The following is a 57,671-nucleotide window of genomic DNA, read 5'->3' as shown; positions in this document are numbered from 1 at the left end:
GAAGCGGCCCGGATTCTCGCGTTTGCATGTGCTTGGGGCAGAAGATCCCCAAGTGTCAGCGGCATCCATTGTAAAGATCGAAAAACCGGACGAGGAAGAGCCGTTCATCCCTTTCGCGGCCCGAATGGGGGCAGCCTTCCTGCATGGGGCGGCAGTGACAATTCACAAGGCGCAGGGCTCGCAATGGCCCGAAGTACAGGTGTTCGCCCCTGACATCGCCGCCGCTGCGTGGGCAGGGCGTTCAGAGGCCGGTTTGCCGCTGTGGAAGCGACTGGCCTATGTGGCGATCACCCGGGCAGAAACGCGGCTTCATTGGGTGACGCGCTATGCCATGGCGCGCCCGCAAGGGGGCTTGTCAACAGCAGACCTGCCAGCCAAGCCCGCGGCCCTAACGCTTGAAGCGCAAGGAGGCGCTGATGCCTAGCATCCTGATCACCGGGGCCAGCGCTGGCATTGGTCGTGCCGTGGCCGAGTTGTTTCTGGCGAAGGGGTGGACCGTCGGTCTGTTGGCCCGGCGCAAAAAGGTTCTAGAGGACGTTGCCGCCGGGAGGGGAAATGCCCATGTTCTGGTGGCCGATGTTTCCGACCCAGAACAGATAGAAGCTGCATTCGCCCAGTTCGTTGAGGTGGTTGGCCGCTTGGACGTGCTGTTCAATAATGCAGGACTGTTTACGCCTGCGGCCACGATAGACAACGTGTCGGTCGAGGATTGGGCACATGCTGTGTCCGTCAATCTGTCCGGCATGTTCCTGAGCGCACGCGCTGCCTTTGCCCAGATGCGGGCACAATCCCCGCAAGGGGGACGTATCATCAATAACGGTTCTATCAGCGCTCATGTCCCGCGAGAGGGGGCTGTGACCTATACGGTGACGAAACATGGGATTACGGGGCTGACACGACAGCTTAGCCTTGATGGGCGCCCATTCGACATCGCCTGTGGGCAGATTGATGTTGGAAATGCCCGTACAGATCTGCTGCAAGGGATCATTGACGCCGCTGTCGACAGCGGACATGCGCCACCCCCGTCGATGGATGTGGATGAGGTCGCGCGCTCGGTCTGGCACATGGCCACGTTACCACCCGAGGCGAATGTACAGTTCATGACGGTAATGGCGACCAAAATGCCCTATATTGGGCGCGGTTAGAGTAAGGGCGTTCGGTGGCTCACTTCGTGAGCCTAAAAGGGGCTTCGCCCCTCTGCGCTTTGCGCATTCACCCCAAGATATTTAGAACAAGAAAATGCGAATGGCGATTTTACTTTTTGGACATATCTCCGCTGGAGGCATGATATCCGCCGCGCATCGCGCGGCCATACCCAAGCCCGTCGGCCAATGGACGTAAGGGCGCGGGAGTGGTGCGAAATTATCAGGTACGTAGGATCATGCGGAAGGCAGCAGATGCACCCCAGCCCGCAGCAATCGCGATGACCAAAGACAGAAGGCCATAGATCAGCGGTTTCTCATGCGCCAAATTGAAGATCCAGCGTTCCAAGCCGACCTTTTGGACATTAATCACCGTTTCATATTCGGATGTAACGTCACCCCCGCGCGTCAACAGGATACGGGTGCGATAGTCGCCTTCCGTCAGGTTCGCTGGCAGGGCCACACGGGTTTCAAACAGCGTGTCTTCAGTCAGCTTGACGGTCTTTTCCAAGCGTTTGTAGAGGCCAGATTTCTCGCGAATTCGGATCAAGGCATCCGTGAATTCTCGGGGGTCGTCGATGTTGAACGGGTTATCCGAAATCTGGATTGAGCGCTCAACTGAGATCAGGTGCCGAAAGTCTTCGAGCGTGGAAATGCTCTGATCCAGCGAGGCCGATGATGCGACGGCATAAAAGCTGGGCGCGGCAGCCAATTCCATTGCGTCGGTGTTTACCCAGATTCCAAAGCGTTTGTCTTTTTTTCGCACGGTTATAGGTGCACTGGGGCCTTCTACGACAACGACGACCTCAAGCGGCAAATCTAGGGGCGGCGGGCTGTCGCGTTTCACAGCGCCGAAGATCAGGATCTCGGACCCAACGAAGGTTGCGGTGATGGAAACACGGTTTTGGCTTAGGCCTGCCACGATTTCTTCCGCACGAGCGGGCAGGGAGGTCAGCAGGATCACTGTCAGGATGGTTAGGAAACGCAGCATCAGTGGCCCCCCGCCGCGCCAATTTCAAACAGTTCGGCTGGTTGGATCAATAAATCCAGCCCCAGTTTGCCGCAGACCACCAGAACCATAAGTGCAAGTAGGACGCGCAGCTGTTCGGCCTTCAATCGCACGCCGATGCGCGCGCCGATCTGAGCGCCGATCACGCCCCCGATCAGTAGCAAAACCGCCAGCCCCATATCCACGGTGAAGTTCGTGGTGGCGTGTAGAAGTGTGGTGAATGCCGTGACGAAGATGATCTGGAACAGCGACGTTCCAACGACGACTTTCGTCGGCATTCCAAGCAGATAGATCATGGCCGGCACCATGATGAAACCTCCGCCCACACCCATGATCGCGGCCAGAATACCGACCAGAACCCCGACCAGGATTGGCGGAATGACCGAGATATACAGACCCGACGTGCGGAACTTCATCTTGAAGGGCAGGTTGTGCACCCATGTGTGCTTGCGCCGCTTTGGCACGCTGTTGCCACCGCGTGATTTCATCAATGCACGCAAGCTTTCGACGAACATCAATGACCCGATGATGCCCAAAAACAGAACATATGAAAGCTTCACCAGCAGGTCGACCTGACCAATGGCTTTCAGTGCGTTGAACAGCTGCACACCCAGTGCGGCACCAATTAGGCCGCCCACCAGCAAAACGCCCCCCATTCGAAGGTCCACCGTCTTTCGCTTGAGGTGCGCCAAAACGCCCGAGAAAGAGCTTGCAACAATCTGGTTTGCTTCGGTCGCCACAGCGACGGCGGGCGGAATGCCGATGAAGAACAGCAGGGGCGTCATCAAAAAGCCGCCCCCAACGCCAAACATGCCCGACAAAATGCCGACAATACCCCCAAGCCCTAGCAGAAGGAACGCATTCACGGACACTTCGGCAATCGGCAGGTAAATCTGCATGTGGAGGCTACTCTGATCTTAGGGTTTGACTGTTGGCACATTAATTGCGCGAATTGCGCCGCTTAGTCACGCGTTAAGTAGCTACGAACCAGTTTTTCCAGCTTTTCGGCGCCAAGTGGTGCCATTTTTTTAGTGTGCTCGTGGCTGATCACCTCGTCGGACAGTCCTTGGGCCATGTTGGTGATGGTCGAGAAGCCCGCAACGCGCAATCCAAGGAAGCGTGCCAGAATCACTTCGGGCACCGTCGACATGCCAACGGCGTCCGCGCCCAGCGTATGGATGGCTCGGATTTCAGCAGGTGTTTCGAAGGATGGCCCTGAATACCAAGCGTATGTGCCTTGTTGCAGGGCGATGCCCTCGGCCTGCCCGATGCTTTGGAATTGGGCTGTCATTTCGGCGTCATAGGCCCCGCCCATGGGCACGAAACGCGCGTCGGTTTTCTCGCCGATCAGCGGGTTCAGACCCGAGAAGTTGATGTGATCGGTGATCTGCATCAGATCGCCCGGCGGGATGTCCGCGCGCATGGACCCTGCCGCGTTGGTTAGGATCAGGCGGTCCGCACCAAGTTCACGCAAAACTTCCAGCGGCAGGCGCATCGCGTCCGAGCGGCCGTTTTCATAGTAATGCTCGCGTCCGCCGAAGACGGCTACACGGGTGGTGCCCAAGGTGCCAATCGCGAGGTTCGGGTTGTGGCCCGAGACACCCGCATGCGGAAAGCCATCCAACTGGTCATAGGGGATGGAAACGCCATCCACGGCCTCGGCCAGATGGCCAAGGCCGGATCCCAGGACAAGCCCGACAGAAACCGGATCAGACCCGGCCAATGCACGGATCTGATCTGCGAGTGCCTTAGCGTTCTTTGACATAGGGCTGTCCCCCGGCTTTCGGAGCGACCGACGAACCGACAAAACCTGCAAGGATCACCACGGTCAGGATGTAGGGCAGGGCCTGCATGAACTGAACCGGGATGACGATGCCGCCAAGGTCGATGTTCTGATAGCGGTTGGCGATGGCCTCAAGAAGGCCAAACAGGAAGGTTGCCCCTAGCGCGGTAACCGGTCGCCACTTTGCAAAGATCAGCGCCGCCAGGGCGATATAGCCACGCCCTGCTGACATCTCCTTGATGAATCCAGCGCCAAGGCCGGTGGCCAGATAGACGCCTGACAGGCCGCAGAGAATCCCTGCAATCAGCATTGCCGCATAACGCAGCTTGATCACCGACACGCCCGCTGTATCGACAGCGGCCGGGTTTTCGCCCACGGCTCGCAGGCGCAGGCCAAAACGGGTGCGGAACAGCACGAACCATGACAGCGGCACCATCAAAAGCGCCACATAGACCAGGACCGTGTGACCCGAGATGAACTCGGAATAGACTTGCTGGATCGGATTGGCTTGCTCGATCAGGATGCGCAGGGGAACGCCTGCAGCCTCGGCATCTGATTTGCCAAGTGCGAAAGGCAGTTCGATTGGCAGAAAGCGACCGCCGCCCATCAAGGGCGGGGTACGACCACCTTGGCCAAACCACGCCTGCGCTGCCAGAACGGTGATGCCCGAGGCAAGGAAGTTCAGCGCAACGCCAGAAATCAACTGGTTGCCTCGGAAGGTGATCGAAGCCATGCCGTGAACTGCTGAGAAACTTATCGACGCGAAGACACCACACAATAGACCCAGCCAGACCGAGCCTGTGACAAAAGCAATCGCCGCTGACATGAAGGCGGATGCAAGGATCTTGCCTTCAAGCCCGATGTCAAAGATCCCGGCGCGTTCCGAGAACAGGCCAGCCAGGCAAGCGAATAAAAGGGGCGTAGCAAGGCGCAGAGCCGAATCGGCAATTTGGATGATCGTCAGGAAATCCATCTTAGGCGTCCTTTCGTTTGGCGGCGGCAATGAACATGCGTTCAACAGGCATGCGCACCATATTGTCCAAAGCGCCCGTGAACAGGATCACCAACCCTTGGATAACCACGATCAGTTCGCGCGGGATTTTTGACCAAAGCGACAATTCGCTGCCACCTTGATACAGGAACCCGAACAAAAGTGCCGCCAGCAGCACTCCGAACGGGTGGTTGCGGCCCATCAGAGCGACGGCGATGCCGATAAAACCAGCGCCCTCAACAGCATTCAGGATCAGCCGTTCGTGCTGCCCCATCGTGGCGTTGATTGCCATCAGACCAGAAATCGCACCCGACAGCATCATCGCGATGATGATGATTTTGGTGGGCGAGATACCCGCATAGACCGACGCCGTGGGGCTTTCGCCAAAGGCCCGGATTTCGTACCCCAGACGCGAACGGTTCATCAACAGATAGACCACGACGCACATGGCAAGCGCGATAAACAGCGATACGTTTGCGGGTGCCGATTTCGAAAAGCTGATGCCTAGCGGGGCCAGAACCTCGTGCAAGGTGGGCAGGTTCGTTACATCCGGGAACGAGGCCGAGGCGCTTTCCTGCGCGCTTTTCAGCTTCAGAGGCCCGATCAGAAGATAGCCCATCAACGCTGTTGCGATGAAGTTGAACATGATCGTGGTGATCACGACGTGGCTGCCGCGCTTGGCTTGCAGATAGGCCGGGATCAGCGCCCAGCCTGCGCCGAAAATGGCACCTGCAATCATCGCGAATACCAAAGCGATGGTCCAATGTGGCATCAGAACAGCCGGGATGAACAAGCAGGCAATGCCCACGCCCAAGCCGCCAATCATCGCCTGACCTTCGCCACCGATGTTAAACATCGCGGCTTTAAAGGCGATGGACACGGCCAGCCCGGTGAAGATGAAGTTGGTGGTATAATAGAGCGTATAGCCCCAGCCATAGGTCGATCCGAACGCGCCGTCGATCATGGTCATGAGCGCTTTGAACGGGTTTTCGCCAATGGCGAAGATCACCAAGCCGGACAAAACAAAGGCGATCAACAGATTCAGGAAGGGAATCAGGGCGATATCTGCCCATTTCGGCATCTTATCCATTAGCGGTCTCCTTCGCCGGTGACACCGGCCATCAGAAGGCCAAGCTCTCGTTCATCGGTCTGGTCGGGCAGGTGTTCGCCCATGATATGTCCGTCAAACATCACAGCAATCCGGTCGGAAAGCGACAGGATCTCTTCCAGCTCGACCGAGACCAGAAGCACGGCCTTGCCTTGATCACGCAATCCGATGATCTGTTTGTGAATAAACTCGATCGCGCCGATGTCGACGCCGCGTGTTGGCTGGCCGACCAAAAGCAGATCGGGATTGCGTTCGATTTCACGTGCGACAACAATTTTTTGCTGGTTCCCGCCCGAGAAGTTCTTGGCGGCAAGGCCCGGCAGGGGCGGGCGGACGTCGAAACGGTCCATCTTGTCCTGCGCGATTTCGACCATCTTCTTGTTGTCCATCAAAAGGGCATTCTTCTGATACTCTTCTGAATGGTGATAGCCGAAGGCCACGTTCTGCCAAGCCGGGAAATTCATGATCAACCCGTGTTCCTGCCGATCTTCGGGCACGTGGGCGATCCCACGTTCACGGCGCGAGCGTCCATCCGAATACTTGCCGGTCAGGTCAATCGGGTCGCCATTCACGCGGATTTCACCGGTCGCAGAGGCATAGCCGCCCAGAACTTCCATCAGCTCGGACTGGCCATTGCCGGACACGCCTGCAATCCCCAGGATTTCGCCCGCGCGAACATTCAGATTGATGCCTTTCAGGCGCTCGACTCCATGGTCATCGACCATATGCAGGTCTTTGATATCCAGCACCTTTTCGCCCGGTTGGGCGGGCACTTTGTCGACGCGAAGCAGCACTTTTCGCCCGACCATCAGCTCGGCCAGTTCTTCTGGATTGGTGTCTTTGGTTTTGACGGTCGCGGTCATTTCGCCGCGACGCATCACGGACACCGTGTTTGTGATCTCCATGATCTCGCGCAGCTTGTGCGTGATCAGGATGATGGTTTTTCCCTGATCGCGCAGCCCGTTCAGAATGCGGAACAGGTGATCGGCTTCGGCCGGTGTCAGCACACCGGTCGGTTCGTCCAAAATCAGAATATCGGCTTCGCGATACAGCGCCTTGAGGATCTCGACACGTTGTTGACTGCCCACACCCAGATTTTCAATCAGGGCCTCGGGATCAACGTGGAGTTCGTACTCATCCGCCAGTGCTTTCAGAGATTTTCGCGCCTTGGCCAGCGACGGACGCAGCATCGCGCCGTCTTCGACTCCAAGGATTACATTCTCAAGCACCGAGAAGTTTTCGACCAGTTTGAAGTGCTGGAACACCATCCCGATGCCAGCGCGAATGGCGGCCTGACTGTCCGGGATTTGGGTTTCCTTTCCGTGAATGAAGATCTGGCCCTCATCCGCTTTATAGAACCCATACAGAATGGACATCAGCGTGGATTTTCCCGCACCGTTTTCGCCGATGATCCCGTGGATCGTCCCCGGCTGTACGGAAATCGAGATGTCCTTGTTCGCCTGCACCGGGCCAAAAGCCTTCGAGATGCCGCGAAGCTCGATTGCGGGGGCAACAGTCGCCTGTTGCCCCTCGGTTTTTGCACCTACCATGGTCGGATCAGAAGTCCAGAACCGGGCAGCTATCGTCGGACATATAGTCGTGTACGACCAGTTCGCCCGAGATGATCTTGGCAGCAGCTGCGTCCACAGTTGCTTTCATTTCATCCGAAACCAAAGCCGCGTTGTGTTCGTCCAGCGCATAGCCAACACCTTCGGCAGCCAGGTTCATGACCTGTACGCCAGGCTTGATGTCTGCGCCCATTTTCATGGCTTCATAGACAGCCACGTCCACGCGTTTCAGCATCGAGGTCAGGACTTTGCCCGACTGGAGGTGGTTCTGGTTCGAGTCCACGCCGATCGACAGGATACCTTCATCAGCCGCAGTTTGCAGAACGCCCAGACCGGTGCCGCCAGCAGCAGCATATACGATGTCAGCGCCTTGGCTGATTTGTGCTTTGGTCAGCTCGCCACCTTTTACCGGGTCATTCCAAGCTGCAGGCGTGGTGCCGGTCATGTTGGCAATCACGGTTGCATCTGGGTTTACGGCCTTCACGCCTTCTGCGTAACCACAGGCGAATTTACGGATCAGCGGGATGTCCATGCCGCCAATGAAGCCAACAGTCCCCGATTTCGAGGCGGTCGCAGCCATCATGCCGACCAGATACGAACCTTCATGCTCCGAGAATGCAACGTTCAGAACGTTCGGTGCATCCGACCAGCCGTCGATGGTGACGAAGGTTGTGTCCGGGTAATCGGGAGCCACTTCCGAGATCGGGGTCGACATGGCGAAGCCCATGGTGATCACGGGGTTGGCGCCGGTTTCAGCAAAACGGCGCAGGGCTTGTTCACGCTGTGCTTCCGACTGCAGTTCGACCTCAAGATACGAACCACCGGTTTCCTTGGCCCATTTTTCGGCGCCATTGAAGCCAGCTTCGTTGAAGGATTTGTCAAATTTACCGCCCAAGTCAAAAATGATTGCGGGTTCGGCCAGTGCGGCACCTGCAGTCAGGGCCAGCGACGCGGCGGCGCCCAGAAAGCTTTTCATCAGGGTCATTGTGTATCTCCCGGTTGTTGTTGTGGGGCTGCACAGACCGAATGTCCGCCGATTCCCCAATAGTCTGCGAGCAGATCGCTGCACAGGATCATCCGGTATTTTCATCCGAGAGCAAGAGGGGATGCTGAAAATTGTTCGCCGCAATGCCGCGAAACCTAGGGGAAATCAGGTGGTTCACCTTAGGTAAGGTGCCTTTCCATCAAGACTGCATCGCAGGTCGTACCATCTGGACGGGTATAATACGCATGCCGGGACCCGCACGCGATCCAGCCCGCGCGACGATACAGCGCAAGGGCCGAGAAATTGTCAGTTGCGACTTCAAGGAGCGCCCGCGTGGCCCCGCGCTGGAATGCGATGCGTTCGAAATCGGCCAAAAGGGTTGCTCCGAATCCCTGTCCTTGTGCGGCAGGTGAAACGGCAATGGTCAGCAACTCGGCCTCGTCCACGATGACACGCCCCATAACGAAGCCATCCGGAATGGTGGCGGTGAAAACATGTGGCGAGGTTAAGAGCCCTGCAATTTCCTTGGCGCTCCATCCACGCGCGGTGCTGAACGCGGCCATGTGGATATCGGAAAGGGTCTGAGGGTCAGGGTGCGTCATTGTCGTTTTAGGGCAGGATAACCGGTGCCGGATCGCGCGGCGGGGCAGCGTCTGCTGTGCGGATATACAGCGGTGCTGGGCGATCAAGCGTATCGCCTGACTGCATGCGTTCGGCCGCGATCCTTGCAATGGCGGGGGCAGGGCTGTGGTCCAAGTTCGGGCCAATACGCGCACCGGACAAGGCGTCGATCTCGTCAGCCGAGATTAAATCGGGTGCGCCATTGCCTTCCGCGCTGAAACTTTGCGCATAGAGGTGGTCGCGCCGCGCGTCGATCAAGGACCAAACCGGGCGGGGCGCGTCAACAACCTGCGCTTCAAGAGATGACACACCAATCGCTGGGATGCCCAGTGACAGCGCCAGCCCGCGCGCCGCCGAAACCGCGATGCGGATGCCGGTAAAATTCCCGGGACCAATTCCGACGCCAAGTGCTGCAAGGTCAGCCCAAGCCATGTTGGCCTCTGCCTGGACCTCTTCCAGCAACGGAAACAACCGTTCGGCTTGCCCCTTTGCCATGTGTTCATGTCGCTCGGCGACAATCTGATCCCCGCACAGCAAAGCGGCCGCGCAATGCGCGGCCGATGTGTCAAATGCCAAGATCACTGGATCAGGCTGCAACAGGGCGTACCTCGATCACTTCGGGGATATAGTGTTTCAACAGGTTCTCGATCCCCATCTTCAATGTCAGGGTCGAGGACGGGCAGCCCGCGCAGGCGCCTTGCATGTGCAGATAGACGATGCCGCGGTCAAATCCGTGGAAGGTGATGTCGCCACCATCCTGTGCCACGGCTGGGCGCACACGTGTGTCCAGGAGCTCTTTGATTTGCTCAACGATCTCGCCGTCTTCGCCTGTATGTTCTGCATGCCCTGACGCCGCGGCTTCGCCCGCCATAACCTGCTGGCCTGACTGGAAATGCTCCATGATCGCGCCAAGAATGGCGGGTTTCACGTGGTCCCATTCGACCGCATCATCCTTGGTTACCGTCACGAAGTCTGCGCCGAAGAACACGCCGGTTACGCCGCTGACCTTGAAGATACGCGACGCCAAAGGCGATGCCTCGGCTGCGTCAGCTGTTGGGAAGTCAGCGGTTCCGGCGCCAAGAACATCCTGTCCGGGCAGGAACTTCAGCGTTGCGGGGTTCGGAGTGGATTCGGTCTGAATGAACATGGGGAACACCTTATTTGTCAGGTTTGATATGGGCCTCGGCCCGCGCCCTGTCAAGCAGATCGGGTTGCGTCAGGTGATCGCTTCAAGACGTTCTTTGGTCATCGTGCCGGGCACAATGGTGATCGGGATTGGCAAATCGGCGGCGGCGCGGGTCATCTGGGTCACCAAGGGGCCGGGCCCTTTTTTGCCTTCGCCGGCCCCCAGAACCAGCACGCCCACATCGGGATTTTCGCGTACATGCGCCAAAATTTCCGGTACGGCTTCACCTTCACGGATGACCAATTCGGGTTCAACATCCTGTCGGTCACGCATCCATTTGGCAAAGACTTCGTAATGGACGGTAATGCGTTCACGCTCTTCCTCGCGCATCAGCTCGCCCACACCGATCCAGTGATTGAATTCATCTGGTGGGATGATCGACAGAACTGTGACGCCCCCACCCGTATGGGCCGCACGCATGGCTGCGAACCGCATCGCGTTCAGGCATTCGCGGCTGTCATCCAGAATAACGAGAAACTTGCGCATAGATGTCCTCCGAAACGGGGTCACTGTGCCCGAGCGACCGGGGAGTGTCTATCGTTTTTCACGTCCCGCCGCGTTAAGCGTCGCTGGACAGGGCCCAATCCCAATAGAGTTCGCGGACACGTTGGGTCACGGGGCCTATGTTATAGTTCGTGTCGTCAAAGGCGCTGACCGGGGTGACTTTGGACATGTTGCCCGAGGTGAACACCTCGTCCGCATTGTGGAAATCATCATAGCCTAAAACGGTTTCATGCACAGTATATCCATCCGCACGCAGGTTTTTGATGTGGCGTGCACGGGTGATTCCAGCCAGAAAACAGCCATTGGCGATTGGGGTGAAAATCTCGCCGTCCTTAACCATGAAGACATTCGCGGTTGCGGTCTCGGCCACATTGCCAAGCGCGTCCAAAGACAACGCATTGTCAAACCCTTTCGCGCGGGCTTCCAGCAGCATCCGGGCGTTGTTTGGATAGAGGCACCCTGCCTTCGCGTTCACGATGGCACTGTCCAGCGTAGGGCGGCGAAAGCGGGTTGCGGTCAGGCGGGATGATACCTGTGCCGGAGCCATCGGAATTTGTTCAAGCGAGATGGCAAAGCCCGTGCTGTTTTCTTTTGGCGCAACCCCCATGTGACCGCCGTCCAAAGCCCAATACATCGGGCGAATATAAACGGCTGCGTCATGCGGAAACAGTGCCAGACCTTCTTGGACGATCTCGATCATTTGTGCCGTGGTCACGGTGGGGGTGATCATCAGCGCTTCGGCGGACCGATTGGTACGGGCGCAATGCGCTTCAAGATCCGGGTGGACGCCTTCAAAGAACCGCGCGCCATCGAACACGTTTGTCCCCAGCCACGATCCATGGTCCGCGGCCTTCATCACAGCCAGATCTTCGTTGTGCCATGTTCCATTGAAATATGTGCGGATATTGGTGCCGATCGCCATCATGACCTCCTGCGATTTTCGCGAAGGCTATCAGTGAATTCAGATCGTTCCAAGAGCAACAAAGGCGAAAACGCTCTGACGGCAGGGGGATGCCGTCAGAGCGTAAAATGCGTGCGACAGGACCAGACGGGCACGCAAGGTGCCCAAGAATTTGCCGGGCGGGCATCCGGCGTTTGGAATCGGGCACGGGTGTATTGTGCGGTGTGAACACAAAACTTTTGTGACAGTCCAGCGGATGCCTCAGCGGATGCCTCAGCGGATGCCGATGTCAGCCAGGGCCGAGGCGAGCTTGGCTGGAAGCGGGTCTTGGTTGGGGTCGGTGCCTTCTTTCAAGTCCCGCGGCGCGTCTTCGGGGGAGAGGTAACGCCACCCCTGAAAGGCCCGGCGTGGCTGGCTTTCGGTGCGAACCACCTGCGGATCAAGGACAAGCGCGCAACGACGAATACCATCCTGACCAATCACTTCGTCCAGATGTAGAATGCGCTGCCGTGCAAGGATCAGCCCTTTGAATACCCAATACAGCGAGCCGCCATCCAACAACTCGGCTTCGCGTTTGGGCCACATGCGGGTGACGTGGCGCGGATTGGGCAGTCCGGTTAGTCCGCGCCGCATATTCTGCCAGGCAGTAAGGTCCTCGACCTTCTCGGCTCCGACGCATAGCTTTACCAGATTTACGTGGTTTCCCAATCTCACCGTCCAGATCTTGAGTGTCAGAGTGCTAATCTTACGCCTGGCATTCAGGATTCGCAAATGACACTATCGCGGTTTACAACGTTCGAAGATCTTAAGCACGGCATTGACCCAATCGGGCTGTTTTCGTATGCTCAAAGCCCCCCAAAGACAGACAGGATTTACCGTATGAGCCGTTTCGCCGCCCCTATCGCCGAACAGATTTGGGATATGAAATATCGCCTTAAATCCGCTAACGGAACGCCAATCGATCAGACGGTTGACGACACATGGAGGCGGGTCGCCCGTGCGCTGTCCGTCTCAGAGCCGACGCAGGAAGAGCGGTTCTACGGCGCATTGGAAGACTTCAAATTCTTGCCTGCGGGGCGAATCACTGCAGGTGCGGGAACCGGTCGGGCGGTTACGCTTTTCAACTGCTTCGTCATGGGTACGATCCCTGACAGCATGTCAGGCATTTTTGATATGTTGAAAGAAGCAGCGCTGACGATGCAGCAGGGCGGGGGGATCGGGTATGACTTCTCGACCATTCGTCCCAAAGGGGCGGATGTGACCGGTGTCGCGGCAGATGCTTCGGGGCCTTTGTCGTTTATGGATGTGTGGGATTCCATGTGCCGTACCATAATGTCGGCAGGGTCGCGCCGTGGCGCGATGATGGCCACGATGCGTTGTGATCACCCGGATATTCAAGATTTCATCACCGCCAAATCGGACGCCGCCCGTCTGCGCATGTTCAACATGTCGGTTCTGGTCACGGACGCGTTCATGGAAGCCGTAAAGGAAGATGGCAGCTGGGATCTGAAATTCGACGGCAAGATCTATCACACGGTCGAGGCCCGTGATCTTTGGAACAAGATCATGAATGCGACCTATGGCTATGCCGAACCGGGCGTGATCTTCATCGACCGCATCAACCAAATGAACAACCTGAACTATTGCGAGACGATCGCTGCCACCAATCCCTGTGGCGAGCAACCTTTGCCGCCTTATGGCGCGTGCCTGCTGGGGTCGATCAACCTTGCAAAACTGGTCAAGGACCCGTTCGAGGCCAATGCAGAACTTGATGGCGATGCACTGTCCGAACTGGTTACCACAGCTGTCCGCATGATGGACAACGTGGTGGACGAAAGCCGTTTTCCGCTGGAAGCGCAGGCGCAAGAAGCGCAAGCCAAGCGCCGTATCGGGCTTGGTGTGACCGGTCTGGCGGATGCATTGTTGATGCTGGGTCTGCGCTATGGCTCGGACGAGGCCGCGGCCCAGACCGAAGCGTGGATGAAGCAAATCGCCCGTGCGTCCTATCTGGCGTCAGTCGAGCTTGCTAAGGAAAAAGGGCCGTTCCCGCTGTTTGACGCGGACAAGTATCTGGCCTCGGGGTCGTTGCAGCATATGGATGACGATGTGCGGGACGCGATCCGCGAGCATGGCATTCGCAACGCGCTTCTGACCTCGATCGCACCGACCGGCACGATCAGTCTTTATGCCGGTAACGTATCCTCGGGGATCGAGCCGGTCTTCGCCTATGCCTATACCCGTAAGGTGCTTCAGCCCGATGGCACCCGCACCGAAGAAGAGGTCGTGGATTACGCCGTGCAGCTGTGGCGCGATAAGTTCGGCGACAAAGAGCTGCCGGACTATTTCGTCAATGCTCAGACGTTGGCCCCGATGGATCACGTCAAGATGCAGGCCGCAGCGCAGAAATGGATCGACAGCTCGATTTCGAAGACCATCAACTGCCCCGAAGACATCAGCTTTGACGACTTCAAGGACGTGTATATGGAAGCGTGGGAAACTGGCTGTAAAGGCTGCACCACCTATCGCCCGAACGATGTGACCGGATCGGTTCTGTCGGTTTCCGAAAGCAGCGAAAAGACGCCCGAAGCCGACACTGGCGCGGATGTCGTCTATATCTCGGAGCCGCTGGATCGTCCGCAGTCTTTGGAAGGGCATACCTATAAGGTTAAATGGCCTGACAGCGAGCATGCGATCTATATCACCGTGAATGATTTGATCATCAACGGTAACCGCCGCCCGTTCGAAGTGTTTATCAACTCGAAGAATATGGAGCACTTTGCCTGGACAGTGGCCCTGACGCGCATGATCTCGGCCGTGTTCCGCCGTGGAGGCGATGTTAGCTTTGTCGTGGAAGAGCTGAAAGCCGTGTTCGACCCGCGTGGTGGGGCGTGGATGGACGGGAAGTACATACCCTCTATTCTGGCGGCGATCGGATCAGTGATCGAACGCCACATGATTGTAACCGGCTTCATTGAAGGTGAAGGCATGGGCCTGAAGTCGGACCCGCAAGCTGAGGTGGTAAACCTTGGCGAAGCGCCACGCGGCAAAGCTTGCCCGAGTTGCGGCCAATACGACATGCGTATGGTCGAGGGCTGTATGACGTGCGGTTCTTGTGGCTATTCGAAATGCGGGTGACCGTCTAGCACGGTACACTTGTGGCGTTTCACGCGACATGACCTAAACGTTTCAAAAGGTCATTTTGTCCCTCAAATGTAGAAAACGGCCTCGGATCCAATCCGAGGCCGTTTGATTTCGGGCTGTAGCTAGCAAACTTAAATTGTGCTGGACTGAAGGTCATACGAGCTCAACCGGGGGGGGAGCGGTTATTCACTATGCCTTGATCAAATGGCAGCTACTTGCAGATGTTGTTGAGAGATTCAAAAATTCTGTGCCCCCGAATTTCCGCTAACTGGAGCGCATCAGAAAGACTGGTCATGGTTGCCTCAACATATCAGAAGCCCCCCCCACACGGTCACATCCGTGTTTTGGCTGACCTCTTGGCCAATTCTGCAACTGGCCTTCTATGAGCGAAGTTCTCGTCGACTTTCGGCTAAATTGGAGTTTTTCAACATCATCTGCAGATAGCGGACTTCGCAATGCTGCCTGGACAGTGGATTCCTTCCACCAGCCCGGCATCAAAGAGATGAAACACGAAGCACCAATCACCAAAAGTAACCAAGGGCAATTTATGGATGCCTTTCAATCATTTTTTAGATGCGCCGGAGCGACACTATCTCTATGGTTGTGGGTATTTACGAGGACTTTCAATTGAACGAAGAAATCCAACTAATTGAACGAATAGCGGCTACCGCTCAAACGTGTATTCAGCACCACCCTGTTGTCGTTCTAGGCAGCGGAGCGTCAATTGTGCATGGTTTGAGAAGTATGGGTGATTTGGCCCAGTATCTCCAAGATCACATCCAACTTGACGAGGGTGAGGAAACAGATTCTTGGCTGCTAATTAGAACTGCGTTGGCGGGAGGTGATGGCCTCGAAGAAGCTTTGTTGAAAACTGCTGCACCGGCAAGCCTCGTTGAGAAGATTGTCGCCCTTACTTGGCGTGCCATTGCGGAGGATGACCTTGCTTTGATGGCGCGAGCAGCGCGTGGTCGGGAACATTTTAGCCTGTCTGATCTACTTCAGGGAATGTTTAAAAGTACTCACATGGTCACAAATATTGTTACTCCAAACTATGACCGTGTGGTGGAGTATGCTTGTGACATAGCGGGATACTTTCACGCTGCAGGTTTTGAACCGGGCATCATTCGAAACCGCGAGGGCGGCGACCCTGTATCAATTCGTCGTGGGGCTTACGCTGCAAGAACGGTCCGAATTTGGAAGGTCCATGGTTCGCTTGATTGGTTTGCAGACAATTCGGGTCGTGTAGTCTCTTTACCAATTTCGGAACGGCTACCAGAAGACTTAGAGCCACTAATCGTAACGCCCGGCGTCAGCAAATATGAGCGAACGCACGATGAACCTTTTCGGTCTGCTATCCAGGGAGCAGATAGAGCATTAGCTCAAGCGGCATCCTTTCTCTGTGTTGGTTACGGTTTTCGTGACCAGCATATTCAGCCGAAAATCGTCGAAAAGTGCAGGCAGCGTAATGTTCCTATTGTGATTTTGGCACGCACACTCACGGAGGAAGCGAAAAGGTTTCTCGCTGAAAGCGCAGGGCAAGCATATATGGCGCTAGAAAGGGATGGCGAAGGAACACGTGTTTTTTTACCGGATTATCCCGAAGGGGTGAGCATCGCGCAACCTGACCTCTGGTCGTTTGATAATTTTAATAAGATGGCTTTGTGAATTTTAGATGGCAATTTTTGATTACGATGATGGTGAAGCTTTAGGGAAGATTATCGCTGTTGATACCGCGGTAGTCGTAGTTAGAGTTGATGAGCTTGAGCGCCTTAAGCGAGTGCAGGTCAATCGATTGGTTGCGCTTCAAAGTAGCAAAGCAGGTCAACACTTGGTTGGCGTGGTGTCAAGGATCACACGTAAAGCGCCCGAAGCCTCGCCAGAGGATTCAAAGGACAACGCAGACGAAATCATCGACTTACCTGAGAACAACTTGGTACGAGTTTCGCTGATTGGCACCTTGATCGATAAGCAAGGATTGCTGGAAAATGTCTTCCGAAGAACACTTGAAACTGTGCCTGAAATTGATGCGAACTGTTTTGCGTTAGAAGGCAAGCGCCTAACAGATTTTATGCAGGTCATTTCCAATGTAACGGGTGACGGACCGCAGCTTGAGCTTGGGAAATATACCCTGGACGAGGGAGCGACTGCGTTTCTCAACGGAAACCGTCTATTTCAACGTCATGCCGTTATTGTTGGCAGTACCGGCTCTGGCAAATCGTACACCACGGCCCGCATGCTGGACCAGGTGGCGGCGCTAAATCAGGCCAATGCCATTTTATTCGACATTCATGGCGAATACAGCACGTTGGATGGCGAAGAGTTTCGACACTTGCGTGTTGCCGGGCCGGGAGACCTTGAGCAGGATCAAGGGCTCGATGACGGTGTTCTCTATCTACCCTATTGGCTTCTCGGGTATGAAGCCATGGTTTCTCTCTTTGTCGATCGCTCCGATCAGAATGCACCCAACCAAGCAATGGTGATGGCCAACAGCATTACGGACTCAAAACGTAAATACCTCTCCGATGGAGGTCAGAGAGATGTTTTAGCCAATTTTACAGTAGATAGCCCCGTTCCGTTTCCGCTAGGCGAAGTTCTTGACCGCCTAAAGTTCCTTGATACCGAACGGGTGGAAGGCGCTAAGGCGAACACAACAAAAGCTGGTGATTTTAATGGTAAATTGAGCCGCTTAATTGCCCGTTTTGAAGCAAAACACTTAGATCGCCGGCTTGGTTTTCTCTTTCAACCTCACGCAGAATGCATGGATATGGATTGGCTGCCGAAATTGGCGCACTTATTAACCGCAAGCCGAGGGTCGCAGGCTGACAAGCGTGGCGGCATCAAGATTATTGATTTTTCGGAAGTTCCGTCTGACATCCTGCCGTTGATGGTAAGCCTTCTTGCACGATTGGTTTTCAACATTACTCAATGGACACCCGTAGAAAAGCGCCATCCCGTGGCGCTGTTCTGCGATGAAGCGCACTTGTACATTCCGGAGCGGGCAGGACGCGACGGTGTTGACGATATCTCTGTAGGAATCTTTGAACGCCTTGCCAAAGAAGGCCGGAAGTACGGAGTTGGGCTTGTTGTCATTAGTCAACGTCCATCGGAGGTGAACAGGACGGTGTTGAGTCAATGCAATAACGTGATCGCTATGCGTTTGGCGAATGGGGATGATCAGAGTGTGATCAGAAGGCTTCTACCCGATAGCCTCGGAGGATTTGGCGACCTCTTACCGGTTCTAGATGTTGGGGAAGCTTTGGTGGTTGGTGATGCGAGCCTTTTACCCACTAGAGTCCGCGTTGGAGCGCCGAGATACAAACCAAACAGTGCGACGATCGATTTCTGGGATCGTTGGGCAGGCGAAGTACCAGAATCTGATATTTCGGGGGCTGTATTGTCTTGGAGACGCCAAAGCGCGAGGTAAACAAAATCTGAAATTGTTTTGACTAACACCTAAACCGAATGGCCGGATTCCATCCGACGCCCGGAAAGCCAATGTCCGCTTATGGGCTGCAGCTGCCTTCGCAAGTTAAGTTGTCTAGCCTCATTTTGTCGAACTAAGTCAACATGCTGTGTCACTCTGGCGAAGCGGGCTAGAATTTATATTTGCTACTTACAGGCTTGAACGCGTATGAGCGCCACCTCTCTTAAATCTGCCCTCAATGATCTGCCCGCAACGGGACGAGACGGCTTTGAGGGGCTCCTTGCTCTCGTGCTTGCCCGAGTATCAGGGAACCCGATGCGTCTAGCAGCAAGCGGCTTTCAGTTTGGGGTTGATGGGCAAGGTGAAAACCCTGCTAATCCTGTTTGCTTTGAAGCAAAAAGATACTCGTCGAAGCTTACTCGCGAGGCGGTGCTCACTAAGATAGCTGATCTCGGCCGTCGCAAATCCGAAGCCGAAATCCTCTGGGTTCTTGGAGCAACAGTGGCGGTGCCAAACCAGCTTGCGCAAGATCTGTCCACTGATGGTGAAAACCAGGGCATTGCAACGTTAGTCTTGGACTGGAATGATCAGGAACTGCCCGCGCTTGGCATTGTCTTGGCCAACGCCGGAGACGACATCGCGGCGTGGATCGCCAGTAGAACACAAGCCTCGGTGACCGAAACGGAAATTGAAGGTGCGCTAATTTCCCTAAAGAATAGTGAAGTTGCGAAACTTCGCTGGAAATCTCTGCAATCCGAGTTTAGCGCCAAAGAGATCTCCGGCAGGCAGGCAATTGAGGCCAACAAGAAATGGTTGCGGGCAACTCTCTCATCCGCGGCGAAAGCTCGCTATCGCCTTGGGCAACCAACTGCGCCTCTAAATCCTGACACACCGAACTTAAGGCGTGAGGCTCATTTACAAGCGATCGTAGAAGGACATTGCAAGGAAACGACCTGTCTCGTTCTTGGTGCGGAGGGAGTTGGAAAAAGCTGGGTTGCTGCAGAAGCTGCAGTTCAGTTTCCGGGGCTTACGGTTGCGCTAAGCGCCGAAGCACTAGAAGGCGTCAATCCTGCAGGCTTTGAAAACCTTCTCGTTGAGGCTTTTGCCCAACAAACAGAAAACGCTCCGGGTAGCGCAGAACGGTGGCGACGCAGGTTTCTTGCTTGGGAAACGGTGCCTCCAAGTGAGGGCTTCATGGTCGTGGTAGATGGCATCAACCAAAGGCCAGATCTTGCATGGGATAAAATTCTCAACGCGCTTGAAGCCCTGATCGAGATGCGCGGCGGTAGGCTGCTCATCACAAGCCGTCCGCAGTATTACCAGCGTAATGTCCTTAGAGGTTTCAATCGCAAGCAGAGAGTGATCGTTGCAGACTGGAAGTCTAGTGAGAGAGATGAAATCCTCGGGTTAGCTGGGATTGTTTCAAACGTACTCGATCAAACGACCCTGAATAGTCTACTCAATCCGCGGCTTCTGGGGATTGCGATTGAGGTACTCCCGATAGATGAGCCGCTTGCCTGGTCAGGCCTTACGACTGAAAGCCTTCTGTTCGAGCATATCAACAGAATGCAAAGTGACGGCTTTGAAGACCAGTCTCCAAACGAACTTATCAAGGCGTTGAGTGATCGTGCTGGAAACGTCCTCGACGCGTTGAGAGTCGGTGAAACACTATCTTCAGAGCTGGTGTTTGAGGACAGCCTATTGGCTGTAAAAGAGACGCGTTTCTTCCAGTCGAGACAGAGACCAAGCGGCGGATACGTCATCAAGCAGGAAGGCCTCTCTCTTGCCCTAGGCTTCGCGGTAGTAGACCGTATTCTTGGGTCTTCCGGCGATAGCACGCAATTTGATCCTAGAGCGCGGGAACTGATCGAACCCATATCGGCACTCGATCAGACAAGCCGCGTCGTTCTCGCCGCGATGCATGTTTGCGCCTGTGATCCCGAAAGGGAAGCCCCAGAACTCTTCAAAGTTCTCGTCAGCATCTTCTGTGAACTGCAAAATCTCGAGGAAAGGGCGTATCCGCAGTTCTTTGATGTTGTGCGCAGAAACCCGGAAGCGACACTGAACGCCGCTAAGGAGAAACTCCTCGAATGGCGAAGCCCAATCAACGAAAAATGGTTGGTCGCATCTGTGAAGCAAATGATGGAACACACGCACACCAAACCTTCTGTGCAGGACGCAATCGAGAGCTGGCTAAGGCACGTCAACACTGATGCTTTTGACCAGCAATCAAAGTATGGTCGCCTCGACGATAAGGATCAGGAACGAGCTGAGAGGCGTCAAGCTGAGATTGATGAAGCAATCGCAGCATTTTCAGATTACGAGCGGCAGCTTTTCGCACAATGCCATGTCACGACAGGAGATACAGACTCGCTCCTGACCCAATCGTTCGAGCTACTTGCAGGCGAGCCGCTTGCGCCCTGGGCATCAAGCTTTGCAGCCTTTGGGCTTGGCGTTCATCTCGATCACAGCATCCACCAAGCTTCCAAAGCGTTTTTCCAGCTCACCCAGTTAAATCGCGTTGATCCAATCCAGGCGGCAGAAGCGTATGCAGGCCAAGCAATGCCGTTAAGTGACCCAGATGTATCGAGGGCCGGAAAGTGGTGTCTGGTTAAACTCCTCTATGCTTCAGGGCGCGAAAAAGACGCAAAAGGCGCATTAAAAATAGGGAAGAAGCTGCGCGAAACGCAAAATGTGCCAGAACTCTCTTTCTCACGGCTTGAGCAGCTCTGTGCCAACGATCCATGTGACCCCTATTCTACTCTCCCTAGCAATGTCGGGGACACGATAGAGGACTTCGCCACTCTGGATGTCAGCCCAATCATGACGACCATGGGTAGGACCTCGGAAGATCTGAACTATGGAGAGCGGTTGTGCGCAGTTTGTCGATTTGGCCCCAAAACGGCCATCACCAAAGCGTCAGAACTCTGCCGTGAGATCCTAACCCGCGAAGGCCTACCCCTCAGACAGTTTGCTCTCTGCGGAACAACACTCACCCCACTTCTCGGGAGAGAAGCTGCGCTTCATCTATCGAAACGCCTTCAATCGAATAAGGACCTGAAAACGCTCCCTGAAAACGAGCTCAAAATCATCAAATGCTACATGACGAACTTTGCTCTGCCATTCCTGACTGGCGAAGAGCAGCTTGAGTTGCTGACTTGCGAGGCTCTGGCGGGAAATTACTCGCTCGACGCGATTCCCAGTCTCAAGAAGCCAAACGAAGAAGCGGTTTTGGACTGCTTGGAACAATGTGCGCGTAGTGGGCTAAACGAAGCTGCTTTTAGTGCGTTGTCACTTGTCGCTCACACATATGAAGCCCTCAGCCCCGCACTGGAAAACACCGTTGCGGGCTTCATGGATAATGACCTCTCGCTAGTACGAAGCGCAGTCTTTGAAATAGCTCTTGCTACCGACAATGAGCGCCTGAGGACTGCTCACCTGGCAGGGGATTGGAAAGCCTCTGAAGCTCTTACAAATGCAAGCTATGAGAACACATACGGTTCGGCATTGTTGATCGACGCTGTTGTCTCGCGCGCATGCGAATTTGAATCCATCTTACCGCGCATCTCCTATGAGAGCTGGGCGTTGGCGCAGCGCAGGATCGGTGGTGAGGTCACAGGTGCAATCGTCGAGCTACTCGATCAGAGGCTGAGAAAGGCAACCGCCCTGTCATCGCAGCTTGATTCACCGGAGATCGCAGTCACAATGGCACCGCATGACCACGTCTTGCACAACTTCCGTTCGATTGAAGACAGGCCGCTCCAGGTCGAAGCGAACAGCCAGTCCTTGTTTGGCGATGTTGAAAGCGATGAGGACTTCCAGTCACGCCAGCAACGCAACCACCGTCTCTTTGGTGAACTGGAAGAAGCGATGGCGGACAAGGATATCTTGGTCATTGCGCAGCAAATCGACTTTGAGGCCTTTCAAGGCATCCTAAAGAGCAACACAAATCTGGGGGGCGAATGGCTCGATCTACTTCTCGGCTTGCCCAGTGGCCAATTGCGCTGGTTCAAAGATTTCGCCCTGGTAGTTGCGGCAAATATGATGAAGTCCGATGAAGCCAAGGCTATGAGCCTGCTTGAAACGGCAATCGCTAGCGAGGCCTTTGTTCGCCGCATGTACCCCGATGCGCTTTCTCTAGAACATAAAGCTATTTGGGCTTGCCCCCGTACCGCTGTTTCGGAAGTTCTGTGGAAAAAGCGGTTCGAAGGGTGTGTTACCGATGATATGCTTGCGCTTGAAGTTTTGGCCGCAGAACGATTTGGCGCGAAAGAGTTCGTCCGCGACTACGCATCGGAACTCACCTCTTCCGAACGGCCCATAGACAAAGCCCTCGCCATCACGATCGCCGGGTTCTCGATGCAGTATAAACACTTCCAGCCGTTACTAAACGAAATCGAACCAACCGCGGGTTTCATCGGGGCAGCATCAAAAGCTGCCAGGATTGCACATGAGAAAGCACTTTGGGCGCAACATTGGGTTGATCAAATGTGGGCGGCACAGACCCCAGAGCAGTTCTGGATCAAACTAGTCCTTGCGGCAAAGATCATGGACGCCCGATTGGACTATGATGCAGGAATTTACCAGTGCGCGAACAAGTGGGGTAAATTCGCGAGCATGTTCACCAGAGAGCGCAAAGACCGCATCAAAAAATGGAAACGTCACAGGGAAAAGAAGCTCTACGGTAGCGACAGGCCAGCTCCGGTTTTTCTTACCTGACAAACTTCGGACTTGACCTGACGGACACCTCAGCTACCGATGCTGAGAATGAGTGGCTGGCTGTCCGAAATCTAGGGAGCCGCGATGGTCTTGTCCATGGCGAAGCCGTATCGCAGCACTTTCAGCTTATTCAATGACCGCTTACGACCGTTGTGCCCGTCTAATGCGGCATCCTACCACTTCCGCCACCCCAACCCCATAGTCGCGGCGATGTTTTCCGGACAACCAGCCTGAACACGACTGCGATATGCGCGGACAGATAGTCCGTTTTCCAACGCGATTACTTCCCATTCGTCATCTGGGTTATGCGCTATTTCCCATACCCCTTCAGTTGCGGCTCTTTCACCCGACCAGCCTCGTTTGATCCGCTGTTTGAAGGTCTGGAATGCTACTCCATTCTCTTCAGCAATAGGCCATGCAGGAAGGCCGTTCTCTAATGTGGCCAAACCATCACGACGCCGATTTTCGAAGGCAGCACGGTTATATGGGTATTGGGTATGTTCACAGGGGACAGTCCATACCTTCGCTCCATTTTCAGCGTCCTCTAGTCCCACCGCCGAGGCATCATCCAAAGGAAATGGCTTTAGACCATAGCGGCAACAAAGCCACCAGGCATCTTCGCGACTTGCGGCTTTGCCGATGGTTTGACCACCCAGAGGGGCAACAGAATAGATCATCAGTTCTTTCCATTTCAAAATTTGGTGCGAGCGGTTCTCTTGGAGTGCTCTGTAAAACAAGATGTAAGTACTCGGGACCGTTGAGAAAACAGCTATGGTTTGTCATTTTCCTCGATTTTTAAAGGCTGCTGCAACTTCGATCCGTTAGCACGATCAAATTCGGGTTTCGGGGCTGCGGCGAATGCCCGAAGAGTGAGTTGTAGTCGCCGAAACTGAGCGTCGCGCCCAAAGCTCGCTCTGGGCCGATGCTTGCGCAGGCTTAATGGCTTACGCTCCCATGATTCACAGCTCCCTGATCGAAGATATTGTTGCCTGCCTGGCGAGTTCAGAAACTGCGTAGCGAGGTGGTCAAATTTACCTCAAGCCGTCGCACACAACGCTTTGAGGGCGTAACTGCCGCAAGGCATTTCCCTCTCCCGGAAACGTCTGTTTCTCCCTTAAGTCAATAGCAGAATTGAGCATTAACTTTTGTCACTCCTAACGTAAGTTAATTATCAAAACTAACCTTGAAAATCATGCGGTTACGAGGTGTTTGGGGCCGGATTGACGCTTGATTGTCCGACGGAGATGCACCTAGAATCGGGGGGGTGGAACGTTCGTTTCAGCACCAGCGTAAACGCCAGTCCCGGATGGAGGCCACGAGCCATGGATGCTAACAAAATGCGCCAGCAGATCGTGAAGCTGCATCTCGGGATGTCGAATACAACGATCAAGGAGTTTGCGGAGAGTATCGGCTTCAGTCGGCCCGCCGTGTCGAACGTGATTGCCGGACGCAGGCGATCGGCGGAGATCGAGGCGGCTATCGCTGCGCGCACAGGGTTTCGTGTCGAAGACCTTTGGCCGGTGGCGGCCTCCAGAACGATGGAGGAGGTGAAGTGATGATCTAGAAATAGAAAAGCCCCGAGAGCGGACTCCCAGGGGCCTTCACGTCATTTGGTAGCTGACACTCTGAAGGTCTCTCGAATCCCCTCAAAAGTCAAGTCTGGCGGCCGGGTCTTTTGACCCGATTGGTCGTGCACGGCCGCCTTCCACCATTCGACAAGAGGAATGTGTGTGGTTCACCTTGACCCTATTGGTCAGGGAATGATCTCGCACAACATCAGAACACATGGAAAAAGAAATCTTCAAAGCCCCGCTGGACAGCCGTTCAACGTGCAATCTGTCTGAGCGCTCGCGAGGGCGTACTTTCGTCGAGACAGGCGCATTTCGACCCCACGGGGGCGAAAGTCAGAAAGTCGTCTTCGACAGCCTTGGTGAGTTTGATGCCTTCACCACGACATCAGCGCTGTATCCTGTGGCTGACATGGTCGAGCAGCCGCCTGCCATTGAATACATTGATGCCGATGGTCGTAAGCGTAGCAAAAGAGTGGATCAACTTTATACCTTCGCTGATGGGAGCAAGTATGCTGCCGAGATCAAACCGGCAGAACGCGCCAGAGCGCAGAACCTTGAGGTGCAGCTGGGTTATGTTGCGGCAGCGATGCCCGATGACTTCGCGGATAATCTTGTGCTGATCACTGAGGAAAACTACGACCAGTGGGAGGCGCTGAATGCACGGCGCCTGTTTGCCTACCGGCGTGAGGATGACCCTGAGGCGGCGGCGATAATCGCAGAGCTTGCGGCTGAGATCGATCTGCCGGTCACGATCCGCGAGTTGGTTGCGAGAGGCGCTATTGGCGGCAGGGCTTGGCCGGAAATATTCAAAGCGATCTATGCCGGTATTCTGCGCCCGATCCAGGACGGGGTTATTGATCTCGACATGCTGGTCGAGGGAGGCTTGCAATGACTGATATCATTCGTCTCGAGCCCTATTCGCAGATTCAGCAAGGTGACGTCCCTGGTCTTCTCGTGGAACAAGGGCCGCTAGGTGTCATCATCAGTCGCTGGAGTGAAGGAGAAATTGTCTTTGACGAGCTCACCTATGATGAGATCAACGAAGGTCTGAAGACCGGTCACATCACCATACGTGATGGCTATCACAGTGAAGAGGCCGTCCGACAGCGCGTGCAGTTTGCCGATCAGATTGTCACCCATCTGCCTGCAAAACAGCGCTCAACGGTCTTCTTCCGTCAGGCCTGGTGCGATCTCTTTCTGGATGCTGAAGCACGCGGAGAGATTGGCCGCTACTGGAAAGATGTGGAGATCTGGATCCGGAGTGTGGCGCAGGAAATCACGGTGCAGATTCCGCAGCCTGATAAGGATACCGGAAAGCGCAAATATGGAGGAAAGAAGCGGTCAAGCAACGAGATTGACCCGCCAGGCTCTTCGGCCTTGCTGCGTTGGGTCCGCGCTTATGAGGCTAGTGGTCGGTGCGTTCTAGCGCTCATAGACAAACGCTATCTTGCGGGACGGACGAAGGTAAAATTTGGTCCCGAGAGCGCCGCCCTGCTTCGCAAATGCGCGGATCGGTATGCGAGCTTCAAGCGCCCGTCGAAGAAGAGCGTTATTCGCCAGACAAAACGGGCTTTCCGGCTGGCGAATGCGTATCGGATCGATCGCGGCTTGCCGCCTTTGGCCGTTCCCGCAGAAAGCACGATCTACAGAGAGATAAGCCGTCTTGAGCCTTACCATGTGATGTGCCAGCGCCAGGGCCTCGAAGCGGCCAACCGGCATTTTGCAATCATCGGCGAAGGGCTGAATGTCCTGCGGCCAGGGGAGCGTTTGGAAATCGATGAATGGAAGGTCGACCTGATTACCTTCTTTGCCGAGGCCGGTGTCTTCGGTCATCTGACAGAGGAGCAGATCAAAGCACTGCCGAAAGGGCGACGCTGGATCTATGTCGTGATCGATGTGCGAACGCGACTGATCCTCTCGGTGAAGGTTTGCGCAACCCCGAACACCGAAGATGCGATCGCAGCGCTGGACCTGGCAACCCGGGATAAAGCGGACCTTGCCCGCCTTTTTGGCTGCGCGCTTCCAGACTGGCCGGGCACTGGTTTTGAAACTGTTGCCTCGGATCAGGGGGCGGCCTTTGCGAACTTTGATTTCCGAGGCGCTGTGACGGATCTTCGCGGAACGGTCATGTTCCCGCCTGCGGGTGTGCCCAAGCTTCGCGGACATATTGAGCGCTGCTTCAGGACCTTCGGGGTGGAGCTGATGGAGTGTCTGAGTGCGCGCACCTATTCGAACATCGTAGAAAAAGGTGACTTCATACCTGAAGACTATGCTGCACTTGCTGATGACGAGTTGACCCGGATCCTGGTTCGCTTTGTTGTGGATGTATATAACAATAAGCCCCATGGGGGCATCGGTGGACAGACCCCGCTGAACTGCTGGCGGGAATTGTGCTCGACCGTTGGCAAGCCGCGCCCTCCCAGCCGAATTGAGCGCCTCGGGGCCTTCGGTCGGAAATACACCCGGAGTATTTCCGGACGCGGGGTTCGGTTTGCGGGCATCTTCTACACCTGTGAGAGGGTTCGGCACCATTTCCTGGCCAATCCCGATCTCGAGGTTGAGATCCGGGTGGATCATCAGGACCTTGGTATGATTGAGGTCAATCTCAATGGTGTCTGGGTTGTTGCCCGCCCCCTGGCAAAAGGGTTTGATGGTCTGTCGCTGGATCTGTGGACCGAGGCCTGCAGCAATCTGCGCCGCCGTTTTGAGGCGGAGGCAGAACTGACGCAGGATATCATTGATCAGGCATTCGCAGACTTCTCAGAGGAGGATCGCGCTGCCTCTCAACGGCTTGGGCTCTCAGCGCTTGCCCCGACCAAGGCAGATGTTGAGCGCAATCGGGAGCATCTCTGGCTTGGACTGGATGTCGTGGCGGGCACAGCTCCCACGGTTTCCAGGAAAAAACGCGGTCTCCTTGATGGTGTGATCGCCAGAGCAGAGGTGGCGCCACCACAGCTGCCGGAGATCACTCCTAAGGAGGATGACGCGGAGAAAACCATGCCGATCTCACGCCCGCGCTGGCGTATGGAGGACGGACAATGACACATATTTCCCGTGAGGAGGTCAGCCACATCGTGGCTGACCTTGAACACCGCTTTATCGCACATGACACTTACCTGGAGCTCCGGGATCAGGTTGATGATATTCTCTATCGGCGCAATGCGCACACGGCTGCTGGCCGCACGACAGCGCAACGCGGCATTGTTGTCATTGGCAATGCCGGTGCCGGCAAGAGTTTTGGCATTGAACATCTTCTGCAGAAGCATCCGCATTTGGCTTATGGAAAACCATATAATCAGGCGTTGACTGTGCGTCTGGCGTCAGAGGCCACAATCAAGGGTGTCGGTCTCGATACCCTTGAGGCTTATGGCTATGAGAGCAAAGGTGCCCGGACGGGACATTCGATCTGGCGGCAGGTGATGCGTCAGGCGCGCTCCCATAAGACGCTTTTTCTGCACTTTGACGAAGCGCAGCATATCCTTCGGACCAAATCGAAGTCTGAATTTGATCAGGTGATGCTGGTCTGGAAATCGTGCCTGGAATACGCTGAGTGGCCGGTCAGCCTGATCCTCAGTGGCACCTGCGAACTACTGGATCTGATCAACCGGGATGAACAGCTCAGCCGGCGGTTTGAACCCGTGCATCTTGCGCCCATGAGCTATGCCGCCCATGGGCATGAGGTGATGGGCGTACTGGATGCCTATCTCGATGCGGCAAAACTGTCGCGCGGCAAAACGCTTGAGACCTCGACATTCGTACGACGGTTGCTACACGCGGCCCGCTACGAGTTCGGGTCGAAAATTGGGCTAATCATATCGGCTATCAAATTGGCATTGCGCGATGAGACCCAAACCCTTGAACAAAGTCACTTCGCAGGTGCCTATCGGAAACAGAAGCGCTGTGTTGATGCATTGAATCCATTCATTGCGGAGAATTTTCGCTCCATTAAGACTGGTCAGCTTCTCAGCGGAGCGGAGCTGGAGATAGCGCCAGCAATCAAGAGGGGGGCTGCATAATGCCGTTGTTGCCGATCCTTGTTCCCTTGATGCCGGGGGAAACCCCGGCATCATTCGCATCCCGGCTTGCCTGGGCGAATGGTCTTTCCTTTGCCTCGGAGTTTTGCACCGATCAGGGCTTTACGCTTCAGGCCATCGCTGACGGCGATGAACGGGCCCTTTCGATCCTCGCCCAGCTCGGCAGAGTGGAACTTGCTCAACTGATGCGTGGTGTTGTTCGCAAAGTGTCGACCGGGCAGTACCGGCTGGCCGGGCAACTTATCGAGAAACGCTGGATCACGCGCAGGCGTCTGCGGTTCTGTCCGGAATGTGTCGCGGATGACATTATGACAGACACTGCCGGTGGTGCCGCACAGCGATGCGCCTGGCATGTGCCTTCGATCCGGACATGCAGCCACCACCAGGTCAGGTTGTATGACGACGTCAGCTATTCACACAGCCGTGGTCCCCACGACTTTGCCGGGCGTATCCGCGATCTCAATCTGGGGGCAGATCAGTTGAGAGAGCTTGGTGCATGGCAGGTCCCATCAGGTCTGGAAGAATATCTAACCCGCCGGTTAGCGGGTGAAAAACAGGGCACATGGCTCGACAATATCGGGTTCGGTGCGGTTGCGCTTGGTGCCGAGATCTTCGGAATTGTCGATCTGTTTGGCGTCGATGCAAAGCTGAAGCACTTATCCGATAATGAGAAGCGTCGTGCAGGTGCGAGGGGTTTTGAGCTCCTGTCCGAAGGCGAGGAAGGGCTGTTTCGCCTGCTGAGGCGACTGCATCGTGAGGCCGGTTCTCCCATATCACTTTCGCGCAGAAACTACGGCTGCCTGTTCAACTGGCTGGAACAATCCCATGCGGAGCAATACGAGCCCTTGCGGGATACGGTCAGGAAATTCTTCACCGAGACCTATCCCATCGGCGAAGGCGATCGGGTGCTTGGGAAAACCTGTACAACCCGTCGCGTTCATAGTGTTGAAACCTTGCGGCGGGATCTTGGGCTGGGGCGTCGTCAGACAATTGAACTGCTTGGAGCAAACGGGTTTCTAAGTTCGGACCCTCAGGCAGATAACTCTGCGAAAGGTGTTCTGCTCGATGCACAGGCATTGGCGCCATTGGTCAAAAACTTCGCAGGGGCGATCTGTCAGGTTGCGGCTCAGAAAAAGATCAATACGCCGAGGGCACAGTTTGGCGCTCTTGTTGCAGGTGGGATCATCAGACCCATCGCGGGTTCCCCTGTAGGACGACCATATTACGATGAAGGGCAACTAGATGCGTTTCTCGCCAGTATCGTGCCGCGCACAAAGGTGGCAAAAGCGGATGGGCTAGTCGGTATTCAGTCCGTCTGCCGCAAAGCTGTTGCTGGTGCAGTCGATGTGGTGCGACTGATCCAGAATGGCGATCTGAAGACTGTGGTCAGGGATGCCGAACAAGATGGCTATCTGTCGGTGCTCCTGGACCCGGCGGAGGTTGCTGAAGCATTGCGCCTGATCAGACCGAACGGATATTTGCGATCGACGCTGGCGGGATTCCTAGGTGTCAACGCAGCCACCCTCCGCCATCTCGTGGACAAGCGCCATCTGAAACTGGTTCGGGCGCGTCATCCGGTGTCCCGGAAGTCGGTGCAGGTGGTGCCGTATAGCTCTGTTGACCGGTTTCTGGAGCGCTTCATTCCCGGAAAACACTATGCGGAATTTCTGGGGGGCAGCACCCGGAAAGTCAGCGACCAGCTCATAAAGGAGCGGGTTCCGTTTATCCGAATGCCGGAAGAGTGTGGTGGACGCATATTCAGGCGGAGTGAGGTGACCTCCGGAGTGGAAGAACTGGCCAATCGCCTCCCGCTCTCGCATGATGAAATTGCCTGGCCGGAGTTGTGAAGGTTTTGAGATGAGTAGAGAAAGCAAATTCCTGAGTCTGGTGCTTCGGCACAAACCTGAAGAGATCGGTCTTCAGCTTGATAAACACGGGTGGGTTCGTGTTGATGATTTGCTGCGGAAGCTGAAGAAAGCCAATCTCAAGCTAAGCCGCGACGAACTCACTCAGCTTGTCGAGAGCAACGATAAGAAACGCTTCACCCTGTCTGATGATGGTCTGCGCATTAGGGCAGCCCAAGGACACTCAATTGATGTGGATCTGGGGCTGGAACCTCAACGCCCGCCGGATGAGCTGTATCACGGCACGGCCAGCGCAAATTTGGATGCGATATTTTCAGAGGGGTTGAACCCCGGACGCCGTAAGCAAGTTCATCTTTCGCTTGACCCCGATACAGCTGAACGCGTCGGGCAACGACACGGAAAGCCGGTTGTTTTACGAGTTGAAACACAGCGCATGTTCAAGGACGGGTTTGAGTTTTTCCGCGCCGACAACGGTGTTTGGCTCACTGACAAGGTGCCCGCAACCTACTTGGGTTTCGGTAGGTTCGCGGAGCCGTAACAGATCACGTGGCCGATTGGTTTGCGTTTATTCGCAGGCAAAAAGGCCAAGCGCTAGCGTGCCAAAGCCCTTATCAATTCAAGTTAGGAGCCAATACAAAATGCAATCAGACAAAGTATACACCCTTTCAGAATGGCCCGTGCTCAAAAAAATATCTGCTCGTACGACTCCTGATCGTACCCTCGACTCTCATAATGTCATTCTGCTGTACGAGGTCGCGGCGACTGATGATGATTGGGCCGCAATGGATCAGGAAGAGTATGAGTTTGCAAAGGCACTCCTTGCATCGCGACACCGCCGTCATCCACTTCCTTCGTCTCCATTCAAAGCGACTTGCCCTCATTGTTCGGAGGTCGTGGTTAGTTGGCACACACTCTGTGTTGATGTGCCGAAAGGCGAGAAAAGAGGTCTGGTATTCTGCGGATGCGGGCGGACAGGCGCAGATAGCGCCGACGTAGATGGCGTAGGGCGGATCATTGGTGGCTAAAATGACGGTCCGCTGCCGCAAAAAAGGGTGATGCACTGTGTTTTTGGTCAGCAAAGCGCGTTGGCGTCATCATGCTAGTGTTGGTTTCGCTACTTCCAATAGAGACGGGCGCAGAAAAACATCTAGACATCAAAAGCCCCCGTTTGGGAAAAATGCGGCGAATGACGGGGCGGAGCCCACATCGGACCTGTCGGTTTTGTGCTGCGTGCGCTCGCAGCGAAAGAATCACGGCGAATGCTCGGTGTCTGATGCTGCAACGCAGCTGGAGAACGGGTCATTCGTGATCAGCGCAGCGGTCAATACAGATTGAAGGTAGCTTAGGCACACATGTGTCTTTGTGTTGACCTTAGTTGGTCCCGTTATGCTGACGGCCTCGACATTGGGATTGCCGAATACATGCAAGTACTTTTGTAGGCGTATGCGACAGAACTTACACCCGAAAACAACCGCCGACTGGCCTAGCTCAAAAGCTCTTCGAGATGACGACCTTAATCGTCCATTCGGCGCGGCCTGCGAGTTTTTCCGCCGCCTCTTCGAGCGTTTCGGAGTCGAGCTTGCTGATAGCCTCAACGTCCTTTTCCGTAAGGTCAAATCGTTTGGCCAATTCGTCAGGGTTGTTCTGCAATTCCGCGCGCAAGTCCTTGTCGGTCAGCGCCCGGCCAAGCAGTTCGACCAGACCCTTCTGCGGGTTGTCGCCAGTTTCCTTAACCATAACTCTCTCCTCTTAAACGGTCATTTCAATATCGTTGTGTTCAGTGGACTTCATGCAGGCCACATGGTTAAGGGCTGCACGGGCATCAGCGCCCTTGATGTCGGGAATGTCGGCCTCGGAACGGATGGCTGCTGCCCTGTCATCACCCACGGCCTTTGCAACTGCGTCGTAGACCTTTGATGGCGTGCGTTCGGCGAAAAAGACCCGCTTGAGCGCACGAAAGATCGCCGCAGCCTCGGCTTTGGTCACCAGATCGGCATGGCGCAGGGTTTCCATCCAATGTGCAATGTCCACCAGGGGCACGGTTAAGGCGCTCAGATCGTGGGGGGCATAGGACAGTGCGACCTCATCCTCTTGCCGGATCCAGGTTTGCTTGAACCGGTTAAAGACCCAGCCGATACCTTCCATCCCGAAACTATCAAGTTCGGCGGCGCGCAACGCCCCCATGCTTGAGGCACCAACAACGCGCACGCCCTGATCCAGAAGATTGAGGATCTCTTTCGGCGTCACAGCCAGCGACTGGCCAAACTGACCGTCGATAATCACGATGACGTCCCAGTCGGTCATGCCCGCCAGATCATCGCGCTTGATGGGGGGGAAATAGCTCGCTTCAAGCAATTGGCGGGCATCTCGCTGGTGCAGAGATGGGCCAAGAAAAACCGCCGTCTTCATGACGTTGCCTTTTGTAAATCGTTGCGCTGGCGCACCATCGACGGGCCGCGCGCGGCGCTGTCAACGGTCGAGGCTGCCTTGCGATTGCGCCGCCGGGTGCGCCGGAACAGGCCCAGGGCTAGCCCGATGCCGATTCGGTCTGCATCGTCTTCAGCGGTCTGCAACAGCCGTTCTTCGGTGGGGCGGTTGCAGGCTTCCATCAGCGTCAGCACTTCTTTATCAAAAAGACTGGAGCCGATCGTGAAGTCGAGCGCGCGCATCGATTTTTCCAGATAGGCGCGTTTCTCGTCCCGGCTCTCAGTGGGCAAGTTGAAAAAGCCGGGGAAGAGATGCGGTGCCATGTCGATGACCTCGGCAACTTGCGCCGCACGTTCGTCCAGCAGAACGGCGGGCAAAAGCAACCAGTTGCTGTCTTCCGGCGCGGGGCGCTGCAAAGTACCCTCAAAGTCGAGGTAGATCGGCGAACTGGGCAGTGGGCTGAGCATGTGCAACTGCACGTTTACCTTGGGCGCAAACTGCGAGGCGGCACTGGCAAGTGCCAGTGTTTCTTCAAAATCCTCAAGCGTTTCAAAAGGGTAGCCCCAGATAAACGAGGCCTCGACTCGATCAAAATAGCGCTGCGACATCTCAAGCGCGGGCAGGATCGTTTCGGCCTTGAGTTCCTTGAACGTCCGGTTCAGTACCTTTTGCGCACCGGAATCGATGCCATAGAAAATAGCGCGGCAGCCTGCCTGTGCCATCAACGACACCAGATCTTCGCTCATCAGGTTGATACGACCAAAGCAGCCCCATTCGACCTTGACACCGCGATCTAGGATGTTCTGGCAGAACGCGCGCACCCGGTCGCGGTTCAGCACAAACGTGTCGTCGACGATGGCGATTTTGTCGATGCCGAACCGATCCCGCAGCATGACGATCTCGTCGATAGCGCGTTTGATATCACGATATACGGCGCGTCGGCCCCAAAGCGGGGCCACATCGCAGAACGAACATTTGTACGGGCAACCGCGGGTCGTGATCACGCGAGCGGAGCTGTAGCGTGACCAGTCCAGCAGGTGATATGCAGGCCAAGGTAAGTTGTCTGCATCCGTAATCCGGGGGCGTTCTGGCCCGTCGACGAGAGTGTCACCATCGCGCCATACCAGTCCCGCGACAGGGTCGCCGACCAGGGTGTCCAGTTCGTCGATGCCAAAGAACGCCTGAATGGTCTTTTCGCCCTCGCCGCGCACGATGCCGTCAACCCAGGCAAAGGCCTCCATCAATTCGCGGGCATTTCCTGAAACACCAGGACCGCCCAGGATGATCTTGCAACCGGGATCGGCGACCTTGAGCTTTTTGCAGGCGGCCAGGACCACCGGCAGCATGTCTACAAAGCATGAGATCAGAACGTACTCCTGGTGCCCCTCCAACGCCTGAACGAACGTGTCGGCGGAATAGCAGTCTGCCCCCTCGTGCAGTTGGTAGTCGCGAAAATCGACCTCATGCCCGATCTGTTCAAGGGCGGCTGCGATGTAGAGTGGACCTAGCGGTGGCTCGATCTTGCCGTCTTCGCCCAAGGTGGCGCTAAAGAGCGTGACTTTGGTCATTGCATCGCTCCTTGCAGAACTTGCGAGACGCGTTCGCCAAAGACGCCTCGACCGGTGTGAAGGTGAAAGACGGACCAGGCCTCGGCCTTGGGCACAACCACGCGCACAACCGGCATGCCGACCTCTGGGCGGGTCAGGTCAAAGGCCACGGCTTGATCCAGCCCATAATCAGGCATTCTGTCCAGGATCAGTCGGATATCGTCATCGATGGACGCGTTCTGCACCGAAGGTACGTCGTCAAAGTCGATGAATTCCGTGCCACCATATAGTTCGTCTGCGTCGTATGGCGCGCGCGGTTTGATGATCTCGGGCAGGTCCTCGCGCCCGCCTTGAATACATGCGATGCGGCTTTGTGCGGCTTCGGTGATGGCCCGGTTGAGGGCAATCCTAGCGTCGGGGTGGGTGCCACAGCCGCCATGGGCATTGGGAATACCGGAGGCCGTCGGTTCCACGATCGTGCAATCAATTGTTGCCAACCCGGCGGTCGAGGTCAGGTTGCGCACATAGATGTTCAAGCCCGCGCGTTTCAGTCGACCGACCAGCAAAGCCGCCCGTCGCGGCAGTCCCTCCAGCCGGATTTGGGCGTGATCGGCGTTTTGATGTGCCGATGGCGAGCTGCTGATACCTATGCTTTCCAGCAGACCCCCAATGGCTGGTGTCACCTGTGACCGCGCAAGCGAGATTGCCAGGGCATCGCGTTCAATCACTTCGCACAGCGCGTGGCACAGCGCTTCCGTCAGCGTGTTGCCCGAGGCCAGTCCGTTGGTACTAGCATAAAACAACGCAGGGACATCTGTCGGCGTGTAGGGGCAGACCACCGCGTTCAAAGGTACCGCCGTGGCGCGTTGGCCGATCAGGTCGTAGCCGTGCACCCACTCGACAGGCGTTTGATCGTCGAAAGCACAGGCATTGGGCACGACGATTTCGGCCAGCTTAGTGAGCGGCGTTGTCCCGGCCAGTTCCGCCTCTGAGGCGTAGGTGACCGCATAGTCGCAGTGCTCCCCTGCCTGCCGCTCCACCGCTTCCATCAGGGCCCCGGCCAGTGCATCCTGCCGCGTGGTTCCCTTGCCGTTATAATAGGAAATGCCAGGCCCCAGGTCGCGGGGTCGCACCGTCATAAAGTTAGGAATGCCAACGGAATCGAGGCCCGTAACCTCGGCGACCTGGGTTACACCGACACGCTCGATCAGTCGCTTTGCGCGCCGTACGGTTGCGGAAGGTGGCACGCATCGTGCGACCGCTTTGGTCGAATATTTTGGTGTCGGCTTTAGCTGCCAATATTGGGAGGTTGTTCTGCAGTCTGCGCTGTCAATCAACAAGAGTACACTCCAAACGTTCAAAAATGGCGTTCGGTCGCTCGAGATGACCGGTTAAGCCTAAAGAGCCAATAATAAATACAAACGGTACCAAGCTTTCTTGATTTCAGCAACCTTGGGTGGTGTTTCGACCCAGATTGAAGTGGCGATCATGATCAAGAAACCTAGAACAAAAGAGGTCTGAGACCTCACCCGATTGGCCTTGGCAATCGCCCGGAAACGATCCGGAGGACAAAAGATACGGGAAGACGAATTTCAATTCGTCCCCCCAGAGCACTCGCTTCGTAATTGCGAGTTACCGTGGCTTCAACTTCTAGAGATCAAGCGCAACACCAAATGTTGCGTTCCCTGTGCTCGTGTCAGAGTGACCAGCAAGTCCTGGAAGAAGATCAGCAACCTCGGCCAGCAACCCCAGTTCAGCAATCGGAATTCTAGAAACCGAAACCGCTCTGCGGGCCAAGGTAGGCAACAACTTCTCGACTACTCGTTCGAGGATCCAGTTCGCGACAGAGGACAGAGGCCACGGTAGGCTGTTCGCAAAGAAAAAGTCATAGGCATTTGCTTCGTTGACGCGGGAAACAAACACTATGTCTTTTCTACGTGGATCGTACGAAATAGAGAATTCGACACCGAGGTTTACTCGACCCGTAAACCGAGCGCCAATGGCTTCGTACCAAATACTACCAATCTTTATTCCTGCTCCAGCTTGGCCCGCAGTGAACAACGAGGTCCGCAGTTGAAATACAATCGGCCACAGGCGCACAAGATCGAGCGTCAAAGGCCCATCCAGAGCAGCCGTTAAGGAGTAATGCGTGAAGAATGGACCATGTCGTCGTCTATCATTGGTATTCACGGCAGGTTTAAGTGCGCCATCGAAGTTCACTCGAAGTAAGTTTACCGGCGTGAACAAGAAAACATGTCCAAGCTCCATCGGCGCATCTGGGAGAGGAACTGGCCAGTTGTAGTCTGGGTGTTCATCGCCGATCGATCCGTCTACTCTTAATGCGCCAGGATCCTCACCCAATCTCTCAGCTTGATCCGTGGACAAACTTGTAATTTCATTGCCATCAAATGCAGACCGAGCTCGCGCGCCACCACCGCCCGAAGGCTTGTATGATGGGCAGTTGTCAAAATTTAGGGTCGAGGAAGCGGAGAACATTAGAAGACCTGACTCGACCTCAAATCTAGAGTCATTTCCAAAGATAATGCCAACAAAAATTTCAAGGAAGTCAGGCAGTTCCAGAGCCTCGACAACAGAGCGGGCCATGGGAGATGCAGCATTTAAGATCGCTGCTCTAATAAATAATTTTAGATCGTCCCAGTCACTTTCTTCAAAGGAATACGGTGGTGCTTCGAGCATATCCTTCAGGTTTGAGTCGGCCTCCCAAATATAATCGGGAGCGCCTGATGTGTGCTTGTCAGAAAGAGGTGTTATGGTGATTCTTCGATCTAAAAAGTCGAATAATCCGAGGACTTCGGAATAAGAAATTTGAACGTTTGCGACGGCGTGTTTATCCACTTTCATCGTAAACGCGATCTGAAAGTTACTTATCTTTAACGCCGCCCTTCCATTAACCTGGTCAAATTTTAGCTTTACTGAGGCAAGGTCTACGTTCGCGTCGAAGGCGACATCATAACCTTTGAACGTCTCATTCGAAGGCATATTTTGAAAGGCCGTACTGGAGCTACTGACTTGCTCTCGAAGTATACGCTCAATGATGTCGATTGATATTCCGATTCCCGCATCGTCTTTGCAAAAATTTTCCAAGAAAATGTGTGCATCTTGTGGTCTCATAATTCTCTCCTTGCCAAAAATTGCATTTAAGAATTGAAAACCCAGCTTGACGCTGTAGCGCCTTGGTTTCCTGTGTCCGAGCTTAGCACCAACTCGAAGTTGTAGGAAGTTTTACTCGCGAGCGCCGCCACTTGACTATTCCGTGTCCAGATGTGGTGCAGTCCATGTTGAGGAGCTAAATGACCTCTAGTCTGACAAATCTCATGCACTTGTGACACCGGCGAAAACAATCGTTAGTGCCCGACTAGATTCCTTGCGCGCGAACCGTGGCGCAGACGTCGCGAGTTTTTGTCCTATACGCGTCGCGCTGGTCCGTACACACGGCAGCGAAAGTGTGTTCTCAGATCAGGCGAGGTGGACGTCAAGGAATGACCGGAATGGCGAATTGCTCCGCACTGTAGCCCCAAGCGTGCCGCACGTACGAACTGTGTCTGTCGTCAGAGTTTTTGGAACCAATGGGGGCTTAACCTAAGAGAGAGTTTGGCTCATCTGTTCGGTTTGATTATGCGGTGCGCTGGCGTGATGCAAACGTCGCATTTCGAGCGTCTTTTGTTTGATCCTTTTTCGTTGTTCCCGAATGGCTTTGTCACGACCGAAATAGACATCGGCTGGTGTGACGTTGTGCAGGCTCTCGTGATAGCGTTGGTGTCTGCAATTCAGCCCAAAGCTGTTTGCTTGGGCGATTTTGGCTTCTCGCGGGCACCTGGGATGTGCATGACGAACAGTGCTGCTAACATCACAACGTTAGTTGGATCTTTGGTTGTTGAAAGGCTGAGGTTCAGCACCTTATAGTTGTTGCAAGTATTTTTGTTTAAAGTAGTTCGAAGGAATATCTCTCCCGTGGCAAACTATCGTTTACCAGTCAATAGCCCCGGCCATCCACATACAGACTTGAAGGACAACGTTGCTGAATTCGCCCCAGGCCCGGAGCTACCACTGGTTCATGTTACTGCAATGGGCTTTGGGCGAAACATCATACTTTCAGGTCAGCTGAAGGCTTCACACTGCCAAGTCTTCAAACGCGATCTTCTCTACTTCTTCCTCGGCCGACCAGCGTATCGTTTAAGAAATGAAGAAGCTTCTTCCCGTCAGCTGTCGCGCTATCCGTGTGTTTTTGTTGTTGATCCATCACGCGTAGATCCCACTCAAGTGTACCCTTTCGATACCGGTGCGGCTTTTGCCGGGCACTACGAAAACGCAGACCCGTTTCTGGGAATCAACGACTACGTTCTGGAAGGAACAATCGAAGGCGCACGGAAGCAAATGGCTTTTGCGTTTGAGAGTGTCGAAGACTATTTCGATGGGCGTTTAAAACCGGGACTGACAGACAACATCCCTGAATTTCATCAAGCAACGCGCAGCTACGAAATGATCGCAAACCAAGCGAACAGAGGTGTGAATGATCCTAACAGCTATGATGATAGAGCGTCTGCGATTGAAGTCGCTACGGATAGACATCTTAATCTGAAGGGAGCGGTTGAACTGGCGATCCTGCCGAAACAGTTCTTAGAGGGTTCAGAAGGGAGTAAGAATGCAGAGTTTATCTCCGAGCTGGAAAAACTTGAAATCGAAGTAGAGGTTTATGATTGGCAAAGTACTAGAAGCCCGGCGGACTTTCGTGCTGAGCTGAATCAAAAAGTGCAAGCTCATGTTCAGCGTCGTGCCTTTAGTCAGGAATAGCGAAAATGGTGAAACATTCTGAGACCTTTCGCCTAATAGGCTTCGAGGCACCTGCTGACCTAGAAACGGGAATTTGCACGGCGCTCTATGCAGCACACCCACTAAGCAACCAAGTTTTTTTAGCATCACCTGAAATCGAAGGCGATCGAACGAGTTCGATTGCTTTTTTTGAAGAGGTGGTGCCGGAACAAGACATCCACTATTTAATGAGCGAAGAGTGTAGGGAAGTTTCAATCGGAGAACCTTGGAGGGATGCATTTTTAATAAGAGGAAAGTTCTGTTTTGGAACAACTAATGAACTTTTGGCAGCGATCGATAGTGAAGGTGGCCTAGGTTCTGGCTTTCCTTTGACTGCTCTGGATCTCTTATCGAGCCAAGCAGGAGGTAAAAGAAAGGAAGCTCTCAGTACTGCTTATGAGTTTTTAAACGAGAAAATAGGACACAAAACCGCAAAGAGGTGGCTGGTTGAAACCTACTTGAGAGGTCAGATTCTAGTTAATTTGCGCCAAGACTTAAGTGTAGTAAACGCATCGCTCTCAACATTGGAGGCGCTAAGACAACTTCATTTAACTCTTGATACCGAGAGCAACCTAATCGCAATAAATCTACTGCACCTCCCGGATGGAATGGCATCCGAGGAGCTCGCTGTAATTAAAGCACTGACAACTAATCGGGCGGTGACGGAGCTGTTGAACGAGTTACCGTTGGGCCGAAATAAACCTAGCCTGGTCGTAAACTTTGGCAAACCTACAGTGCCAAAGCACTACGTTCCCAAACCAGTGTTGATTGTTCCCTATGGCCCGGAAGCGGAAAAGCTCGCGCAACACTTTCAAAAAACACGCCAAGATCAAGGTTTCGTAGTGGACCGCAGTTGGCCTGGGCAGATGTTTGACGTTTGGCGGGATGATGCGGTCGATCACCTTAGCACCAAAGAACTCAAAGGCTATAGCATAGTTGTAGCTGTTGTTAGCGAGAGAAGTGAGGAACTAAGGATAAACCCTAGCCTTGCTGCCTTGGAAGAAATGCTGCAACACAATGATGCTCCGGAATTGATTGTGGCCCCAATCTTGCCTCCAAGTCGACCATCCCGCCATCTATCTCTTGATCGCCAAGCTTCTCTCTTTGATGGTTCTTTGGGCCAAACTTTATTGGACACCTCTTTTGTGCGATCTCCGGGCTGGGTTGGCGATCATACAAAGTCCCTAACCCGAAGACTCTCGGATCACATCGAAAAAGCTTGCCTACTATTGTTGTCGGAGCCCGAAGTTTTAGATCGCGTGTCTAACCGAAAGAACCGACAGACAGATGGTATTCTTTGTGTCTATCCAAGCAAGCTAAGCAAGCATGTAAAGTCTGAATTTGATTATCTATCCGAAGCCGTCGCATTTTCGACCCTTTCCGAGAAGCGCATAGCTAGAGCATTTCTAGAACATAGACACTCACTCAGTTCCAAACTTGCGAGGGAAAGTGGGAATTATGATGTCGCTTTACGTCCAATGAAACCAAGCAACTTTGAGGCTCTAGCCGAGCAGTCGTGGACAATGGCATCAAAGCATTTTGCTCCAGGCTTCGAAGTCAATTCAATTGAAAACGAAACAAATTTTCCTAGAAGTAAGCAATACATCCCATACAGTAAGGCGGATCTTCTACTGTTTAGTGAGCCGAGAAAGCGGCGTTTTATTATTACTGCGGAAACTCCAAACCTAGAGCTTATCCGTTATGCAGAGGAAACCGGTCGGCAAGCTATGCGCTACACTGATAAGCATAGCTTAAGAAGATTTAGCGATACCAGTAGAGAGCAGTTGTGGGACTTCGAAATACCAGAAGACTTCCAATGTTCCCAACGCTTTCCAGTTGTAGACCATCCTCCTGTTTTTCGTAGAGCGAGTAACTGGGATGCACAATTTCTACTTGCGGAAGCATGGAGGAGCTGGCTTGATCGCTATCCGGATCACCCTATGAGAAGAGTTGGAAAGTTCGTCTTACCTACCGGTACTAGAAACGCTAATAACGTACCAACTCTAGTTGCGATTTCGGAAAGAGAACTAGAGCGTGTTGCACGGACTGATGATCGAGGCCTAGAAGAATTGTCAACGCTCTTTGTGCCTCAACGGAGCCATGGCTCTACTGATGTAATAATTGAACCCGTCCTACAAAACGATCTTAATGCTGACATCTCGCGCTGGGTCTTTCGTGACGGAAGATTTCCGATCGTGCCGCGCAAACTTCCTGAGTGGCTCACCGTGCCAAAAGGTTGGATCGCCTTTGATGGCGACACATTCTCCGCGGCGATCGTCGCCTCCGGGATTCTGGAAACTTGGATGAAGAGTCACTCGTCAAGAGGTTCAGGTTGGGGAAGGCGACCTGTTGCTCAAAGTATTCTTGATGCGTTCCCTTGGCCTGATGGGTTTCGAATAGAGGGCTTGCCAGCATCGATCTATTGCGTAGATCCCTCTCCAAGCTTCGCAAAAGCCGCCCAAGACTTACCTTTTGAAGAGCTAACTGGCGATTTTCAACACCCTTCTCAATCTGAGCTGGAACTAGAAATTGATTTCCCCACTAGACGCTTGCTTTTAAACGAAACTCTAAAGCTATATGGCGCGCAAGGCGTACGAACGGAAGGCCAAGCTCTGGAATTTCTGATGAATATGGCAGAACGCTTTAGGGCTGATTTTTCCACTAATCCGTTCGGTCGTTTCGCAGATAAGTCTTAGACTATGCAACTATTCCATAGGGCTTATTTACCTAGTGATTTTCCGGAATTCAGGCGACTAAGAGTGTTATTGGGATCTCAAGTGGACAAGTCACCTTAGGTAAATGGATTTGAAATCTTTGACTAACTTACTTCGCTTCAATGGCTCGATTGGTTCAAATACAAGAGCTTTTTCTCGTGATGATAGGTAATGTCAATTGGAGCGCCACAACACTGTCACGTGTGAAAACCAACAACAGTTTGCAATTTCACCAGCCTAAATTGCAGTTCTAACCACCAAAACCTTGCCACCGCTCCTATTGAGCGGTGGCTCTTTCATTTTTTATGCGCGGCGCCGAGATCAGAGGATTCAAATTACGCCATCTCAGCCATTCGAAGCCCGCAAAAACCTCTTGAATCTGAATTGGTTCCTCAGAGTTTATCAAACACCGATCCCAAGCGAGGAGCAAACAGGCGTTCGTAGGTCTTCAACAAGTAGGCGTCGGTCATGCCCGCGACGAAATCGCATATTACCCTCAAACCGTCGCTTTCCGCTTCATACCTTTGGAAAGTATCTGTCGGTAACAACCGCTTGGGGTCTGATTGCAGGGCTTCAAAAACGGAAACGACCATACTTTGCCCCTTGAATTCCAGATGCTGGACGCTTGGGCTTTTGATAACCTCAGCAAAGACCAGCTTTTTCAAAGACTTCAAAAACTGAGCTTGGGGTGAGGCCAGTTTTGCACGGAACCTTAAAAGAGGTTCATCAAATTGGTTGTGTTCGTCATACTCAACAGCCGTGATGAAGTGATGAACCAAGCGGCTAATATAGCGTTTTCTGGTGTTGGTGTCTCCGAATAGGCCTTCTATTGAGCAGCCTCATCTGACTGGTCCAAGTTGATTGTTAGTGCATTATGGGCCTCTGATCCATCGGGATGATGGTTTCAGGTGCTGCGCGTGTTTCTCAAGAACGGGCCTGAACCATCAACTAAGGTGGAGAAAGAGGTTGCTGCTCGCGACATCGCCCCCAAGACCTTGGAACGTGCAAGGCGCGCTCTGGACGTCAAGTCTAAGAAGAAAGGGAAAGGCTGGTACCTGTCCTTGCCAGACGAAGAATGACCACAGGTAGGATTTGAAGTGCGCCAAGAACGCCAACATCGCCATCGATGATTTTGGCGCATTTCACCCCTCAAGTTCGCCACGATGACGCATGACGCCCTTGGCGATCTTGACGTTCGTGGAAACGGCTAGGAGCCGAAAATCTCGGAAGTATGCATGACCGCTTGTTTGCCCATAAGGCGTGCGCCGTTAAAAAACGCCTCCCCCCATCCCCCTGTGGTCACATGTTGCCTTCGTATCTTCAGGTTCGTGCAGTCATGTCCGAGACCGACACGCGGACTATTGATCAGGCTGTTGGAGGCGAGACGGACCCAAATATTTGAGTCTTTTCAATTGGTCCGCATTCATGGCGATCTACAAATACTGATTTGGGTGCCGTGTGGGTGGGTTCACTCGTCGGCTAGAGTGTCCATTGTACCGTTTTCGCATCGGTCCGTTCACATGGATGGGCCAAGCGGCGTTGGCACTTATTGACGTTAGATCACCATCAAGGTTTTGGGTGCCGCTTGGGTGAACGGATGTCGCCTTGTTGCGCGCTTGCGGCATCAGTTTTGCTCCCAACCTTTGCGATAGAAGTGGCGCATTACAATGGCGCGGTTGTACAGGGGAAAGCCGATCCACAGGCCGTTGGCCGTAATCAGCGACAAGATGGCCCACAACCACATCCCCTTGAACAAATAATACAGCGGCCCGAATAGCAGACACCACAATCGGTGCCAGTTTCCGAGTATGACTTTCTCCTGCCCATTGAATTTCCATGTTGCCCGAATGACCATTGTGGTCTCCTTTGCTGGTTGCGGTTGCAACAGCGCAATAAGATCGTGCAGTTGTGGGCGTCAGGGTAATTCCTAGATCAATGAGCGTCTGCGCAGCCCACAGGGGCCAGCACTGGCGTCAACGGCGCTTTCGTCGCAACACGTCGTTCGTGACGGCCACATGGCCTTCTGGCTCAATGTAACGCGGCCACGCGCGCTTAACGCCCTATGCTCTAGGGATTTGTTGTGGGTTTGTCCCTGACATGCTTGCAGCCATCGTCTTATCGATCTGCATCAGAAACCTAGGAGAGCAACATGTCCGACATCATCACGCTGAAATCCCTGTGCGAAGAACTCAAGATCGACCCATGCGAGGCCCGCGAACGCCTGCGCGCTGCCGTCGGCGACGCCAAGGCGAACCCGGAATTGGCGAAGGCACGCAAACCCCGCACCCCGTGGCAATGGGTGAAAGGTTCGAGCGCTGAGAAGGAAGCTAGGCGTGCCTTGTCCAATTAGGCAATTACATCAAGTGTAAGGTGTGAACGCTGTGTAGCTTTTTCCTTTTGCACATGCAGTCCTTGCTCCAATTCGGTGCAAAACGTAGACTCAACTTATGGATGAAAAGGTGCCGCAAATACGCCGTGGGAAATGGTCCCAATCTGGGGTGCCCCACAAGGGGTGGTTGTGCATTTCTACACGCGACCTTCGCGAAGAAGAAGAATACGTGACGTGTGAGATGTGTGAGGCACAGACCATTCGTTTTGTTCATACGATGAGGCACCCAGACTACCATAAAGAATTAGACTGTGGGTGCGACTGTGCCGGTTACATGGAAGGAAACAAGAAGCGGGCACAAGAGCGCGACTCCAGTATGAAAAGAAGGGCCGCACGGCGGCAGAAATTCCCAGATCGAAAGGGCTGGAAAGTTTCAGCCAAAGGCAATCCCCATATCAAAGTGGAAGGGTATCACTGCATTGTCTCAAATCGCAGGTCCGGTTTTACAGTCGGGATCACCGCTCCTTGGTCAGCCGACCTGACTTGGGGCAAGAAAACATACAAGACGCTACGAGAAGCCAAAGAAGGCTGTTTTGATGCTATTGAGTACATGAAACAGTCCAGTCGATAACGGCAGCGCAGCATTACTCGTCCACAAGTGCGCGAGCCTTCTTCGGGCGAACGAGCACAACAAAACTTCGGGCGCGTGAAATACCTACGCGAAGCAGTCTCCTAGAAGCCGCATAAGCTGGTGCTTCATGTGCCATAAAGAAGGGACTAGAATGCAACCCTTCGACTAGCACGACACCATCAAATTCTTTTCCTTTCGACTTGTGAATGGTCATGAGCGTGACGCCTTCTGGATCACGATCCATTCCCATCAAGCGCTCTTGATCCAACACAACTTTCAAAACACGTGCAGAGCCAACATAGTTTGCTTGAGACACCCAAAGATTTGACAACGAAGAAGATAGCGCGTCGGATGCGCGATACAATCGAACCATTCTAGCATCTTGGAAAATGCCCCTTAGGTCAGCGTGTGAGCTAAACGCCGCCCGAACGAGTTTCCAATCTGCCACCGGGTCACCAATCAGGGTAGCTGCATCAAACAGCGCTTGCTCAAGAGTTTTCGGTGAGCCAGCGCGCAGAGCTTTTCCTTCATCCAAGCAAGCTATCGCACGCTCAAAACGACTGACACGATCACCTGCTGTTGAAGCGCCCCGCCCTCCATAGCGTTCGCAAAAGTCTTTCTTAACGAGGAAGTAGGCCTTAATTTTGAAGTGCATCATGCGACGAGTCGCTTGGTTCGGCTCCGATTTGAATTCAAGCGCCGATGCAATTGCCTCTCCCGCTGTCGCAGATAGGACCTGATCCCACACGATATCATGTGGAATAGGTTTCCATTCTCGACCCTTGAAATTGTGGGAAACTTGGAGTGAGTCAGAAATTTCCGCTATTAATTCGTTGCCACGGGCGAGAACCGCTACAGTCGGTTGTTCTTTGCCTCGCTTTCGAAGTTCTCCCAACGTCGCAGCAACTGCGAAGTGGACCGATGATCTGAAATTTTCGCCAGCATAAGAATATAAGAGGCTTTTAACGTCGCTTGTTTTTGGAAGCGGACCGTTCCCGGACAAGACTGCATTGGCATATGCAAGGATCTCGCTGTCTGCGCTACGATAATTATCATCGATTAAATCGACCTCCTTAATTGCGACATCGGACTTGAGAATGTCGAGGCGATCAGCCCTTACGCCGGGTCGGAAAGAACCTTCAAAAATGCGTTGTTCAGTGTCAGCCAAGAAAAGGGTCTGCGTAACATCGCAAAGCTGGCGCACAAATCCCCACTGTTCGTCGTCTGAATCTTGAAACTCGTCTAGAATAACGAGGGGAAAGAGGCACCCCATCCAGTCGCGAAGATGATTACTACGCTCAAACAGGTCCTTCACGGCCGAAGCAAACAAATCAAAACACACACGGCCGTCTTGTTCGAGGAGGCGATGACTTTCATCGGTCCAGTTCCCATCGAATTGCGTACGTAATGCCCCTTCGTCTGAAGGAGACATCATCAGCAATCGCTTGCCTCCTAGCAATCCGCCGTGACTGTGAAGAACATCCCAACAAAATGAGTGATACGTTCGGACGTCGATGCACTTCATTTCTTCTTTTGAAAGAATTTCCCTACAGCGCCGCAGAATCTGTTGGACAGCCGCCCTTGAGAAGCTGAGAAACATGATACCTTGTCCAGGCGTTAGTTCTGGGATCAATGCCTTGCATTTCAAAAGGGCGAGTGTCGTTTTGCCGGACCCCGGCCCACCGACCACCAAGGCGTGTTCCCTAGCATCAATAACGGATTGGCGTTTTTCGCAAATCTCGAACGCCATAGCTATAGAATATCGTCTAGGTCGATGTCAGCCAATGGGTCGTCATCTCCTTCGCCATCGCCTTCCTCTATGTCGTCACTCTCTGGTTCAGTATCCAGACTGGGCAGGGCCATTGTTGCCCCGACCTGATCCAAAAACTCCTTTATCGTAACTGGCAATTCGTCGAGCGCTTGGCATTGCTCAATCGCCAGCGCGGCAAACCCAGACCCCTTTTTGTGAAACAAAACCTTCCTAGCAAGTTCTGAGACCTCCGATTCACTAGGTTCATTGCTGAGGTAGCCCTTGTCGGTTGGATACTCAGCATGAGAAGCCGCTGCTTCAAGGAACCTTTTCAAAACATGGTTCGGCAGTTCAGCAACCAACAATTCTTCCGAACCGGAATAGTCGCTCTCAAAATTTATTTGATATGTTCCCAAGGCCTCTTGCTGACTTTCAGTCCATGCCTTCTTCGGTTTGTCATGAAATGCGAAGGTCACTTTGTTCAGCGTCTCAAAAAACGGACCCCACTTAGGGACACTTGATTGGCTAGTAGCATCAAAAACGCTCACACCTATTAAATCTAAGGGAACGTACTTTCCCGTCGTATCCACAGCCTCGTACACGTAGCTGGCCGCGAGCAACATCTTCGCTTCGGTATCCCCCTCTGCGACCACTACCCCTCGCGCCAAGACAGCTTCTGCTAGCTGCCTGCGGTTCATTCTCAGCGCGCTAGCCTTCACTTTGTCGACGTCTATGCGGTCGGATGAAAGTTCACCATCTTTCCGAGTGATTGATGTCACTGCCTTTAAATCAAACTCTTCAATCACGTATGGCGAGTGGGAAGTTATGATGGCCTGTCCCATGTTACGGAGAAGGTATTTGGCAATTCTGCGTTGAGCGTGAGGGGGAAGAGCGATCTCTGGTTCTTCCATGGCAAAAATGATCGCGTTGCTACCGCGTAGATCAGCAATGTGAGTCAGAAGCGCAAAAACGAGCGCATTCACTGAACCTGTTCCGAGTCTGTCAAACGGAACTGGATGATTGCTTTCGGAGGATTTCAGAAAGAGTTGGACAACCTCGCGCAGATTATCCCGTGTAAGATCAGAAGCAAAGAAACCGGTGGCATCATCGTCGTGTGACAACCCGACGAAACGACCCATCCTATCCCGAACCTGATCCTGAATGCTCTCCAATTGAGGGATGTCACCGATTGCTGGGTCTAGCGAGCTTAATTGCTTTAAGGTGCTTTCCCACATGGACTCTTTCCCTGTGTCACCTAAGCGAAGAATTGTATCCAGTAGAGAGCCACGCTGAAGGCTAAGTGCACGCCGCCCAGTACGAAGAGTTCGCAGATATATGAAACCACACCGCAGTTTCCACTCCCGATTGAAGAATGTCAGTCCAGTTTGGGGTTTGTCGAAATTCTCGTCGTCCTCAGCAACTTCCTCGACAGGGTGAGAAAAGTAGGTAGCCCCAACGAAATCATCTTCCTGTCTGTCGTAATAACCCACGAACTTTAGAGGAAGTGCGCGACAGACATCATCAACGTCAGTGTCCTCTGGGACCGCGCCGTCAATGTCTAGAAAGCCACCCTTAGTGTCGCTCCAAGGTCGTGTCTTGGAAAATAGCTTCTTTTCCATTTCGTCTGGCAAATTCAGCAACACAACATCAATCAAGATTGGTTGTGGATTTCCTTCATCATCCAAATATCGCCCAGCATGAAAGTCATGCTCGTTTACAATCGGCCTGCGGTATCCACGCTCAGGGCCAAGGACGAGTTCTAACGCCTCACATATCGTAGACTTACCCGCATTATTGCCGCCGACTAAAAGCGTATCTCCGTGAAATTCGACCGTTCCCTTCTTAACCCCGCGAAAGTTGGTAATTTCCAACCGTCGAACAACAAGTGGCTTGATCGGTTCTTCTTGCTCGGGGGGGGGCAGCATCCGTCATTAAAATATTCCCAAAATACAATTGCCTGAACAATTGCAGCGTAGGCCACGCCATCGCTGCAACGCAAGGTTGAATGAGGTGCGTGCTGTACAGTGTCCACTAGGTTGGCGACCTAATCGCTAGCAAACTAGCAATCATGTCCTTAAGCCAATGCTAAACACAGCCTAACTGGCATTGGACACCCATACGGAACCCAATCAACAGACGTGCTTTGTCCGCAGAACGCTGAAAGCAAAAAGTATTAAATATTTCCAGTAAGTTAAATGGTGCCCGGGGGCGGAATCGAACCACCGACACGAGGATTTTCAATCCACTGCTCTACCCCTGAGCTACCCGGGCACGGGTGAACGTTTTATCGTTCGGGTGGGCGCGTTTTAGTCGTGGGGGTCAGCGGTGTCCAGAGGGAAAAGGATGTTTTTTGAAGGTTTTTCAGTGCGGCTTGGACATTTCTGAATTCGAAGCCATTGTCAGGGCTTCGGCAGCCTCTTCCAGGTCTTCGGGGTCGTCCGATGGCACTGCGTATGAGCCATTAAGCCAGCGGCCTAAATCCACATCAGCGCAACGTTTTGAACAGAAGGGGCGGTATTTGATGTCTGTTTCCTTCTCGCAGATTGGGCAGGCCATCAGCGGTCCTCTAGACAGCGGGAAAGCGGCAGACGCTCGCGTTTGCGTTGCAGTTCGAACAGGCCCAGCTGCGTCCAACCGACCATAGCTGTCTCGATGCCCTCGGCTTTTAGCGCTGCGCGCAGAACTTGCTCTAGCTGCCGGCGGTCCTTTTTGGGGCAGGGGGCGAAATCCACGACGATCTGGCCGCCCAGGCCCCGACATCTCAGCGCGGCGGGCAAGGCGCGGGCCGCAGCAATGTTTGCCTTCAGACCTGCCGCCGGGCTGGTATCGCCACCTGTGTTGACGTCTATGGCGATCAATGCACGGGTGGGTTCGACATGCATCGACGCACCGCCAGAGAGTCGCATATACGCACCACGAGCCGCGTCGATCATCTCGTGTACATTATGACGGTCGAACGCGTTTTCGCGGTCATCCAAAAGGTCGGGGTCATCCCAGTCGCGCCAAGCCAGTTCATGCGGGTCGGGGCCGTCGACCAGAAGTTCGGTATCGCCATCCTGATCGGCCAGAACCGCGCGGCTGAGGTCGATCATTGCTGCGATATCATCTGCAATATCATCCTCCGCGCCAGTCGCCGCCACAGACCGAATGATCAATCCTTCATCAGCATCGCCCATAACCTCATGTGCGATCTCAAGAAGGCGCACGCGCACCTCGTCATCGCGAATGGCGCGGCTGACATTGATGCCGGGCGCACCAGGTGTGACGATGGCGTAACGGCTCTTGAACAGGACTTTCTGTGTCACTGGGACCGCTTTCCCATCCGCGCCAAAACCCGTAACCTGAACCAGCAACCGCTCGCCCGGTTTCAGGCCCTTGCCTTGACGCAGAAAGCCTGATTGCCCGTTTGGAAGGCGCAGCATCATGCCGCCTTGACCCTTCAGGGGCCGATCACAGATTGCGCGAAAAATGGCGCCCGGCAGGGTCACGCCCTCGGGCGGTTCGATCAGAAGATCTGTCAGCTGCCCGTCGGTGATCTGCGCGGCAGCCTTCCGACCGTTATAGGTATCAAGCGCGATGGTGCTGCCTTTCATGGCTGCTCTCCATATAAAGGGAAACCGGCCGCTTGAAGAAGCCCAGCCGTCTCGGCGATGGGCAGACCGACGACGCCGGTATAGCTGCCCTGAATCCACGGAATGAATGCGCCTGCAGGACCTTGGATGGCATAACCACCTGCTTTCCCCTGCCAGTCTCCGGTGGCCAGATAGCCGTTCAGCTCTTCATTCGACAGGCGTTTCATTTTGACATTGGTCACCACATCGCGTGCCCACGCACCCGCGGCATTGCGCACCACGACCGAGGTGATGACCCGGTGACGTCGACCAGAAAGCGACATCAGAAACTCAGCCGCCTCGGCCGTATCTTTGGGTTTGCCCATGATGCGGCGTCCCAACGCGACGGTGGTGTCGGCGCACAGCACGACCTCATCCGTGGCCACGTGCATCGCGGCAGCCTTCGATGCGGCAATCCGGCGGCAATAGTTCAGCGGCAATTCGCCCTTTTTGGGCGTTTCATCTACATCCGGTGGGCGGATGTCATCAGCAACAAGGCCGAGCTGCCCTAGCAACTCGGCCCGTCTTGGGCTGCCAGAGCCCAGAATCAGCTTAGGACGCGTCATGCGCGACGGCGCTTACTTAAAGCGATAGTTGATCCGACCTTTGGTCAGATCATAAGGGGTCATTTCGACCTGTACCTTGTCGCCGGCCAGAACGCGGATGCGGTTTTTGCGCATCTTTCCTGCCGTATGAGCGATGATCTTATGGCCGTTTTCCAGCTCGACCAGAAATGTCGCATTCGGCAGGAGTTCCTTGACGACACCGGGAAATTCGAGCAGTTCTTCCTTGGCCATGTTCACTCCTGTGTTTTTACCCACCCATCGTGGGCGCGCTATAAATGGGGGGAAACGTCCCGGTTTTCAAGGGGATTCGGGGGACATAGCAGCGTTCGGACATAAAATGTGTAAATCAACCGGCGCCGGCTTCAGCGCGGGCCTTGATTACGTGCAGAACCGAACGCTGGAAATCGCCTAAAAAGAGCTGTCCCCATGGTTTGAGCGCCCAATTTACAGGTGTGGACAGGCGATAGCGGCTTTCAAGCACCAGCCGGGTCGTACCGTCCGGTCCCGATGACAACTCATACCATCCGTCCAGAAGTTTCAAGGTGTTGCTATCCGGATCAACGTGCAAATCGAATCCACGTAGGCTGTCTTTGTCGTGAAAGACAAAGCGCCATGCAAGACGTTGGTTTGGATAGTGTTCGGTGATCTCTTCTTTGAACCGGACCCCTTTGGTCCAACGCAACTGCCGCATTGTCCCTTTGACCCGTGCGTCAAACGCCATTGGTGCGCGCATGAGATTGTGAGAGATGGTCCAGAGCCGTTCCTTATCTGAGATTCGCGGAATTTCCACGGTGTGTCGCCAAATGGTTTCTGCTGGTGCCGCGATTAACACTTCTTCGCGCACACTGACGATCTCGGCTGGTAACGAGATAAGCGGTGTTGCGAAGAGAGGTGCGAGCGGCACTAGAATCGTAAGCGAATAAAGGGTTGATACACGAAATCGACGATGCAGCGCGGCCTGCGCAACACGGGTTAGCAAAACAGCAGCAGGCGTAAGAACTGCAAAAAATGGTACTGCCATTGCAATGCAGATCAGCGTTTCTACTTGAACCAGCAACAGGGCCAATGCGACCGCGAGCATGACATACAGCAAGGGGATCAGCACGTCTCGGACCCGTCTAGTGCGATGCGGATCTAAAAGCAGCTGGCCCAGTATGCCAATGGAAAAGGGGATCGAGAGTGTCACGTAGATGCCAACTTGATCGCCCAAAAGTTGGGGATAGCCGAAAAAACCCACACCATAGACAAGGCAGCAGTACCCGATGATCAACAAATAGTTGAGCGCAATGCGACGATGCGACTGGGCACGTGCTTGTGGCGGATCTTGGTCCATGGTGGGCCTTTAGAGGTCTTGAGACGGGGGGCCAAATCTGTCGATGATCCGGTCACGGATTTGATCGCGGGTTTGTCGATAGGACGCAAGTTTTTCGTCGCGCCGTGTCCCCAATCCGGTTGGGTCCAGAATGGGCCAGTATTCCACATCCAGATGGAACACCCGCGTTAGTTCCAATGCGCGGCGTTGGCTTGCCGGGGACAGGGCGATCACCAGATCGAAGCTGGACAGGTCGTCCCCCCATTCTTCCATCTGGTCGAAGCTGCGTACGCGATGGCCGGACAGTTCGACCCCCAATTCGTCGCAGACTGCGATAGAGAACCCGTCGATCTCAAGCTCGCTGTGGACACCGGCAGACTGGACATAGATCTCGTGCCCATAGAACGCCTTCATCATCCCTTCGGCCATCGGTGAGCGCACAGAATTGTGGTCACAGCAGAACAGCACGGATTGAGGACGATCTGCGACCAAGCTTACCCCCAGTGCAGCACGCAAATAAGGGTGAAAAGGCGGCGCGCGGTGTCGATATCGATGTCGGCTTTGCCTTCAAGGCGTTCTTGCAAGACGCGTGCGCCTTCGTTGTGAATGCCGCGTCGGGCCATATCGATGGCTTCAATCTGGCTGGGCGGCAGTTTTTTCACTGCATCGAAATAGCTTTCGCAAATCGCAAAATAGTCTTTCACCACCTGACGAAATGGCCCAAGCGACAGGTGAAACTCACCCGCGGGATCCCCAGCTTCGGTGTTGGCCTCGACCACCAACCGTTTTTCGCGGATGGCGAGCCCAAGATGATACGGCCCGTCCGGTGCTGGCTGATCGCCGCGCGGTGCCAGATCAAAGCTGTTGTCTTCCAGCAGATCAAAAATCGCGACCTTGCGCTCTTGCTCGATCTCGGGCGTGGGGGCGGCAAGGCCGGTGTCATCAATCTCGATATGGGTGATGCGGTTCGTGGTCATTGGCACTATCTGAGGGTCAATCGTTAAGGGCGTCAAGCCTTGCGCGCACGGACAGGCCGTGAGCTTCAAGGCTTTCGGAAATGGCAAGGGTTTCGGCGGCGGGTCCGATGGCGGCCAGCGCGCCGGGCGTCATGCGGGCAAGCGTGGTGCGTTTCAGGAAATCCATCACCGACAAGCCCGAGCTAAAGCGCGCCGATCGTGCAGTTGGCAGCACGTGATTGGGACCGCCGACATAATCGCCGATGGCTTCGGGCGTGAACTGGCCAAGGAAGATGGCGCCGGCATGCACGCATTTGTTCGACAGGGCTTCGGGATCTGCGACGCACAGCTCTAGGTGTTCGGGTGCGATGCGGTTGGACAAGCGTGCCGCTTCGTCCAGATCACGCACGGTGATCACAGCACCAAAGTCGCGCCAGCTGGCACCTGCGATATCGCGCCGCTCCAGCGTTTCCAGGCGCGCGGCAACAGCATCGGCAACCTTCTGGCCGAAGGCTTCGTCGGTTGTGATCAAGATGGACTGCGCACTTTCGTCATGCTCGGCTTGGCTCATCAGATCCAAGGCCAGCCAATCGGGGTCATTTTCCGCGTCTGCGATGACCAGAATTTCCGACGGGCCCGCGATCATGTCGATCCCGACCTTGCCGAAGACACGGCGCTTGGCGGCGGCCACAAATGCGTTGCCCGGACCAGTGATCTTGTCCACGGGTGCAATTGTGTCCGTGCCATAGGCAAGGGCGGCGACAGCTTGTGCGCCACCGATGCGATAGACCTCGTCCACGCCAGCAATCTTTGCGGCCAACAATACCAGAGGGTTCGTGACCCCGTCTGGCGTGGGCACGGTGATTGCGAGGCGCTCGACACCCGCGACTTTGGCTGGGATGGCATTCATCAGAACGGATGACGGATAACTGGCCAACCCGCCGGGAACATAAAGCCCCGCAGCGGACACAGCCGACCATCGCCAGCCCAGATCAGCACCGCTTTCATCTGTCCAGCGCTGATCTTCTGGCATCTGACGACTGTGATATGCGCGAATGCGGTCCGCGGCCAGTTCCAGCGCGGCGCGGTCTTTATTCGAAACCTTCGCACATTCCGCTTCGATCTCTGCTTCGGAAAAGCGCAGTGTTTCTGGCGTCAGGTCCAGCCGGTCGAATTTCGAGGTCAGCTCGATCACGGCAGCATCCCCGCGCGTGCGCACGTCGGCAATAATGCCAGCCACAGTGGCATCCACATCCGGGCTGTCTTCGCGTTTCATCGACAAAAGCGCGGTGAAACGCGCCTCGAAATCGCTGTCGGTGCTGTTCAGAAATTGGGGCATGGCGCTCTCCTTTGAGCGGGTCTTAGCGGCGACGTAACTGGGCTTCAAGCGCCATGGGGTCGCGGATTATTCGGACAGGTCATGCTCCGGCGTATGTTTCGAGGGCGCAATATAGGGGCGCGTGACGTCCTGAAGGGTCACGTCCAGCGTTTCGACCTCGAGCGCAATGGCACCATCACCAGCCAGAATCAGCTCCAACCGGCCCATACCATCGTCACCGGGCACAAAGGAGAGGGACAAAAGCGATAGGATCATGTCCCTATCGCCCTTTTTGACGCCCTGACTTTGTACTTTTAGAACATCAGACACAGACAATACGGTTTGTACACGCTCGACCGGACGGTTGCGTGCTTCAGCGGCCTTTTTGTCTTCCCAGCGGAAGCGATTGAGCAGCAAATCAAAGCGCCGACGGGCGTGCGACCACGCGATCTCGGACGCGGGAAAAACTGCGTCCTGAACTAGTGCAGAAACAATCTCGAGATCCGCAGCATCCAGCGCCACCAGTTTCAGGGCGCTCTCGCCAGCATCTTCGAACCGTGCATCTTGCATGTCGGTTACTCCCTCACACGCTCGACTTTGGCCCCGACCGAGGTCAGTTTGCGCACAACTTTTTCATACCCGCGATCAAGGTGATAGACCCGGCTGACGATGGTTTCTCCCTCGGCCGCCAATCCAGCCAAAATTAGCGAGACTGACGCACGCAGATCGGTCGCCATCACGGGCGCGCCTTTCAGCTTCTCAACACCATGTACAGTGGCGGTGCCGCCATGCACTTCGATATTTGCCCCCATGCGGGTCAGTTCTGGGGCGTGCATAAAGCGGTTCTCGAAGATGGTTTCGTGCAGGGTCGAAGTGCCCTCGGCCGTGCACAGCATCGCCATCATCTGGGCCTGCAAATCCGTCGGGAAACCGGGGAAGGGTTCGGTTGTGACGTCCACCGCCGATACCCGCCCATTGCGGCGCGCAACCTTCAGGCCTTTCGCGGTCTCTTCGACGTGGATGCCAGCCGCATCCAGTTTCTGGCAGAAGCTTTCGACCAGCGAGATCTTCCCACCCAGACATTCCACTTCGCCACCTGCGATGGCCGGGGCCAGCATATAGGTGCCAAGTTCAATCCGGTCGGTGACAACAGGGTGGGTCGCGCCGTGCAGGCGATCCACGCCCTGAATGACGATCTCGGATGTGCCGTCGCCTTCGATCTGGGCGCCCATTTTGCGCAGGCAGTCTGCCAGATCGACGATCTCTGGTTCGCGGGCCGCGTTGCGAATAACAGTGGTGCCTTTGGCCAGTGTCGAAGCCATCAGGATATTCTCAGTCGCGCCGACGGATGCGAAAGCTAGCTCGATTTCAGCACCTTTAAGTCCGCGCGGGGCCTTGGCGTGCAGATAGCCGTCTTTCAATTCGATCTCGGCGCCCAGCTTTTCTAGGCCGAAGATATGCAGATCCATCGGGCGCGCACCAATGGCGCAGCCGCCGGGCAGGGACACGACCGCATGTCCCAAACGTGCCAACATCGGCCCCAATACCAAGTTGGATGCCCGCATCTTACGCACGATATCATAGTCGGCGATGTGGTTATCCAGATTGTGGCTGGACAGGGTCAGAACTTGACCTTCCTGCATCGATGCGGCTTCAGCGCCAAGGCTTTCCAGCAGCTGTGTCATCGTTTTGATGTCCGACAGGCGCGGTGCGTTGGTCAGGGTCAGAGGTTCTTCCGACAGAATCGTTGCAGGCATCAGGGTCAGGCAGGCGTTCTTAGCCCCCGCAATCGGAATTTCGCCGCTAAGTTCGCGGCCGCCAGTTACTACAATTGAATCCATATGCCTGCCTTACCTATTATCCTGTTTGTTTTCAGTCGCTTCGTCCTCTGACGCAGCCCGTGCTTTGGCCTGCGCCTTGCGCCGACCCATATTTGCTTTCAGCGCAGCCTTCAGACGCGCTTCGCGTTCCGCCCCATTTTTCGTGGGCTTTTGAGGTGTGCTTTTCCGCTCCATAAGCCCTTCTGTAACGTGGAATGAAAAAAGGGTCCAGAATACCCTTGCACCTGTCAGCGAATACGTTTAGTCAGCCGCTCACGATAGGATGCTGTGGTAGCTCAGTGGTAGAGCGCACCCTTGGTAAGGGTGAGGTCGGGAGTTCAATCCTCCCTCACAGCACCATTAAATTTTGCACTCCTGAAAGCATACCTAAAGCCTTGAAAGGCAACGCTATTTGGGGTGTTCTAGGTCCGTCAATTCGATGGTACGAAAATCCGCCAGAAAATCCCAATCTCAGGACGATTCTGCGCAGGCTTGCATCGCCGCTTTCCCATATTTTCCAAGGGCTTGATAGGAACCTGAGGGAGAGTTCTAGATAATCCTCATACCTCTTGGGTTTTGAAGCCTTTTCTGCAAGGTTTTCAGTCATGAGCACCTTCGATTTCTCCAGTTCAGTGATCTTGTTTTCATAGGCTCCGATGACGGCATCGTTGCTGGCTTGCATAATACGCGAGAGCAATGCTTCGATCTGCGACTCGGCATCCGCGATTTGGCGCTTGGTTAAACGCGCAGTATCTTTGGCTTGAGCCAATCGCGCATCCCATGCACGTCTGAACATGGTTTTAGCCCGCACCAAGTATTTGGACTTGGTTCCAGCGTTTTGACGACATCAGCAAACGCGCCTTCAATTTTGTCGCGTGGGATCGACTTCCCATAGCTATCGCAGCCTTTGGATTGGCACAGATAATACGGATAGTATTTGGTCTTCCCCTTTGACCATGAAGACCGCAGATTGCTTCCGCAGTCTCCGCAGGTGGCAAAACCGCGAAGTGGGAAGTCTTTACGGATCAAGAACGCTATTTTGTCTCAGAATCCACAGTGTATCGCGTCCTGAAGGATGCCAATGAGTTCCAGCACAAGACGACGGCCATCAACCAGCTCTGGCAGACAGACTTCACCTACATCAAGGTATTGGGCTGGGGCTGGTTCTATCTCAGCACGGTCCTCAACGATTACAGCCGCTACATCGTCTCCTAGAAGCTATGCGCCAATATGCGGGCTCAAGACGTGACGGACACGCTGGACTTCGCGCTGCAGGCACCCGGCTGCGATCAGGTTCATGTCGTTCAT

The 57,671-nt window shown here is 54.5% G+C and carries 52 protein-coding genes, 2 tRNA genes and 2 pseudogenes (1 of these 56 running past the window's edge); 18 read left to right on the top strand and 38 right to left on the bottom strand.

Annotated elements, in window-relative coordinates:
- Together FIL88_RS14270 and FIL88_RS14265 are read left to right on the top strand one after the other, a co-directional pair.
- A protein-coding gene (locus tag FIL88_RS14270) for an ATP-dependent DNA helicase (RefSeq protein ID WP_142854555.1) crosses the window boundary here: on the top strand, positions 1-424 show its 3' end. The gene continues 1,115 nt to the left of window position 1, outside the view; only the last 424 of its 1,539 coding nucleotides appear in the window; the start codon falls outside the window, past its left edge; the stop codon is at positions 422-424.
- Positions 417-1,145 (top strand): SDR family oxidoreductase, encoded by a 729-nt coding sequence (locus tag FIL88_RS14265; protein WP_185960965.1) that lies wholly within the window; start codon positions 417-419, stop codon positions 1,143-1,145. The genes FIL88_RS14270 and FIL88_RS14265 overlap by 8 nt, the downstream gene beginning before the upstream one ends.
- A 220-nt stretch (positions 1,146-1,365) precedes the next feature.
- Here the strand turns inward: FIL88_RS14265 and FIL88_RS14260 are convergent, their stop codons facing one another.
- The 13 genes from FIL88_RS14260 to FIL88_RS14200 form a co-directional block, all read right to left on the bottom strand.
- Positions 1,366-2,133 carry a TIGR02186 family protein gene (locus FIL88_RS14260; RefSeq protein ID WP_142854554.1) on the bottom strand — a complete coding sequence of 256 codons (768 nt, stop codon included), beginning with the start codon at positions 2,131-2,133 and terminating at the stop codon, positions 1,366-1,368.
- Positions 2,133-3,050, bottom strand: coding sequence for a sulfite exporter TauE/SafE family protein (locus tag FIL88_RS14255; RefSeq protein WP_142854553.1), 918 nt, complete (start codon positions 3,048-3,050; stop codon positions 2,133-2,135). The genes FIL88_RS14260 and FIL88_RS14255 overlap by 1 nt, the downstream gene beginning before the upstream one ends.
- 62 nt (positions 3,051-3,112) lie before the next feature.
- Complete coding sequence (locus FIL88_RS14250) at positions 3,113-3,916, bottom strand: purine-nucleoside phosphorylase (RefSeq protein WP_142854552.1); 804 nt, start codon at positions 3,914-3,916, stop codon at positions 3,113-3,115.
- Positions 3,900-4,907 (bottom strand): ABC transporter permease, encoded by a 1,008-nt coding sequence (locus FIL88_RS14245; RefSeq protein ID WP_142854551.1) that lies wholly within the window; start codon positions 4,905-4,907, stop codon positions 3,900-3,902. Before FIL88_RS14245 ends, FIL88_RS14250 begins: the two co-directional genes overlap by 17 nt.
- Before the next feature lies 1 nt (position 4,908).
- Positions 4,909-6,015, bottom strand: a complete 1,107-nt coding sequence (locus FIL88_RS14240) for an ABC transporter permease (RefSeq protein ID WP_142854550.1) — start codon at positions 6,013-6,015, stop codon at positions 4,909-4,911.
- A complete protein-coding gene (locus FIL88_RS14235; RefSeq protein WP_142854549.1) occupies positions 6,015-7,583 on the bottom strand; it encodes an ABC transporter ATP-binding protein in 1,569 nt (522 codons plus the stop codon). Before FIL88_RS14235 ends, FIL88_RS14240 begins: the two co-directional genes overlap by 1 nt.
- A 7-nt stretch (positions 7,584-7,590) precedes the next feature.
- Complete coding sequence (locus FIL88_RS14230; RefSeq protein WP_142854548.1) at positions 7,591-8,586, bottom strand: BMP family lipoprotein; 996 nt, start codon at positions 8,584-8,586, stop codon at positions 7,591-7,593.
- A gap of 179 nt (positions 8,587-8,765) precedes the next feature.
- The gene (locus FIL88_RS14225; protein ID WP_142854547.1) at positions 8,766-9,188 is read right to left on the bottom strand and encodes a GNAT family N-acetyltransferase; all 423 of its coding nucleotides are present in this window, start codon (positions 9,186-9,188) and stop codon (positions 8,766-8,768) included.
- Positions 9,189-9,195: 7 nt separating this feature from the next.
- Positions 9,196-9,804: a tRNA (adenosine(37)-N6)-threonylcarbamoyltransferase complex dimerization subunit type 1 TsaB gene (tsaB, locus tag FIL88_RS14220; protein WP_142854546.1), complete on the bottom strand. Its 609-nt coding sequence runs from the start codon at positions 9,802-9,804 to the stop codon at positions 9,196-9,198.
- Positions 9,794-10,354 (bottom strand): NifU family protein, encoded by a 561-nt coding sequence (locus FIL88_RS14215; RefSeq protein ID WP_142854545.1) that lies wholly within the window; start codon positions 10,352-10,354, stop codon positions 9,794-9,796. Before FIL88_RS14215 ends, tsaB begins: the two co-directional genes overlap by 11 nt.
- Positions 10,355-10,423: 69 nt before the next feature.
- On the bottom strand, positions 10,424-10,879 hold the full coding sequence (locus tag FIL88_RS14210; RefSeq protein ID WP_142854544.1) for a universal stress protein: 456 nt from the start codon (positions 10,877-10,879) through the stop codon (positions 10,424-10,426).
- Positions 10,880-10,952: 73 nt separating this feature from the next.
- Entirely contained in the window at positions 10,953-11,819 is an 867-nt protein-coding gene (locus FIL88_RS14205; RefSeq protein ID WP_142854543.1) for a branched-chain amino acid aminotransferase, read from the bottom strand.
- 252 nt (positions 11,820-12,071) lie between these two features.
- The gene (locus tag FIL88_RS14200) at positions 12,072-12,506 is read right to left on the bottom strand and encodes a DUF1489 family protein (RefSeq protein ID WP_142854542.1); all 435 of its coding nucleotides are present in this window, start codon (positions 12,504-12,506) and stop codon (positions 12,072-12,074) included.
- Between the two features lie 171 nt (positions 12,507-12,677).
- Here FIL88_RS14200 and FIL88_RS14195 point away from each other — a divergent pair, with 171 nt between their 5' ends.
- The 4 genes from FIL88_RS14195 to FIL88_RS14180 all read left to right on the top strand — a co-directional run bounded on the left by FIL88_RS14195 (position 12,678) and on the right by FIL88_RS14180 (position 23,082).
- Complete coding sequence (locus FIL88_RS14195; protein WP_142854541.1) at positions 12,678-14,933, top strand: adenosylcobalamin-dependent ribonucleoside-diphosphate reductase; 2,256 nt, start codon at positions 12,678-12,680, stop codon at positions 14,931-14,933.
- A gap of 633 nt (positions 14,934-15,566) precedes the next feature.
- Positions 15,567-16,604, top strand: coding sequence for an SIR2 family protein (locus FIL88_RS14190; protein WP_185960964.1), 1,038 nt, complete (start codon positions 15,567-15,569; stop codon positions 16,602-16,604).
- A 7-nt stretch (positions 16,605-16,611) separates the two neighbouring features.
- Complete coding sequence (locus FIL88_RS14185) at positions 16,612-18,363, top strand: ATP-binding protein (RefSeq protein ID WP_142854539.1); 1,752 nt, start codon at positions 16,612-16,614, stop codon at positions 18,361-18,363.
- 207 nt (positions 18,364-18,570) lie between these two features.
- Complete coding sequence (locus tag FIL88_RS14180) at positions 18,571-23,082, top strand: NACHT domain-containing protein (RefSeq protein WP_142854538.1); 4,512 nt, start codon at positions 18,571-18,573, stop codon at positions 23,080-23,082.
- Between the two features lie 173 nt (positions 23,083-23,255).
- Here the strand turns inward: FIL88_RS14180 and FIL88_RS14175 are convergent, their stop codons facing one another.
- The gene (locus tag FIL88_RS14175) at positions 23,256-23,777 is read right to left on the bottom strand and encodes a hypothetical protein (protein WP_221931162.1); all 522 of its coding nucleotides are present in this window, start codon (positions 23,775-23,777) and stop codon (positions 23,256-23,258) included.
- 627 nt (positions 23,778-24,404) lie between these two features.
- Between FIL88_RS14175 and FIL88_RS14170 the strand changes: the two genes are divergently transcribed.
- The 6 genes from FIL88_RS14170 to FIL88_RS14145 all read left to right on the top strand — a co-directional run bounded on the left by FIL88_RS14170 (position 24,405) and on the right by FIL88_RS14145 (position 31,090).
- Positions 24,405-24,638 (top strand): helix-turn-helix domain-containing protein, encoded by a 234-nt coding sequence (locus FIL88_RS14170; protein WP_142854536.1) that lies wholly within the window; start codon positions 24,405-24,407, stop codon positions 24,636-24,638.
- 229 nt (positions 24,639-24,867) lie between these two features.
- Positions 24,868-25,545 (top strand): hypothetical protein, encoded by a 678-nt coding sequence (locus tag FIL88_RS14165; RefSeq protein WP_142854535.1) that lies wholly within the window; start codon positions 24,868-24,870, stop codon positions 25,543-25,545.
- Complete coding sequence (locus FIL88_RS14160; protein WP_142854534.1) at positions 25,542-27,695, top strand: Mu transposase C-terminal domain-containing protein; 2,154 nt, start codon at positions 25,542-25,544, stop codon at positions 27,693-27,695. The genes FIL88_RS14165 and FIL88_RS14160 overlap by 4 nt, the downstream gene beginning before the upstream one ends.
- Positions 27,692-28,669 carry a TniB family NTP-binding protein gene (locus FIL88_RS14155; protein WP_142854533.1) on the top strand — a complete coding sequence of 326 codons (978 nt, stop codon included), beginning with the start codon at positions 27,692-27,694 and terminating at the stop codon, positions 28,667-28,669. The genes FIL88_RS14160 and FIL88_RS14155 overlap by 4 nt, the downstream gene beginning before the upstream one ends.
- On the top strand, positions 28,669-30,534 hold the full coding sequence (locus tag FIL88_RS14150) for a TniQ family protein (RefSeq protein WP_142854532.1): 1,866 nt from the start codon (positions 28,669-28,671) through the stop codon (positions 30,532-30,534). Before FIL88_RS14155 ends, FIL88_RS14150 begins: the two co-directional genes overlap by 1 nt.
- Positions 30,535-30,544: 10 nt before the next feature.
- Entirely contained in the window at positions 30,545-31,090 is a 546-nt protein-coding gene (locus FIL88_RS14145; RefSeq protein ID WP_142854531.1) for an RNA 2'-phosphotransferase, read from the top strand.
- Positions 31,091-32,040: 950 nt separating this feature from the next.
- On the opposite strand, the gene FIL88_RS14140 is transcribed toward FIL88_RS14145, so the two are convergent.
- The 7 genes and pseudogenes from FIL88_RS14140 to FIL88_RS17065 form a co-directional block, all read right to left on the bottom strand.
- A complete protein-coding gene (locus tag FIL88_RS14140) occupies positions 32,041-32,289 on the bottom strand; it encodes an Os1348 family NHLP clan protein (protein WP_142854530.1) in 249 nt (82 codons plus the stop codon).
- Between the two features lie 12 nt (positions 32,290-32,301).
- The gene (locus tag FIL88_RS14135; protein ID WP_142854529.1) at positions 32,302-32,961 is read right to left on the bottom strand and encodes a TfuA-like protein; all 660 of its coding nucleotides are present in this window, start codon (positions 32,959-32,961) and stop codon (positions 32,302-32,304) included.
- Positions 32,958-34,547: a B12-binding domain-containing radical SAM protein gene (locus FIL88_RS14130; protein WP_142854528.1), complete on the bottom strand. Its 1,590-nt coding sequence runs from the start codon at positions 34,545-34,547 to the stop codon at positions 32,958-32,960. Before FIL88_RS14130 ends, FIL88_RS14135 begins: the two co-directional genes overlap by 4 nt.
- Complete coding sequence (locus tag FIL88_RS14125) at positions 34,544-35,773, bottom strand: YcaO-like family protein (RefSeq protein WP_246066733.1); 1,230 nt, start codon at positions 35,771-35,773, stop codon at positions 34,544-34,546. The genes FIL88_RS14130 and FIL88_RS14125 overlap by 4 nt, the downstream gene beginning before the upstream one ends.
- Positions 35,774-36,176: 403 nt before the next feature.
- Positions 36,177-37,658 carry a hypothetical protein gene (locus FIL88_RS14120; RefSeq protein WP_142854526.1) on the bottom strand — a complete coding sequence of 494 codons (1,482 nt, stop codon included), beginning with the start codon at positions 37,656-37,658 and terminating at the stop codon, positions 36,177-36,179.
- Between the two features lie 468 nt (positions 37,659-38,126).
- Positions 38,127-38,339: pseudogene (locus tag FIL88_RS14115) on the bottom strand (hypothetical protein); the annotation flags it as partial.
- Entirely contained in the window at positions 38,315-38,443 is a 129-nt protein-coding gene (locus FIL88_RS17065) for a hypothetical protein (RefSeq protein WP_281281313.1), read from the bottom strand. The gene FIL88_RS17065 and the pseudogene FIL88_RS14115, both read right to left, overlap by 25 nt.
- A 55-nt stretch (positions 38,444-38,498) precedes the next feature.
- On the opposite strand from FIL88_RS17065, the gene FIL88_RS14110 reads away from it, so the two are divergent.
- On the top strand, positions 38,499-39,338 hold the full coding sequence (locus FIL88_RS14110; protein WP_142854525.1) for a hypothetical protein: 840 nt from the start codon (positions 38,499-38,501) through the stop codon (positions 39,336-39,338).
- Positions 39,339-39,343: 5 nt separating this feature from the next.
- Positions 39,344-42,052, top strand: a complete 2,709-nt coding sequence (locus FIL88_RS14105) for a hypothetical protein (protein ID WP_142854524.1) — start codon at positions 39,344-39,346, stop codon at positions 42,050-42,052.
- A 410-nt stretch (positions 42,053-42,462) separates the two neighbouring features.
- On the opposite strand, the gene FIL88_RS14100 is transcribed toward FIL88_RS14105, so the two are convergent.
- On the bottom strand, positions 42,463-42,849 hold the full coding sequence (locus FIL88_RS14100) for a hypothetical protein (protein ID WP_246066732.1): 387 nt from the start codon (positions 42,847-42,849) through the stop codon (positions 42,463-42,465).
- 845 nt (positions 42,850-43,694) lie between these two features.
- Positions 43,695-43,925: a hypothetical protein gene (locus tag FIL88_RS14095; protein ID WP_142854522.1), complete on the bottom strand. Its 231-nt coding sequence runs from the start codon at positions 43,923-43,925 to the stop codon at positions 43,695-43,697.
- Between the two features lie 294 nt (positions 43,926-44,219).
- On the opposite strand from FIL88_RS14095, the gene FIL88_RS14090 reads away from it, so the two are divergent.
- Positions 44,220-44,420, top strand: a complete 201-nt coding sequence (locus FIL88_RS14090) for a hypothetical protein (RefSeq protein ID WP_142854521.1) — start codon at positions 44,220-44,222, stop codon at positions 44,418-44,420.
- Between the two features lie 313 nt (positions 44,421-44,733).
- Positions 44,734-45,030 (top strand): hypothetical protein, encoded by a 297-nt coding sequence (locus tag FIL88_RS16850; protein ID WP_221931161.1) that lies wholly within the window; start codon positions 44,734-44,736, stop codon positions 45,028-45,030.
- A 13-nt stretch (positions 45,031-45,043) separates the two neighbouring features.
- Here the strand turns inward: FIL88_RS16850 and FIL88_RS14085 are convergent, their stop codons facing one another.
- The 13 genes from FIL88_RS14085 to murA form a co-directional block, all read right to left on the bottom strand.
- The gene (locus FIL88_RS14085) at positions 45,044-46,780 is read right to left on the bottom strand and encodes a UvrD-helicase domain-containing protein (protein WP_142854520.1); all 1,737 of its coding nucleotides are present in this window, start codon (positions 46,778-46,780) and stop codon (positions 45,044-45,046) included.
- Positions 46,781-46,782: 2 nt separating this feature from the next.
- Positions 46,783-48,651, bottom strand: a complete 1,869-nt coding sequence (locus FIL88_RS14080; protein WP_221931160.1) for an ATP-dependent nuclease — start codon at positions 48,649-48,651, stop codon at positions 46,783-46,785.
- A gap of 325 nt (positions 48,652-48,976) precedes the next feature.
- Positions 48,977-49,051, bottom strand: a tRNA-Phe gene (locus FIL88_RS14075).
- A gap of 90 nt (positions 49,052-49,141) precedes the next feature.
- Entirely contained in the window at positions 49,142-49,336 is a 195-nt protein-coding gene (locus FIL88_RS14070; protein WP_142854518.1) for a DNA gyrase inhibitor YacG, read from the bottom strand.
- Entirely contained in the window at positions 49,336-50,373 is a 1,038-nt protein-coding gene (locus tag FIL88_RS14065; protein ID WP_142854517.1) for a ribonuclease E/G, read from the bottom strand. The genes FIL88_RS14070 and FIL88_RS14065 overlap by 1 nt, the downstream gene beginning before the upstream one ends.
- Positions 50,370-50,957, bottom strand: coding sequence for a Maf family protein (locus tag FIL88_RS14060; protein ID WP_142854516.1), 588 nt, complete (start codon positions 50,955-50,957; stop codon positions 50,370-50,372). Before FIL88_RS14060 ends, FIL88_RS14065 begins: the two co-directional genes overlap by 4 nt.
- A 12-nt stretch (positions 50,958-50,969) precedes the next feature.
- Complete coding sequence (gene infA / locus FIL88_RS14055) at positions 50,970-51,188, bottom strand: translation initiation factor IF-1 (RefSeq protein WP_108856989.1); 219 nt, start codon at positions 51,186-51,188, stop codon at positions 50,970-50,972.
- A gap of 115 nt (positions 51,189-51,303) precedes the next feature.
- The gene (locus FIL88_RS14050) at positions 51,304-52,290 is read right to left on the bottom strand and encodes an SRPBCC family protein (protein WP_142854515.1); all 987 of its coding nucleotides are present in this window, start codon (positions 52,288-52,290) and stop codon (positions 51,304-51,306) included.
- Between the two features lie 9 nt (positions 52,291-52,299).
- Positions 52,300-52,698, bottom strand: coding sequence for an arsenate-mycothiol transferase ArsC (locus FIL88_RS14045; RefSeq protein ID WP_246066731.1), 399 nt, complete (start codon positions 52,696-52,698; stop codon positions 52,300-52,302).
- 65 nt (positions 52,699-52,763) lie between these two features.
- A complete protein-coding gene (locus tag FIL88_RS14040; protein WP_142854513.1) occupies positions 52,764-53,246 on the bottom strand; it encodes a UPF0262 family protein in 483 nt (160 codons plus the stop codon).
- A gap of 16 nt (positions 53,247-53,262) precedes the next feature.
- The gene (hisD, locus tag FIL88_RS14035) at positions 53,263-54,564 is read right to left on the bottom strand and encodes a histidinol dehydrogenase (protein ID WP_142854512.1); all 1,302 of its coding nucleotides are present in this window, start codon (positions 54,562-54,564) and stop codon (positions 53,263-53,265) included.
- A gap of 66 nt (positions 54,565-54,630) precedes the next feature.
- Complete coding sequence (locus tag FIL88_RS14030) at positions 54,631-55,113, bottom strand: DUF2948 family protein (RefSeq protein ID WP_142854511.1); 483 nt, start codon at positions 55,111-55,113, stop codon at positions 54,631-54,633.
- A gap of 5 nt (positions 55,114-55,118) precedes the next feature.
- Entirely contained in the window at positions 55,119-56,384 is a 1,266-nt protein-coding gene (gene murA, locus FIL88_RS14025; protein ID WP_142854510.1) for a UDP-N-acetylglucosamine 1-carboxyvinyltransferase, read from the bottom strand.
- 264 nt (positions 56,385-56,648) lie between these two features.
- On the opposite strand from murA, the gene FIL88_RS14020 reads away from it, so the two are divergent.
- A tRNA-Thr gene (locus FIL88_RS14020) sits at positions 56,649-56,723 on the top strand.
- On the opposite strand, the gene FIL88_RS14015 is transcribed toward FIL88_RS14020, so the two are convergent.
- Together FIL88_RS14015 and FIL88_RS14010 are read right to left on the bottom strand one after the other, a co-directional pair.
- A complete protein-coding gene (locus tag FIL88_RS14015) occupies positions 56,713-57,159 on the bottom strand; it encodes a hypothetical protein (protein WP_185960969.1) in 447 nt (148 codons plus the stop codon). The two genes, FIL88_RS14020 and FIL88_RS14015, sit on opposite strands and share 11 nt — an antisense overlap.
- The gene (locus tag FIL88_RS14010) at positions 57,102-57,392 is read right to left on the bottom strand and encodes a recombinase zinc ribbon domain-containing protein (protein ID WP_185960961.1); all 291 of its coding nucleotides are present in this window, start codon (positions 57,390-57,392) and stop codon (positions 57,102-57,104) included. The genes FIL88_RS14015 and FIL88_RS14010 overlap by 58 nt, the downstream gene beginning before the upstream one ends.
- Between FIL88_RS14010 and FIL88_RS14005 the strand changes: the two are divergent.
- Positions 57,381-57,671 (top strand): annotated as a pseudogene (locus FIL88_RS14005) (DDE-type integrase/transposase/recombinase); the annotation flags it as partial. The gene FIL88_RS14010 and the pseudogene FIL88_RS14005 sit on opposite strands and share 12 nt — an antisense overlap.

Origin of the sequence: Aliiroseovarius halocynthiae, from assembly GCF_007004645.1 — a bacterium.
In the GTDB taxonomy this organism is placed as follows: domain Bacteria; phylum Pseudomonadota; class Alphaproteobacteria; order Rhodobacterales; family Rhodobacteraceae; genus Aliiroseovarius; species Aliiroseovarius halocynthiae.
The sequence above is the reverse complement of the archived record's forward strand: the minus strand, read 5'-3'. Positions and strand labels throughout refer to the sequence as shown.

What these genes read in the sequence shown, in the direction of transcription:
- FIL88_RS14165 (WP_142854535.1), top strand. Translation starts at nt 24,868, where the DNA reads ATGGAAAAAGAAATCTTCAAAGCCCCGCTGGACAGCCGTTCAACGTGC.
- FIL88_RS14265 (WP_185960965.1), top strand. Translation starts at nt 417, where the DNA reads ATGCCTAGCATCCTGATCACCGGGGCCAGCGCTGGCATTGGTCGTGCC.
- FIL88_RS14140 (WP_142854530.1), bottom strand. Translation starts at nt 32,289, where the DNA reads ATGGTTAAGGAAACTGGCGACAACCCGCAGAAGGGTCTGGTCGAACTG.
- FIL88_RS14090 (WP_142854521.1), top strand. Translation starts at nt 44,220, where the DNA reads ATGTCCGACATCATCACGCTGAAATCCCTGTGCGAAGAACTCAAGATC.
- FIL88_RS14070 (WP_142854518.1), bottom strand. Translation starts at nt 49,336, where the DNA reads ATGGCCTGCCCAATCTGCGAGAAGGAAACAGACATCAAATACCGCCCC.
- FIL88_RS14065 (WP_142854517.1), bottom strand. Translation starts at nt 50,373, where the DNA reads ATGAAAGGCAGCACCATCGCGCTTGATACCTATAACGGTCGGAAGGCT.
- FIL88_RS14150 (WP_142854532.1), top strand. Translation starts at nt 28,669, where the DNA reads ATGCCGTTGTTGCCGATCCTTGTTCCCTTGATGCCGGGGGAAACCCCG.
- FIL88_RS14210 (WP_142854544.1), bottom strand. Translation starts at nt 10,879, where the DNA reads ATGCGCAAGTTTCTCGTTATTCTGGATGACAGCCGCGAATGCCTGAAC.
- FIL88_RS14260 (WP_142854554.1), bottom strand. Translation starts at nt 2,133, where the DNA reads ATGCTGCGTTTCCTAACCATCCTGACAGTGATCCTGCTGACCTCCCTG.
- FIL88_RS14205 (WP_142854543.1), bottom strand. Translation starts at nt 11,819, where the DNA reads ATGGCGATCGGCACCAATATCCGCACATATTTCAATGGAACATGGCAC.
- FIL88_RS14180 (WP_142854538.1), top strand. Translation starts at nt 18,571, where the DNA reads ATGAGCGCCACCTCTCTTAAATCTGCCCTCAATGATCTGCCCGCAACG.
- FIL88_RS14215 (WP_142854545.1), bottom strand. Translation starts at nt 10,354, where the DNA reads ATGTTCATTCAGACCGAATCCACTCCGAACCCCGCAACGCTGAAGTTC.
- FIL88_RS14230 (WP_142854548.1), bottom strand. Translation starts at nt 8,586, where the DNA reads ATGACCCTGATGAAAAGCTTTCTGGGCGCCGCCGCGTCGCTGGCCCTG.
- hisD (WP_142854512.1), bottom strand. Translation starts at nt 54,564, where the DNA reads ATGCCCCAATTTCTGAACAGCACCGACAGCGATTTCGAGGCGCGTTTC.
- FIL88_RS14040 (WP_142854513.1), bottom strand. Translation starts at nt 53,246, where the DNA reads ATGACCACGAACCGCATCACCCATATCGAGATTGATGACACCGGCCTT.
- FIL88_RS14095 (WP_142854522.1), bottom strand. Translation starts at nt 43,925, where the DNA reads ATGGTCATTCGGGCAACATGGAAATTCAATGGGCAGGAGAAAGTCATA.
- FIL88_RS14085 (WP_142854520.1), bottom strand. Translation starts at nt 46,780, where the DNA reads ATGGCGTTCGAGATTTGCGAAAAACGCCAATCCGTTATTGATGCTAGG.
- FIL88_RS14250 (WP_142854552.1), bottom strand. Translation starts at nt 3,916, where the DNA reads ATGTCAAAGAACGCTAAGGCACTCGCAGATCAGATCCGTGCATTGGCC.
- infA (WP_108856989.1), bottom strand. Translation starts at nt 51,188, where the DNA reads ATGGCCAAGGAAGAACTGCTCGAATTTCCCGGTGTCGTCAAGGAACTC.
- FIL88_RS14060 (WP_142854516.1), bottom strand. Translation starts at nt 50,957, where the DNA reads ATGACGCGTCCTAAGCTGATTCTGGGCTCTGGCAGCCCAAGACGGGCC.
- FIL88_RS14240 (WP_142854550.1), bottom strand. Translation starts at nt 6,015, where the DNA reads ATGGATAAGATGCCGAAATGGGCAGATATCGCCCTGATTCCCTTCCTG.
- FIL88_RS14135 (WP_142854529.1), bottom strand. Translation starts at nt 32,961, where the DNA reads ATGAAGACGGCGGTTTTTCTTGGCCCATCTCTGCACCAGCGAGATGCC.
- FIL88_RS14235 (WP_142854549.1), bottom strand. Translation starts at nt 7,583, where the DNA reads ATGGTAGGTGCAAAAACCGAGGGGCAACAGGCGACTGTTGCCCCCGCA.
- FIL88_RS14225 (WP_142854547.1), bottom strand. Translation starts at nt 9,188, where the DNA reads ATGACGCACCCTGACCCTCAGACCCTTTCCGATATCCACATGGCCGCG.
- FIL88_RS14105 (WP_142854524.1), top strand. Translation starts at nt 39,344, where the DNA reads ATGGTGAAACATTCTGAGACCTTTCGCCTAATAGGCTTCGAGGCACCT.
- FIL88_RS14245 (WP_142854551.1), bottom strand. Translation starts at nt 4,907, where the DNA reads ATGGATTTCCTGACGATCATCCAAATTGCCGATTCGGCTCTGCGCCTT.
- FIL88_RS14045 (WP_246066731.1), bottom strand. Translation starts at nt 52,698, where the DNA reads ATGGCCGAAGGGATGATGAAGGCGTTCTATGGGCACGAGATCTATGTC.
- FIL88_RS14130 (WP_142854528.1), bottom strand. Translation starts at nt 34,547, where the DNA reads ATGACCAAAGTCACGCTCTTTAGCGCCACCTTGGGCGAAGACGGCAAG.
- FIL88_RS16850 (WP_221931161.1), top strand. Translation starts at nt 44,734, where the DNA reads ATGGAAGGAAACAAGAAGCGGGCACAAGAGCGCGACTCCAGTATGAAA.
- FIL88_RS14255 (WP_142854553.1), bottom strand. Translation starts at nt 3,050, where the DNA reads ATGCAGATTTACCTGCCGATTGCCGAAGTGTCCGTGAATGCGTTCCTT.
- FIL88_RS14155 (WP_142854533.1), top strand. Translation starts at nt 27,692, where the DNA reads ATGACACATATTTCCCGTGAGGAGGTCAGCCACATCGTGGCTGACCTT.
- FIL88_RS14015 (WP_185960969.1), bottom strand. Translation starts at nt 57,159, where the DNA reads ATGTTCAGACGTGCATGGGATGCGCGATTGGCTCAAGCCAAAGATACT.
- FIL88_RS14185 (WP_142854539.1), top strand. Translation starts at nt 16,612, where the DNA reads ATGGCAATTTTTGATTACGATGATGGTGAAGCTTTAGGGAAGATTATC.
- murA (WP_142854510.1), bottom strand. Translation starts at nt 56,384, where the DNA reads ATGGATTCAATTGTAGTAACTGGCGGCCGCGAACTTAGCGGCGAAATT.
- FIL88_RS14050 (WP_142854515.1), bottom strand. Translation starts at nt 52,290, where the DNA reads ATGGACCAAGATCCGCCACAAGCACGTGCCCAGTCGCATCGTCGCATT.
- FIL88_RS14160 (WP_142854534.1), top strand. Translation starts at nt 25,542, where the DNA reads ATGACTGATATCATTCGTCTCGAGCCCTATTCGCAGATTCAGCAAGGT.
- FIL88_RS14120 (WP_142854526.1), bottom strand. Translation starts at nt 37,658, where the DNA reads ATGAGACCACAAGATGCACACATTTTCTTGGAAAATTTTTGCAAAGAC.
- FIL88_RS14030 (WP_142854511.1), bottom strand. Translation starts at nt 55,113, where the DNA reads ATGCAAGATGCACGGTTCGAAGATGCTGGCGAGAGCGCCCTGAAACTG.
- FIL88_RS14170 (WP_142854536.1), top strand. Translation starts at nt 24,405, where the DNA reads ATGGATGCTAACAAAATGCGCCAGCAGATCGTGAAGCTGCATCTCGGG.
- FIL88_RS14145 (WP_142854531.1), top strand. Translation starts at nt 30,545, where the DNA reads ATGAGTAGAGAAAGCAAATTCCTGAGTCTGGTGCTTCGGCACAAACCT.
- FIL88_RS14195 (WP_142854541.1), top strand. Translation starts at nt 12,678, where the DNA reads ATGAGCCGTTTCGCCGCCCCTATCGCCGAACAGATTTGGGATATGAAA.